Annotated in this window: 54 protein-coding genes (1 of these 54 running past the window's edge); 24 read left to right on the top strand and 30 right to left on the bottom strand. The window is 70.8% G+C overall.

Annotated elements, in window-relative coordinates:
- Together BLW84_RS33190 and glpX are read right to left on the bottom strand one after the other, a co-directional pair.
- Positions 1-353: the start of a S1 family peptidase gene (locus BLW84_RS33190; protein WP_093273556.1), read on the bottom strand. Its footprint begins 394 nt before the window's first position; 353 of the gene's 747 nt are visible here — the first part of the coding sequence; it begins with the start codon at positions 351-353; its stop codon lies off the left edge, out of view.
- Positions 354-564: 211 nt separating this feature from the next.
- Positions 565-1,599 (bottom strand): class II fructose-bisphosphatase, encoded by a 1,035-nt coding sequence (gene glpX, locus BLW84_RS33185; protein WP_093273554.1) that lies wholly within the window; start codon positions 1,597-1,599, stop codon positions 565-567.
- A gap of 178 nt (positions 1,600-1,777) precedes the next feature.
- Between glpX and BLW84_RS33180 the strand changes: the two genes are divergently transcribed.
- Entirely contained in the window at positions 1,778-2,371 is a 594-nt protein-coding gene (locus tag BLW84_RS33180; RefSeq protein WP_093273551.1) for a DUF4245 domain-containing protein, read from the top strand.
- Between the two features lie 399 nt (positions 2,372-2,770).
- On the opposite strand, the gene BLW84_RS33175 is transcribed toward BLW84_RS33180, so the two are convergent.
- The 4 genes from BLW84_RS33175 to BLW84_RS33160 all read right to left on the bottom strand — a co-directional run bounded on the left by BLW84_RS33175 (position 2,771) and on the right by BLW84_RS33160 (position 5,203).
- Positions 2,771-2,986, bottom strand: a complete 216-nt coding sequence (locus BLW84_RS33175; protein ID WP_093273594.1) for an exodeoxyribonuclease VII small subunit — start codon at positions 2,984-2,986, stop codon at positions 2,771-2,773.
- A gap of 35 nt (positions 2,987-3,021) precedes the next feature.
- Complete coding sequence (locus BLW84_RS33170) at positions 3,022-3,441, bottom strand: hypothetical protein (protein WP_093273549.1); 420 nt, start codon at positions 3,439-3,441, stop codon at positions 3,022-3,024.
- Positions 3,442-3,455: 14 nt separating this feature from the next.
- Positions 3,456-4,682 carry an exodeoxyribonuclease VII large subunit gene (gene xseA / locus BLW84_RS33165; RefSeq protein ID WP_093273591.1) on the bottom strand — a complete coding sequence of 409 codons (1,227 nt, stop codon included), beginning with the start codon at positions 4,680-4,682 and terminating at the stop codon, positions 3,456-3,458.
- 74 nt (positions 4,683-4,756) lie between these two features.
- On the bottom strand, positions 4,757-5,203 hold the full coding sequence (locus BLW84_RS33160; protein ID WP_093273547.1) for a lipid droplet-associated protein: 447 nt from the start codon (positions 5,201-5,203) through the stop codon (positions 4,757-4,759).
- 323 nt (positions 5,204-5,526) lie between these two features.
- Here BLW84_RS33160 and BLW84_RS33155 point away from each other — a divergent pair, with 323 nt between their 5' ends.
- The gene (locus BLW84_RS33155; RefSeq protein WP_093273545.1) at positions 5,527-6,546 is read left to right on the top strand and encodes a 4-hydroxy-3-methylbut-2-enyl diphosphate reductase; all 1,020 of its coding nucleotides are present in this window, start codon (positions 5,527-5,529) and stop codon (positions 6,544-6,546) included.
- Between the two features lie 56 nt (positions 6,547-6,602).
- Here the strand turns inward: BLW84_RS33155 and BLW84_RS47875 are convergent, their stop codons facing one another.
- Complete coding sequence (locus tag BLW84_RS47875; RefSeq protein WP_177226825.1) at positions 6,603-7,478, bottom strand: DUF6542 domain-containing protein; 876 nt, start codon at positions 7,476-7,478, stop codon at positions 6,603-6,605.
- 237 nt (positions 7,479-7,715) lie between these two features.
- Here BLW84_RS47875 and BLW84_RS33140 point away from each other — a divergent pair, with 237 nt between their 5' ends.
- From BLW84_RS33140 to BLW84_RS33125, 4 genes are all read left to right on the top strand, one after another.
- Positions 7,716-9,308, top strand: a complete 1,593-nt coding sequence (locus BLW84_RS33140) for a sugar ABC transporter ATP-binding protein (protein WP_093273538.1) — start codon at positions 7,716-7,718, stop codon at positions 9,306-9,308.
- Positions 9,305-10,342 carry an ABC transporter permease gene (locus BLW84_RS33135; protein WP_425441791.1) on the top strand — a complete coding sequence of 346 codons (1,038 nt, stop codon included), beginning with the start codon at positions 9,305-9,307 and terminating at the stop codon, positions 10,340-10,342. The genes BLW84_RS33140 and BLW84_RS33135 overlap by 4 nt, the downstream gene beginning before the upstream one ends.
- A gap of 25 nt (positions 10,343-10,367) precedes the next feature.
- Positions 10,368-11,372, top strand: coding sequence for a substrate-binding domain-containing protein (locus BLW84_RS33130; protein ID WP_093273536.1), 1,005 nt, complete (start codon positions 10,368-10,370; stop codon positions 11,370-11,372).
- Positions 11,373-11,772: 400 nt separating this feature from the next.
- Positions 11,773-14,121 carry a glycoside hydrolase family 172 protein gene (locus BLW84_RS33125; RefSeq protein ID WP_093273533.1) on the top strand — a complete coding sequence of 783 codons (2,349 nt, stop codon included), beginning with the start codon at positions 11,773-11,775 and terminating at the stop codon, positions 14,119-14,121.
- A 78-nt stretch (positions 14,122-14,199) separates the two neighbouring features.
- Here the strand turns inward: BLW84_RS33125 and BLW84_RS33120 are convergent, their stop codons facing one another.
- A complete protein-coding gene (locus BLW84_RS33120) occupies positions 14,200-15,195 on the bottom strand; it encodes a LacI family DNA-binding transcriptional regulator (protein ID WP_093273531.1) in 996 nt (331 codons plus the stop codon).
- 236 nt (positions 15,196-15,431) lie between these two features.
- On the opposite strand from BLW84_RS33120, the gene BLW84_RS33115 reads away from it, so the two are divergent.
- The 3 genes from BLW84_RS33115 to BLW84_RS33105 all read left to right on the top strand — a co-directional run bounded on the left by BLW84_RS33115 (position 15,432) and on the right by BLW84_RS33105 (position 19,486).
- Complete coding sequence (locus tag BLW84_RS33115; protein ID WP_093273528.1) at positions 15,432-16,847, top strand: L-fucose/L-arabinose isomerase family protein; 1,416 nt, start codon at positions 15,432-15,434, stop codon at positions 16,845-16,847.
- 120 nt (positions 16,848-16,967) lie between these two features.
- Positions 16,968-18,467 carry an FGGY-family carbohydrate kinase gene (locus BLW84_RS33110; protein WP_093273527.1) on the top strand — a complete coding sequence of 500 codons (1,500 nt, stop codon included), beginning with the start codon at positions 16,968-16,970 and terminating at the stop codon, positions 18,465-18,467.
- Positions 18,468-18,547: 80 nt separating this feature from the next.
- Positions 18,548-19,486 carry an alpha/beta hydrolase gene (locus BLW84_RS33105; RefSeq protein ID WP_093273524.1) on the top strand — a complete coding sequence of 313 codons (939 nt, stop codon included), beginning with the start codon at positions 18,548-18,550 and terminating at the stop codon, positions 19,484-19,486.
- A gap of 88 nt (positions 19,487-19,574) precedes the next feature.
- On the opposite strand, the gene BLW84_RS33100 is transcribed toward BLW84_RS33105, so the two are convergent.
- Positions 19,575-20,498: a DNA recombination protein RmuC gene (locus BLW84_RS33100; protein WP_425441792.1), complete on the bottom strand. Its 924-nt coding sequence runs from the start codon at positions 20,496-20,498 to the stop codon at positions 19,575-19,577.
- Positions 20,499-20,834: 336 nt separating this feature from the next.
- Between BLW84_RS33100 and BLW84_RS33095 the strand changes: the two genes are divergently transcribed.
- Both BLW84_RS33095 and BLW84_RS33090 read left to right on the top strand, forming a co-directional pair.
- Positions 20,835-22,019, top strand: a complete 1,185-nt coding sequence (locus BLW84_RS33095) for an exonuclease SbcCD subunit D (protein ID WP_093273519.1) — start codon at positions 20,835-20,837, stop codon at positions 22,017-22,019.
- Complete coding sequence (locus BLW84_RS33090) at positions 22,016-24,967, top strand: AAA family ATPase (RefSeq protein WP_093273517.1); 2,952 nt, start codon at positions 22,016-22,018, stop codon at positions 24,965-24,967. Before BLW84_RS33095 ends, BLW84_RS33090 begins: the two co-directional genes overlap by 4 nt.
- A gap of 288 nt (positions 24,968-25,255) precedes the next feature.
- On the opposite strand, the gene BLW84_RS33085 is transcribed toward BLW84_RS33090, so the two are convergent.
- Genes BLW84_RS33085 through BLW84_RS33065 form a run of 5 tightly spaced genes read right to left on the bottom strand, consistent with a single transcriptional unit; the run spans position 25,256 to position 30,133 of the window.
- Positions 25,256-25,753, bottom strand: coding sequence for a methylated-DNA--[protein]-cysteine S-methyltransferase (locus BLW84_RS33085; RefSeq protein ID WP_093273514.1), 498 nt, complete (start codon positions 25,751-25,753; stop codon positions 25,256-25,258).
- Between the two features lie 28 nt (positions 25,754-25,781).
- Positions 25,782-27,260: an AlkA N-terminal domain-containing protein gene (locus BLW84_RS33080; RefSeq protein ID WP_093273512.1), complete on the bottom strand. Its 1,479-nt coding sequence runs from the start codon at positions 27,258-27,260 to the stop codon at positions 25,782-25,784.
- Positions 27,261-27,293: 33 nt separating this feature from the next.
- Entirely contained in the window at positions 27,294-27,944 is a 651-nt protein-coding gene (locus tag BLW84_RS33075; protein ID WP_245761555.1) for a response regulator, read from the bottom strand.
- 58 nt (positions 27,945-28,002) lie between these two features.
- Complete coding sequence (locus BLW84_RS33070; protein WP_093273509.1) at positions 28,003-29,199, bottom strand: sensor histidine kinase; 1,197 nt, start codon at positions 29,197-29,199, stop codon at positions 28,003-28,005.
- A gap of 7 nt (positions 29,200-29,206) precedes the next feature.
- Positions 29,207-30,133: a hypothetical protein gene (locus BLW84_RS33065; protein ID WP_093273507.1), complete on the bottom strand. Its 927-nt coding sequence runs from the start codon at positions 30,131-30,133 to the stop codon at positions 29,207-29,209.
- Positions 30,134-30,286: 153 nt separating this feature from the next.
- Between BLW84_RS33065 and BLW84_RS33060 the strand changes: the two genes are divergently transcribed.
- Positions 30,287-30,496 (top strand): hypothetical protein, encoded by a 210-nt coding sequence (locus BLW84_RS33060; protein WP_093273504.1) that lies wholly within the window; start codon positions 30,287-30,289, stop codon positions 30,494-30,496.
- A 96-nt stretch (positions 30,497-30,592) separates the two neighbouring features.
- Positions 30,593-31,672, top strand: a complete 1,080-nt coding sequence (gene ychF, locus BLW84_RS33055) for a redox-regulated ATPase YchF (RefSeq protein ID WP_093273502.1) — start codon at positions 30,593-30,595, stop codon at positions 31,670-31,672.
- Between the two features lie 128 nt (positions 31,673-31,800).
- On the opposite strand, the gene BLW84_RS33050 is transcribed toward ychF, so the two are convergent.
- Positions 31,801-32,148 (bottom strand): hypothetical protein, encoded by a 348-nt coding sequence (locus tag BLW84_RS33050; protein ID WP_093273499.1) that lies wholly within the window; start codon positions 32,146-32,148, stop codon positions 31,801-31,803.
- Between BLW84_RS33050 and BLW84_RS33045 the strand changes: the two genes are divergently transcribed.
- Both BLW84_RS33045 and BLW84_RS33040 read left to right on the top strand, forming a co-directional pair.
- The gene (locus BLW84_RS33045) at positions 32,147-32,479 is read left to right on the top strand and encodes an alpha/beta fold hydrolase (protein ID WP_177226824.1); all 333 of its coding nucleotides are present in this window, start codon (positions 32,147-32,149) and stop codon (positions 32,477-32,479) included. The genes BLW84_RS33050 and BLW84_RS33045 overlap by 2 nt on opposite strands.
- Positions 32,480-32,580: 101 nt before the next feature.
- Positions 32,581-32,793: a hypothetical protein gene (locus BLW84_RS33040; RefSeq protein ID WP_093273496.1), complete on the top strand. Its 213-nt coding sequence runs from the start codon at positions 32,581-32,583 to the stop codon at positions 32,791-32,793.
- Between the two features lie 60 nt (positions 32,794-32,853).
- Here BLW84_RS33040 and BLW84_RS33035 read toward each other — a convergent pair whose 3' ends face one another.
- Together BLW84_RS33035 and BLW84_RS33030 are read right to left on the bottom strand one after the other, a co-directional pair.
- On the bottom strand, positions 32,854-33,435 hold the full coding sequence (locus BLW84_RS33035; protein ID WP_093273494.1) for a Uma2 family endonuclease: 582 nt from the start codon (positions 33,433-33,435) through the stop codon (positions 32,854-32,856).
- Between the two features lie 67 nt (positions 33,436-33,502).
- Positions 33,503-33,853 carry a MerR family transcriptional regulator gene (locus tag BLW84_RS33030; RefSeq protein ID WP_093273491.1) on the bottom strand — a complete coding sequence of 117 codons (351 nt, stop codon included), beginning with the start codon at positions 33,851-33,853 and terminating at the stop codon, positions 33,503-33,505.
- Between the two features lie 59 nt (positions 33,854-33,912).
- Here BLW84_RS33030 and BLW84_RS33025 point away from each other — a divergent pair, with 59 nt between their 5' ends.
- Together BLW84_RS33025 and BLW84_RS33020 are read left to right on the top strand one after the other, a co-directional pair.
- Complete coding sequence (locus tag BLW84_RS33025; protein WP_093273489.1) at positions 33,913-35,094, top strand: MFS transporter; 1,182 nt, start codon at positions 33,913-33,915, stop codon at positions 35,092-35,094.
- Positions 35,078-35,827, top strand: coding sequence for an alpha/beta fold hydrolase (locus BLW84_RS33020; protein WP_093273486.1), 750 nt, complete (start codon positions 35,078-35,080; stop codon positions 35,825-35,827). Before BLW84_RS33025 ends, BLW84_RS33020 begins: the two co-directional genes overlap by 17 nt.
- Positions 35,828-35,877: 50 nt before the next feature.
- Here the strand turns inward: BLW84_RS33020 and BLW84_RS33015 are convergent, their stop codons facing one another.
- From BLW84_RS33015 to BLW84_RS33005, 3 genes are all read right to left on the bottom strand, one after another.
- Positions 35,878-36,525, bottom strand: a complete 648-nt coding sequence (locus BLW84_RS33015) for a DUF6461 domain-containing protein (protein WP_093273484.1) — start codon at positions 36,523-36,525, stop codon at positions 35,878-35,880.
- 109 nt (positions 36,526-36,634) lie between these two features.
- Complete coding sequence (locus BLW84_RS33010) at positions 36,635-36,979, bottom strand: hypothetical protein (protein WP_093273481.1); 345 nt, start codon at positions 36,977-36,979, stop codon at positions 36,635-36,637.
- 33 nt (positions 36,980-37,012) lie between these two features.
- Entirely contained in the window at positions 37,013-37,948 is a 936-nt protein-coding gene (locus tag BLW84_RS33005; RefSeq protein WP_093273480.1) for an NADP-dependent oxidoreductase, read from the bottom strand.
- A gap of 106 nt (positions 37,949-38,054) precedes the next feature.
- Between BLW84_RS33005 and BLW84_RS33000 the strand changes: the two genes are divergently transcribed.
- On the top strand, positions 38,055-38,450 hold the full coding sequence (locus tag BLW84_RS33000; protein WP_093273477.1) for a winged helix-turn-helix transcriptional regulator: 396 nt from the start codon (positions 38,055-38,057) through the stop codon (positions 38,448-38,450).
- Positions 38,451-38,672: 222 nt separating this feature from the next.
- The gene (locus BLW84_RS32995; RefSeq protein ID WP_177226823.1) at positions 38,673-39,632 is read left to right on the top strand and encodes an FAD-dependent oxidoreductase; all 960 of its coding nucleotides are present in this window, start codon (positions 38,673-38,675) and stop codon (positions 39,630-39,632) included.
- 5 nt (positions 39,633-39,637) lie between these two features.
- Here the strand turns inward: BLW84_RS32995 and BLW84_RS32990 are convergent, their stop codons facing one another.
- From BLW84_RS32990 to BLW84_RS32960, 7 genes are all read right to left on the bottom strand, one after another.
- Positions 39,638-39,934: a 4a-hydroxytetrahydrobiopterin dehydratase gene (locus tag BLW84_RS32990; protein WP_093273580.1), complete on the bottom strand. Its 297-nt coding sequence runs from the start codon at positions 39,932-39,934 to the stop codon at positions 39,638-39,640.
- A gap of 46 nt (positions 39,935-39,980) precedes the next feature.
- On the bottom strand, positions 39,981-40,394 hold the full coding sequence (locus BLW84_RS32985; RefSeq protein WP_093273475.1) for a GNAT family N-acetyltransferase: 414 nt from the start codon (positions 40,392-40,394) through the stop codon (positions 39,981-39,983).
- 100 nt (positions 40,395-40,494) lie between these two features.
- The gene (locus BLW84_RS32980) at positions 40,495-41,604 is read right to left on the bottom strand and encodes a serine hydrolase domain-containing protein (protein WP_093273472.1); all 1,110 of its coding nucleotides are present in this window, start codon (positions 41,602-41,604) and stop codon (positions 40,495-40,497) included.
- A complete protein-coding gene (locus BLW84_RS32975; protein ID WP_093273577.1) occupies positions 41,604-43,373 on the bottom strand; it encodes an ABC transporter ATP-binding protein in 1,770 nt (589 codons plus the stop codon). Before BLW84_RS32975 ends, BLW84_RS32980 begins: the two co-directional genes overlap by 1 nt.
- Before the next feature lie 112 nt (positions 43,374-43,485).
- Complete coding sequence (locus BLW84_RS32970; protein ID WP_093273470.1) at positions 43,486-44,388, bottom strand: ABC transporter permease; 903 nt, start codon at positions 44,386-44,388, stop codon at positions 43,486-43,488.
- Complete coding sequence (locus BLW84_RS32965; RefSeq protein WP_177226822.1) at positions 44,385-45,338, bottom strand: ABC transporter permease; 954 nt, start codon at positions 45,336-45,338, stop codon at positions 44,385-44,387. Before BLW84_RS32965 ends, BLW84_RS32970 begins: the two co-directional genes overlap by 4 nt.
- 10 nt (positions 45,339-45,348) lie before the next feature.
- The gene (locus BLW84_RS32960; protein ID WP_093273465.1) at positions 45,349-46,938 is read right to left on the bottom strand and encodes an ABC transporter substrate-binding protein; all 1,590 of its coding nucleotides are present in this window, start codon (positions 46,936-46,938) and stop codon (positions 45,349-45,351) included.
- A gap of 690 nt (positions 46,939-47,628) precedes the next feature.
- Here BLW84_RS32960 and BLW84_RS32955 point away from each other — a divergent pair.
- From BLW84_RS32955 to BLW84_RS32945, 3 genes are all read left to right on the top strand, one after another.
- Complete coding sequence (locus BLW84_RS32955; RefSeq protein ID WP_093273462.1) at positions 47,629-48,315, top strand: response regulator transcription factor; 687 nt, start codon at positions 47,629-47,631, stop codon at positions 48,313-48,315.
- Positions 48,312-49,757 (top strand): sensor histidine kinase, encoded by a 1,446-nt coding sequence (locus BLW84_RS32950; protein ID WP_093273461.1) that lies wholly within the window; start codon positions 48,312-48,314, stop codon positions 49,755-49,757. The genes BLW84_RS32955 and BLW84_RS32950 overlap by 4 nt, the downstream gene beginning before the upstream one ends.
- A gap of 72 nt (positions 49,758-49,829) precedes the next feature.
- Positions 49,830-50,678 (top strand): NUDIX domain-containing protein, encoded by an 849-nt coding sequence (locus BLW84_RS32945; protein WP_245761554.1) that lies wholly within the window; start codon positions 49,830-49,832, stop codon positions 50,676-50,678.
- Here BLW84_RS32945 and BLW84_RS32940 read toward each other — a convergent pair whose 3' ends face one another.
- Together BLW84_RS32940 and trpS are read right to left on the bottom strand one after the other, a co-directional pair.
- Positions 50,679-51,308, bottom strand: a complete 630-nt coding sequence (locus BLW84_RS32940) for a Uma2 family endonuclease (protein WP_093273457.1) — start codon at positions 51,306-51,308, stop codon at positions 50,679-50,681.
- Between the two features lie 131 nt (positions 51,309-51,439).
- A complete protein-coding gene (trpS, locus tag BLW84_RS32935) occupies positions 51,440-52,405 on the bottom strand; it encodes a tryptophan--tRNA ligase (RefSeq protein WP_093273454.1) in 966 nt (321 codons plus the stop codon).
- Positions 52,406-52,614: 209 nt separating this feature from the next.
- Here trpS and BLW84_RS32930 point away from each other — a divergent pair, with 209 nt between their 5' ends.
- Complete coding sequence (locus tag BLW84_RS32930) at positions 52,615-52,926, top strand: YciI family protein (RefSeq protein ID WP_093273452.1); 312 nt, start codon at positions 52,615-52,617, stop codon at positions 52,924-52,926.
- A 52-nt stretch (positions 52,927-52,978) separates the two neighbouring features.
- Here BLW84_RS32930 and BLW84_RS47870 read toward each other — a convergent pair whose 3' ends face one another.
- Complete coding sequence (locus tag BLW84_RS47870; protein WP_177226821.1) at positions 52,979-53,140, bottom strand: hypothetical protein; 162 nt, start codon at positions 53,138-53,140, stop codon at positions 52,979-52,981.
- A 314-nt stretch (positions 53,141-53,454) separates the two neighbouring features.
- Here BLW84_RS47870 and typA point away from each other — a divergent pair, with 314 nt between their 5' ends.
- On the top strand, positions 53,455-55,374 hold the full coding sequence (gene typA, locus BLW84_RS32925) for a translational GTPase TypA (protein WP_093273450.1): 1,920 nt from the start codon (positions 53,455-53,457) through the stop codon (positions 55,372-55,374).
- Positions 55,375-55,486 lie beyond the last annotated feature (112 nt).

The raw sequence follows: 55,486 nt of genomic DNA, 5'->3' as shown, positions 1-55,486 counted from the left end.
CGGTCGAGCTGCAACACCGCGATGTCGCCGGAGGGGTGCGTCTGCACGTTGGTGACGTTGGCCTCCTCGCCACCGCTGGTGTGGTCGTTGCTGCCGACCCGGACGCTGAACTGGCCGCCGCCCTGCACGCAGTGCGCGGCGGTGACCACCCAGTCGGGCTTGATCAGCGAGCCGCCGCAGCCGTGCTGGCCCTGCTGCTGCAGCGACACCATGAACGAGTACTCCTCGGTGGCGTCGTGGCCGCCGACGATGTACGGGTTGACGTCGCTGGGTGCCGCGACCGCGGGCAGGCCGAGTGCACCGATCGCGCCGACCGCGGCGATGGCTCCGATCAGAACCGAACGCTTCCGCATGTCCGTCGAATCCTCCCGTGTGTCCGGCACCACTGGCCGGGCTGGGCACAGACGGTAAGCGGATACATCCCATCGGCGTACCCACGAAGGAATGAGGTCGACAACGTCGAAAGCGGTGACCTGCGGTCGAAACCGCAGGTCACCGCTCGGAAAACGACGTCGTTCCGGTCAATCAGCGAGTTTTTGCCAATTTCCCGAAGGTGTCACCCGCTCAGGGCAGCAGCCCGTGCAGTGCGGTGTCGCTTTCGCCGAGGTCGACGTCGGCGTACTCGCGCAGCTTGGACAGCTTGTGCTGGCCCTCGATCACCCGGACCGTGCCGGACTTGGAGCGCATCACGATCGACTGCGTCGTGCACCGGTTGGCGCGGTAGTGCACGCCCTTGAGCAGCGCGCCGTCGGTGATGCCGGTGGCGCAGAAGAACATGTTGTCGCCGCGCACCAGGTCCGAGGTGGTCAGCACCTGGTTCACGTCGTGCCCGGCGTCGCGGAGCTTCGCCCGCTCGGCGTCGTCCCGCGGCCACAGCCGCGTCTGGATCTCGCCGCCGAGGCACTTCAGCGCGCAGGCCGCGATGATGCCCTCCGGGGTGCCGCCGATGCCCAGCAGCATGTCGACGCCGCTGCCCGGACGCGCGGCCGCGATCGCGCCCGCCACGTCGCCGTCGGAGATGAACTGGATGCGCGCGCCGGCCTCGCGGACGTCCTTGACGATCTGCTCGTGCCGCGGGCGGTCCAGGATGCACACCGTGACGTCGGAGACGTCGATGTGCTTGGCCTTGGCGACCCGGCGGATGTTCTCCGCGATCGGGGCGGTCAGGTCCACGACCCCGGCGGCCTCCGGCCCGACCGCCATCTTCTCCATGTAGAACACGGCGGACGGGTCGAACATGGTGCCGCGCTCGGACACCGCGAGCACCGCCAGCGCATTCGGCATGCCCTTGCTGAGCAGCGTCGTCCCGTCGATCGGGTCGACCGCGACGTCGCAGTCCGGGCCTTCGCCGTTGCCGACCTGCTCGCCGTTGTAGAGCATCGGGGCTTCGTCCTTCTCGCCCTCGCCGATGACCACGACGCCCCGCATGGACACGGTTCCGATGAGCTTGCGCATCGCGTCCACCGCGGCTCCGTCGCCGGCGTTCTTGTCGCCGCGGCCGACCCAGCGACCCGCGGCCATCGCCGCGGCCTCGGTCACGCGGACCAGTTCCATCGCCAGGTTGCGGTCCGGTGCTTCGCGGTGTCGTTCGGTGCTCATCGCGCCTCCCGGTGGTGAGCGGTTTTCAGGTTCACTGCCCGAGAACGGCGGGATCCAGGCCCGCGCTCAGGCTCGTTGCCCCCGATCTTCGCAGATCGGCAGGCCCCTCGGAGCTCCCTCGTGGGGCAGCCCACTCCTGCTCGGCCGCCTGGCGGGCCGCTGGTCGGCCGGTGAGAGCATGGGCGACGTGGCCGAACCCCGCAACCAGCAACAGCCCGCGTCCCGTCCGCCCCGGACCGTGTCGGCGATGGTGTTCGCTCTGCTGCCGATGGTGCTGGTGGCCTTCGGGATCGCCGGGATGACGGGGCAGTGCTCGTTCAACCCGGGTGGCCCGTCGATCCAGGGCGGTCCGGTGCCGACGGTCGACGTGCCTGCCGAACTGCGGCGCGCGGCGGGGCGGGTGGACTTCCCGGTCCTCGAGCCGAACCTGCCCGCGAACTGGCGGGCCAACGCGGCGAACGTGACCACGCTCGCCTCCCACGCGCAGGTCGTGCGGGTCGGGTGGCTGACCGGCGGCGGCCGGTACCTGCGCCTGGCGCAGTCGACGGCCGCCGAGGACGAGCTGGTCGAGAGCGAGACGCGGCAGGCGCCGCACGCCAGGGGCGCGGTCGACGCCGCGGGGCGGCAGTGGGTGGTCTACGACAGCGTGCGCGGCGAGCAGGCCTGGGTGACGGAGCGGGACGGAGTCCGGCTGCTGATCACCGGCAACGCCGACGAAGCGGAGTTCCGAGCCCTCGCCGAGGCGGCCATCAACGCCCCGCCCGGAGCCTGACCGACTTCAGTTTCAATTGAGGGTTTTTCATCCTGGTCGGGTACCGCAGCTGCGGTGTCTGACCTGCGTCTGAGTGCGTGCGGTCGCCAAGCGCCGTCAGGCGCTTTCGGGCCCCCTTCGCAACTGGCACCGCCGCGGGTTCACGGAGCCCACCCCTCTGGGGTTCCTCCGGCGAGGACGGCCCTGACGCCGTGTATTGGCATACATAAGTCAGGGCACCCACAGCCAGGCGGGCGCTGTAACTCCCGCAGGGGGGGGCGCCACCCGCACCGCCACGCAGAACGAGGTTGGAAAAACCTCATTGAAACTGTTGCACCCTGTGGTGGTATCCACCGGCGGAAAGTGCTCTGAAGTGCGCAGTTTCAATTGAAACCGCGGGGGGTGCGGCGAAGGCCTTGGTCAGTCCTGTTCGACGGCCGCCAGGGCGCGCTCCACGCGCTCGCGGGCTCCCGCCAGGTGGCGTTCGCAGACCGTCGCAAGGGCTTCGCCCCGCTCCCACAGCGCCAGCGAGTCCTCCAGCGAGAGGCCGCCGGCCTCCAGCTGCTTGACCACCTCGGCCAGCTGGTCGCGGGCCTGCTCGTAGCCGAGCTCGGCGACCTCGGGGTGCTCGGCCACCGGGTCGAAGTGCTCGTCCTGCTGATCGTTCGCCGTCACGGGGTCGGACTCTCCACGTAGTTCTGCACGGACACCACCGCGGTGGCGATCGCCTGGTCGTAGCCGACGAACGCCTCCGCGAACTCGGCACCGTCGCCCTCGCGCACCGCATCGTTGATGCGCAACTGCGCCTCCGCGACCCTACGTCGGTGCGCCGACGCGGCCCACCACCCGGCCCCCACGTACCCGGAGGTGGCCTCGGCGAGCGCGCGCAGGCGCGACGGCAGGTCCTTGCGCTCGGCGGACTGGCAGCCGCCCAGCAGCGCGGCCCAGCAGCCGACCGCCGCGACGTCCGCCGCCTCGGCGCAACGGCGCACCTCGCCGGCCCCGTCCCGCAGCAGCGCTGAGCCCTCGGTCGCCGACCTCGCGACGCCGATGGTCAGTGGGAGGAACGATGGTTCCTGCTTCGGGTGCACGTTCTCAGTCCTGTTCAACCTGCTCGGTCCGGTACGACTGCCTGGATCGCTCCGTCAACGACCCGTACCCGCAGTCGAGTTCCCGGCGGCGCCTCCTCGACCGACCGGAGGACGCCGTCCACGCCGTCCTCGACGCGCTGCACGATTGCGTATCCACGAGCCAGCGTGGCCGCCGGACCCAAGGTCGTCAAGCGAGATCGAGTCGCGGTCAGCGCGTGTCGCTCGTTGTTGAGCGCGGTCGTCATCGCGCGGCGGGCGCGGTCGTGCAACAGCTCGACCTGCTCGGCGCGCCGTTCCAGCGGCCCGAACGGGTCGGCCAGCACCGGGCGGCTGCGCAGCGCGTCGAGCAGCCGGCGCTCCCGGTCCACCCATCCGTGCAGCGCGCGGCGGGCGCGGTCGCGCAGCTGGTGGATCCGCTGCGTCTCCTCGGCGACGTCCGGTACCACCCGCTTGCCCGCGCCGGTCGGCGTCGAGCAGCGCACGTCGGCGACGTGGTCCACCAGCGGCGAGTCCGGCTCGTGCCCGATGGCGCTGACCACCGGCGTGCGGCAGGCGGACACCGCGCGGCACAGCGCCTCGTCGGAGAACGGCAGCAGGTCTTCGACGCTGCCGCCACCGCGCGCCAGCACGATCACGTCGACCTCCGGCATCCGGTCCAGCTCCTGCAGCGCCGTCAGGATCTGCGGCACCGCGGTCGAACCCTGCACGGCGACGTTGCGGACCTCGAACTGCACCGCGGGCCAGCGCAGCTGCGCGTTGGTCAGCACGTCGTGCTCGGCGGCCGAGGCACGGCCGGTGATCAGCCCTACCCGATTCGGCAGGAACGGCAGTGGCCGCTTGCGCGCCGGATCGAACAGGCCCTCGGCCTTCAGCAGCTGGCGGAGCCGCTCGATGCGCGCCAGCAGTTCGCCGATGCCGACCGCGCGGATCTCGTCGACCCGCAGGCTCAGCGTGCCCCGGCCGACGAAGAACGTCGGCTTGCCGTGCACCACGACCCGGCTGCCGTCGGTCAGCGGCGGCTCCATCTTGCGCAGCATCGCGGCGGCGCAGGTGAGCGTCAGCGAGACGTCGGCGGACGGGTCGCGCAGCGTCAGGAACGCGGTGGCCGCGCCGGGGCGCAGCGAGATCTGGGTGATCTGCCCTTCCACCCAGATCGTGCCGAGCCGGTTGATCCAGTCGGCGATCTTGCGCGCCACGGTCCGTACCGGCCAGGGCTCCTCGGGACTGGTCGGGGAACTCAGGGTCACTCCTCGGTGCTTCCCGGCCGCGAGGCCGGGGCCGCAGTCTCAGGCGAGACTGCCGGGGTCTTCTCGGGTCACTGGTTGCGCAGGCGTTCGAGCCGGTTCTGGAGCATGCGGACGAACTCCGGCCGCTGACCGTGCCGCTGCTCGTAGGACAGCAGTTCCGCCAGCTCCGGCTCGGAGAACGAGCGCAGCCGGCCCCGCAGCTGCGGCAGCGTCAGGTGATCGTAGTCGGGCAGCACCGACAGGTCCTCGGACAGCACCGCCGGTTCCGCCGGTTCGTCCTCGTCGAAGGTCGCCCAGGCCGGCTGCTCCTCCGGGGTGCGCAGCCCGGCGAGAGCCTCGTCGCCCTTGATCGCCAGCTCGGTGATCTGCTGCTGGATCCGCATCGACGCCTGCAACGCCTGGCTGGCCACGGTGACCGGCAGGCCGAGCAGGGTGGTCGGCAGCTGGCGGGCCTGCTCGACGGCGGTGGCGGCGAGCCCGGCGGCGATCCGCACCGGCAGGGGGAACGATGACATGCGCCCAGCCTGCCGCACTCGGGCCCGCGAAGCCATCGCCTCGTCGCACGACTGTGATCTGGAGCAGCCGGGCGACTGCGGGGCCATGTGATCTTCTGCTCTTGAAGCGGCGTAGCCGCTTAGCCCACTCTCGCAGCTTGCGCCGCCGCGGGTTCTCAGGCGTCGTCTGGCGAGGACAGCCCCAGCACCGCGTATTGGTCATACTCAAGTCGGGGATCCCGGAGTCCAGACGGCGTCTGAGGTTCCGCCACCCGCACCGCAACGCAAAGTGAGTCCGACGACAGGTTCTGAGCGCCTCGGGTGCGGTCCGTACCCTTGGCGGTATGACGACCTCGCCCGAGGCCACTGGCCTCGTTGACCAGGACGCCCGGCCGGCCAAGCGGGTCCTGCTGGCCAAACCGCGCGGGTACTGCGCAGGTGTCGATCGCGCGGTGATCACCGTCGAGAAGGCACTGGAGACCTACGGCGCGCCGATCTACGTGCGCAAGGAGATCGTGCACAACCGGCACGTGGTGGAAACGCTGTCCGAGCGCGGCGTGATCTTCGTGGACGAGACCGACGAGGTGCCGGAGGGCGCGCTCGTGGTGTTCTCCGCGCACGGCGTGTCCCCAGCGGTGCACGCGGAGGCCGCGCAGCGCAACCTGCGCACCATCGACGCGACGTGCCCGCTGGTCACCAAGGTGCACAAGGAAGTCAACCGGTTCGCCCGCGAGGACTACGACATCCTGCTGATCGGCCACGAGGGGCACGAGGAGGTCGAGGGCACCGCGGGCGAGGCCCCGGACCGCGTGCAGCTGGTCGACAAGCCGGAGGACGTCGACAAGGTCGAGGTCCGCGACCCGAGCAAGGTCGTGTGGCTGTCGCAGACCACGCTCAGCGTGGACGAGACGATGGAGCGGGTGGACCAGCTCAAGGAGCGGTTCCCGGATCTGCAGGCGCCGCCGAGCGACGACATCTGCTACGCGACCTCCAACCGGCAGTACGCGGTGAAGGCGATGGCGCCGGAGTGCGACCTGGTGATCGTCGTCGGCTCGCAGAACTCCTCGAACTCCAAGCGCCTGGTCGAGGTGGCGTTGCAGGCGGGCGCGTCTGACGCGCACCTCGTGGACTTCGCGAACCAGATCGACGAGGCCTGGCTGGACGGCGTCACCACGGTCGGCGTGACCAGCGGTGCGTCGGTGCCGGACGTGCTGGTGCTGCAGGTGCTGGACCACCTGGCCGAGCGCGGCTGGAACCAGGTCGACGAGGTCACCACGGCCAACGAGAAGATCACCTTCGCGCTGCCGCGGGAGCTCCGCAAGGACCTCGACGAGAACCCGGACAAGCCCAAGGGCGTCCGCTGACCGAGTAGCGAAAAGGGGCATCCGCACTGCGCGGATGCCCCTTTTTCAGTCCCGGTTCACCCGAACTGCTCGTCCCGCCGCGGCCGACGGGGTCGCCGGGGCGGCTCCCCCTGCGGCGGCTCCGCCGCTCGCGGTCGCCCGGGCGCCTGCCGCGGGGCTGCGCCCCGCCGCGGCGGCACCGCGCGGCCGTCCCGCTCCGGCCGCGGCTCGGCTCCGCGCGCCCTGCCGGGCGCGTCGCCTCGTGCCCGGCCGGGCGCATCGCCGCTGCGCGGCCGCCCGGGGGCCTGGGCACGCCCGCGCTCCGCTTGGGCTCGCTGCGGGCGCTCTGCGTCGTCGGAACGGGGCTTCCTGGTGCGTTCGCGCTCTTCGGGCCGCCGCTTCTTGGCGTCTTCGGCCGGTTTCTTGCGCGGCGGCGCGACGGGGCGGCGCTTCTTGGTCGCCGCGTCGCTGTCCGCGATCTCGGGGCGGGACCGGGTTCGCTGGGTAACGAACATGCGGATGAGGCCGATGCCAAGGGAGACGATCGTGGCGCCCGCCATGATCGGGAAGCTGCTGATCAGCGGTCGCGCGATGGCGAGCGCCTTGGCGGTGATGCCGGCGCCCGCGGTGACCCCGTTGCCGGTCACCAGCACCAGCAGCGGCATGACGATGGTGAGCACGAGTGGCGGTTGGACCATCGGTCCGAACACGCTCCGGCGTTTGACCAGCAGCACGGCCAGCACGCAGCCGACGAAGAAGCACGCCTTGAACAGGATGTCGGGCTGCGACCAGAGCAGGATGTCGACGATCGTTCCGACCGCGGTCGGGATGGCAGCCAGCAGCACGGCTCCCCAGAGCGGCACGCCCTTCGCCCCGAATGCGGAGCGCGTCGACAACTGGGAGGCGCCGCTGCTGGGGGGTGGGGCGCTCTGGCTATCGCGGATCGCGGTCACGAGTCCCAACGGTAACGGTCCAGTACCCCGGGCCGAGAGCCCTCTTCCGGAACTTGCGCGTTAATGCACGTTGGGTTACCTGCGACCCCCGATGACGTGACCGCCATGTGATGTCGGTGCAGCCGAATGGATGCCCTGTCACTTGGGCGGGTGTGTGAACCTTGACACAAGTAGCGTGACCATTTTAGCGTCCGGGCAATCGTTTTCTCACGATTCGCGAGCGGCGTGAGGGGTGCTATGGGCGCGGCGCCACCGCTGGTCGAGATGACCGGCATCACCAAGCGTTATGGGGGTGTGCTCGCGTGTGACGGCGTGGACCTGGAAGTCCGCGCCGGCGAGGTGCACGCGCTGCTGGGCGAGAACGGTGCGGGCAAGAGCACGCTGATGAAGGTGCTCTCCGGCGACGTCGTCGATCACGCTGGGTCGATCTCGATCGAAGGCCGGGCGGTCCAGTTCGGAAAGCCGGCCGACGCGCAGCACGCCGGGGTCGCGATGATCCACCAGGAGCTGGACCTGGTGCCCGGGCTGAGCGTCGCCGAGAACCTCTACCTCGGCCGCGAGCTGCGCAACCGCTTCGGCGTGGTGGACCGCCGGAAGATGGCCGTGCGCACCCGCGAGCTGCTGCAGCGCACCGGCATCGACCTGGATCCGCTGCGGCCGGTCGGCGAGCTGCGCGTCGGCGAGCAGCAGCTGGTGACCATCGCCCGCGCCCTGTCGCTGGACGCGAAGGTGCTGATCATGGACGAGCCGACGTCGGCGCTGTCCAGCACGGAGGTCGAGCGGCTGTTCGCGGTGATCGCCGAGCTGCGCCGCGGCGGCACCGGCATCGTCTACATCTCGCATCGGATGGATGAAATCGGCCGGGTCGCCGATCGCGCCACCGTGTTGCGCAACGGCCGCAAGGTCGCGGAGTTCGACGCCCGGAAGCTGACCGCGGAACAGGCCGCCGAGGCGATGGTGGGCCGCTCGGTGCAGACGATGTTCCGCGCCGAGAGCGGCGCCGTCGGTGAGGAGCTGCTGTCGGTGTCCGGGTTCGCCGTCCGCCCGCGCCGGCCGCGGGTGGGTCGCCGGGAACCCGACGGCATCGATCTGACCGTGCGTCGCGGGGAGATCGTCGGGCTGTGCGGGTTGCTCGGCTCAGGTCGCACCGAACTGCTGGAATCGCTGTTCGGGGCGGGGTCCTCCGGCACGTGGGAGGGGGAGGTGTCCCTCGACGGACGCCCGGTGCGGCCGAGGGGTCCGCACCGCGCGTTGCGCGAGGGCATCGCCTTCGTGCCGGAGGACCGCAGGAGTTCCGGGCTGGTGCTGGAGCATTCGGTGCTGGCCAACACGGTCCTCTCGGTGCTGGACCGGCTCGGCGTGGCCGGGCTGGTGCGCCGCCGCGCCGAGGTGTCCGCCACCGAGCGCAGCGTGCAGCAGCTCAAGATCAAGCTCGGCCGCATCCTCGACCCGGTCGGCACCCTTTCCGGTGGAAATCAGCAGAAGGTCGTCTTCGGCCGGATGTTGCAGACCGAACCGCGGTTGCTGCTGCTGGACGATCCGACCCGCGGCGTGGACATCGGCGCGAAGTCGGAGATCTACCAGCTGCTCGGCGAGATCGCGGGACGCGGCATCGGGGTGCTGCTGGCGTCCTCGGAGCTGCCGGAACTGGTCGGCGTGTGCCACCGGGTGGTGGTGCTGCGCGCCGGCCGCAGCGTGGCCGAGTTCGACACCGCCGAGGTCGGCGAAGCGGAATTGCTGGCGGCCGCCATGGGCGAGGGCGTGGCGGCAGGCGAGGCCGGGCCGGTCGTCGGCACCGGGCGGCAGAGCACTGGGGGAGGAGCGCGGTGAGCAACCAGACGGAGGAACGGCCCGCGGAATCCGGCGCGGTGGCCGCGCGGAGGCGGACGAACGTCGTGGCGACGCTGTTCCGGTTCCAGAGCTTCTTCGGCCTGGTCGCGGTGTTCCTGGCGGCGGTGGTCTTCTCGCCCCGCAACGACGGGCAGATCCTGTTCCTGACCAGCGAAAACCTGTTCAACATCGTGCGCGCGGTGTCCGAGATCGGGATCATCGCGATCGGGCTGACCTTCGTGATCCTGACCGGCGGCATCGACCTGTCGGTCGGCTCGGTGCTCGGGTTGGCGGCGGTGGGCTCGGCCGTGCTGATGGTCGAGGACGGCTACGGCGTCTGGGCCACCGTCGCGCTGGTGCTGCTCGCGGGCATCGTCTTCGGCCTGTTGCAGGGCACGGCCGTCGCGTTGCTCGGCGTGCAGGCCTTCATCGTCACGCTGGCGGGCCTGCAGATCGCGCGCGGCCTGGCGCGGATGTGGTCCGGCGGCGAAACGGTGCAGATCTCCTACGGCGACGGGCCGGGCCAGGCGCCGATGCTGTTCTCCTTGCTCGGGGAGCGCACCTTCGGCGGCGTGGTGCCGATTCCGGCGCTGATCTTCGCGGTGGTCGCCGTCGTCGCGATCCTGTTCCTGCGCGGCAGCGCCTACTCCCGCCACCTCTACGCCATCGGCGGCAACGAGAAGGCCGCCCGGCTCTCCGGCGTGCCGGTGAACCGGGTCAAGATCATCGCCTTCGGCATCGCCGGGTTCTGCGCCGCGCTCGCCGGGATCGTGCACGCCGGCCAGCTCAACGCGGGCAGCCCGAACGACGGAATCGCCTACGAGCTCGACGGAATCGCCGCCGTGGTGGTCGGCGGGACGAGCCTGGCCGGTGGCCGGGGCTCGGTGATCGGCACCATCGCCGGTGCGCTGCTGCTCGGCATCCTGAACAACATCCTCAGCCTGAACAGCGTCAACACCGACCTCCAACTGCTGATCAAGGGCCTGGTGATCGTCGCGGCGGCGGCGTTGCAGCGCCTGCGACCGACGTCCTGAAACCCCTCGTCCGGGAGGAAGCACGATGCGCAAGACAACGAAGTCCTTGATCGCAGTCACGTGCGCTGCGGCCGCGCTCGCCGCCGCCGGTTGCGGGACGACCAGCGAGAACACCGGGAAGGTGCAGGCGCAGGATCCGACCCAGCACTGCAAGGGGCCGGACGGCAAGTACACCATCGGCATGAGCCAGGCCAACCTCGCCGAGCCGTACCGGGTCCGGATGGACGACGACATCCGCAAGGCGGCCGAGAAGGTGCCGCAGTTCGAGGTGCAGTTCTCCGACGCGGCCAAGGACAACTCCAAGCAGATCAGCGACGTGGAGAACTTCCTCACCAAGCAGGTCGACCTGCTGATGATCTCGCCGAACGAGGCCGCGCCGCTGACCGACGTGGTGAAGAAGGCCTACAACAAGGGAATTCCGGTCGTGGTGCTGGACCGGAAGGTTGACGGCGACGCCTACACCACCTACATCGGCGCGGACAACGTCCAGATCGGCCGGCAGGCGGGCGAGTACTTCAAGAGCACGCTGCTGCCGGAAGGCGGCAAGATCGTGCAGATCAAGGGCCTGTCCGGGTCGACCCCGGCCGCGGAGCGGGAAAAGGGTTTCAAGGAAGGCATCCAGGGCTCGCAGATCGAGATCGTGGCCACCGCCGACGGCGAATGGGAGCGATCGATCGGGCAGCAGAAGATGGACGCGCTGCTCAAGGCGAATCCCGACATCAAGGCGGTCTACGCGCAGAACGACCCGATGGCCGAGGGCGCGTACCTGGCGGCCCAGGCCGCGGGCCGCAACGACCTGAAGTTCGTCGGCATCGACGGGCTGCCCATTCCGTCCGGCGGCATCAAGGCGGTGGAGGACGGCCGGCTGCAGGCCACCAACCTGTACCCGACCGGCGGCGCGGAAGCCGTGGAAGCGGCCAAGAAGCTGCTGATCGACTGCCAGCCGGTGGACAAGGCGCAGACCCTGCAGACCGCGCTGGTCACCAAGGAGAACGCCGCCGAGGTCTACGCCCGGCTGAACCAGGGCTGACGCACCCGCAGTCGTGAGTGGTCGTGGCCGCCCCGGTGGCCACGACCACTCGCCACTGCGCGCTCGAGGCAAAGCCAGGCGCTATTACGAATGATCGCGATCTCTGAATAATTCCGTTGCCGGTAAGACTTTTCTCGTGAAAATCCCAATACACCTGGATGGTGGTTGTCGGAGCCTGCGGGTCCGGCAACCATCTTATTGAGTGAATTCGCTTCGCGGATTCTTCGACACCCGCCCGTATTGGTTGGCTTCGTGGAGATCTCCTTCTTACGCTGCGCTCAATGCGCGAGTGATCTTTCACCCTCGGAGCCGGAAGAAAATCCATTCAGTCGCGCACCACCATCGCAAACAGCGTCCGCCACCGTCCGAAGATAGTGGCGCGCGGGGAGGGGCGAGCACGATGAGAGACCGCTCAGCAACGCCGCCGGGAAATGGTCGTCGGCGCGCCCGCCGGCTCGGTGCCTACCTCGGAATCGCTTCGCTGGCCGCGGCCGCCGTGGTCGCGGACGCCGGATTCAACCCGGTCCGCGCGGACGCGCAGCCGGCGGCCCCGGCGCGGGGACCGGTCGGCTGGGACACGTACCGGAACCTCGGTGCGACGGCCCAGCTGCGCGGCGACGAGAAGTCGTTCCAGGCCTCCAGCTTCGACCGCACCGGTGGGAACAACGACGGATTCCGCGGGACCTACTCCTGCCTGCGGATCACCGACCGCGGATGCGTGATCGCCGAACACGGCGGCGCGGGGGAGATCACCTCCATCTGGTCCACCCGCGAACCCTGGGGCGACGTCACGGGGACCGGCAACATAGTGATCGAACTCGACGGCCGGGTGATCCTGAACGCGCCGCTGGTCGACGTGGTCAACGGGCGGGTGGGCGCGCCGTTCTCGTGGCCGCTGGTGGCCGGCGCCGGAGACGCCGCCGGCGGCGTCTCCATCAAGGTGCCGATGCCGTACCGCAAGTCGATGCGGGTGACGGTGCAGCGCAACCCGTACTTCTACCACGTCTCCTACCGGGCGTTCCCCAACGCGGACGGCGTGAAGACCTTCAACCCGAACGATTCCGCCGGGGATGTGCTCGACCGGTTGCGCCGCTTCGGCGTCGCCGACCCGAAGCCCGCCGCCTCCGGCGCCACCCCGACCCGCAAGGACTTCGACCTGACGCCGGGTTCCTCCGCCACGATCGCCCGGCTCACCGGGCCGCAGCAGATCTCCCAGCTCCGCGTGCGGCTGCCGCAGGTGGTGGGCAGCCCGCAGGTGGTCGACGACGGCTACGCCTTCGGGCAGGCCGGCGGCACCCGGTTCACCATGCGCGTGGACCCGAACAACCAGGGTATCCGGCTGATCCGGCGGTACGACGCGCAGATCGCAGACCAGGTCGCCGACGTGTTCGTGGACGGTCGGCCGGTCGGGCAGTGGCGCGGCGGCCCGGCGCGGCCCGGCCAGTGGGGCCTGGAGTTCCTCGAGGTGCCCGCCGAGCTGACCGCGGGCAAGTCCGAGGTGCAGGTCTCCAGCCGCTTCGTGTCGTCCGCCCTGGACGTCAACGAGTTCCGCTACGACGTGCAGAGCAAGGTGGGCGGCGAGTGGGTGCGCACCGACGTGCTCGACCTCGGGCCGGACCACCCCGGCGAGCAGGGCGCGCACGGCTACCGCATCGACAACGAGGTCTTCGCCCGGTCCAAGCTCATCGCCCGCTACCCCAACGATCCCGGCCAGGTCGCGGCCTCCGACGAGGTGCTGTCCACCGCCCGGATCCGCATCACCGTCGACGGGCAGACCACTGTGGACGCACCGATCGGCGAGTTCTTCGGCACCGGGCTCGGCGAGTACGACGTGCGCAGCCTGATGACCTCGGTCGACCCGGGCCTGGACGGCTGGTACACGTCCTGGTGGCCGATGCCGTTCGCGCAGAACGCGGTGGTCGAGGTGGTCAACGGTGGCGGGATCCCGATCACCGGCGCGACCGCCGAGGTCACCAGCGCCCCGGCGCAGGTGGACGGCAACACCGGGTACTTCCACGCCACCCACCTGCGGGGGAACACCGTGCCCGGCCAGGACTGGACGTTCCTGAACACCAGCGGAGCGGGCACCTTCTACGGCGTCACGCACACCATGCGCGGGCTGATCCCGCCGGGCGCGGCGGTGCGCAGCAACCAACCGCACTCCTTCGGCACGCTCGCCGCCGTGAACCAGCGCAACTACCTGGAGGGCGACGAGCGGTTCTACGTCGACGGCTCCGCCGAGCCGGCGTGGCACGGCACCGGTACCGAGGACTTCTACGAGTCCGGCTGGTACTTCCGGGACGGCACCACGTTCTCGATGCCGCAGGTCGGCAACCCGTCGCACGAGATCGGCGCCGACGGCTGCCGGTTCGACTGCACCGGCGCCTACCGGATCATGATCAACGACGCGGTGCCGTTCCGCACCGGCCTGCGGGCGGGGATCGAGCACGGGCCGGTCAACGACGAGCCGGGCGACTACAGCTCGACGACGTACTGGTACGGCGGCCGCGTGCCGGGTCGCCAGCTGCCGATCGCGCCGCCGGCACCCGCCCGGCCGCCGGAGTCGCAGCCGGCCGCCCCGTCGTCGCCGCCGGAGACCAGCACCCGGCCGTCGTCGACCGCCCCGCCGGAGCCCGGGACGCCGGAGGTGGGTAACCCGGAGACCACCGGCCAGAACGACGGCGAACGGCCGTCGGGCGTCCAGCAGGTGGTGGACGTGGTCATCCGCCAGCACCAGCGCAACGGCTGAACCCCGGACCGAGCAGCGGGACCGAGCGAACGGACCGTTCACGCCGCCAAGCGGGGTGAACGGTCCGTTCGCTTCGCGTCACGGCCGGGTGCTGCTGCCCCGGGTGACCAGGTGCGCCGACAGGGTGGTGGTGGTCATGTCGGTGTGTTCCCCGCTGATCCGGTCCAGCAGCAGCTGGGCGGCGACCACGCCCATGTCGTAGGCGGGCTGGGCGACGACCGTCAGCGGCGGGTCGAGCAGCGTCGTCCACGGCGCGTCGTCGAAGGCGACCACGCCGATGTCCCGGCCGGGCCGCAGGCCCAGTTCCGCACAGGTCTCCAGCACGCCGACCGCCATCATGCTGTTCGCCACGAGGACCGCGTCCGGTAGATCGTCCTGGGTCAGCAGCGACCGCGCCGCCTGCTTCGCGCCGGGCGCCTTGAACTCCGAGCGCCGCACCAGCGCCGCCGAGGCCGGCAGCTTCGCCGCGCGCAGGCCGTCCCGGTAGCCGGCGAGCCGGTCGTCCGCGGTCAGCACGCCACTGGGGCCGGTGAGGCAGGCGATCCGCCGGTAGCCCTGCTCCGCCAGGTGCAAGGTCGCCTCCTTGGCGGCGAGCCTGGTGTCGACCAGTACCGTGTCGCCCGCCGAGTTCGGCAGCGGCCGGTCCACCGCCACCACCGGCGTGTTGTTGCGGCTGAGCAGCTCGGCGCTGTCGCCGCGACCGGTCGGGGACAGCAGCACCCCGGCCACCCGCTCCTGCAGGGCGACGTCGACGTACTCGCGTTCCTTGTCCGGCTCGTCGTCGGAGTTGCACAGCACCACCGAGTAGCCCGCGGCGTGCGCCACGTCCTCGACGCCGCGCGCGATCGCGGTGAAGAACGGGTTCTCCACGTCGGAGATGATCAGGGCCAGCACCGCGGTCTCCTGCTTGCGCAGGTTGCGGGCCGGGCCGTTGGGCCGGTAGCCCAGCTCCGCGGCGGCCGCGAGCACCCGCTCGGCCAGCGCCGGATCGACGGTGCTCTTGCCGTTGAGCGCACGTGAAACGGTCGCAGTGGACACCCCGGCGCGGGTTGCCACGTCACTGATCGTCGCCACGGCTCCTCCTAATGTGCCCGCTAGCCGAGTGATGGCGGGCTACCTGCCTTGACAGCCCGTGTCATGCAAGAATAGCGTCCGAGAAAACGATTGCTCGCCGGTCTTCTCGGCAGTTTCAGCGGCGGGCTTCCCGGTCAGGCGATCCGCAGGGAGTTCACCGGTGGCGCCACCGACGTGGCCCTCGCCGCCGGTTCTCCAGCAGTCAACGCCGCCTGTCAGTGAACTTGGGAGGAACTGTGGCCCGCATCGGCGTCGTCAGCATTTCCGACGGTCGTGACCACGTCCACGCCCGCATCGCGGATTTCATCCGGTCCAAACAGGATTCCCTGGTCCGGTCGCTGCAGGCCGCCGGGCACGACGTGGTGGTGGGCGACGACCTGGTCGCAACCAACGTGCTGGCCACCTCGGTGGCCCGCAAGGTCGCCGCGGCCGACGTCGACGTCACCGTCTTCTACTACGCGGTGTGGGCGTTCCCGCACTTCACCATGCTCGCCGCGGACGCCACCCGCAGTCCGCTGGTGCTGGTGGCCAGCACCGATCCGACCGAACCGGGCCTCGTCGGCATGCTCGCCGCGGGCGGCGCGCTGGACCAGATCGGCCGCCGCCACACCCGCGCCTGGGGCGCGCCGGACGACGCCGAGCTGGTCGAGAAGATCGGCGTGCACGCCAAGGCGTCCGCGGCGGTGCGGTCGCTGCGCGGGTCGACGTTCGGCCGGTTCGGCGGGCGCCCGATGGGCATGAACACCGCGGTGGCCAACACCGACCAGTGGATGCGCAAGTTCGGCATCGACGTGGAGGAGATCGACCAGTACGAGCTGGTCCTGCGCGCCGACAAGGCGGACGCCGCCGAGACGAAGAAGGCGCGCGAGTGGATCGAGCAGCACGCGGCGGGCGTGCACTACGACGGCAAGAAGCTGACGCCGGAGCTGCTGGAGCGGCAGATCCGCTCCTACCAGGCGATCCGGGACATCATCGCGGAGCGCAACCTGGACTTCTCCGGCATCAAGGCGCAGCCGGAGCTGACCGAGAACTTCGCGACCATGGACGTCACCGAGGCGTTCCTGAACGACCCGTACGACTGGAACGGGCCGAAGGAAACGCACGTGTGCGCCACCGAGGCGGACATGGACGGCGCGCTGACCATGCAGCTGTTCAAGGCGGTGGCCGGCACCCCGGTGCTGTTCGCCGATGTGCGGCACTACCACGCCGACCGGGACATCTGGGACCTCTGCAACTCCGGCCAGCACGCCACCTGGTACGCCGCCCGCAGCGACGACCCGGCGGAGAACCTGGCGAAGGTCAACTTCTACCCGGAGGTCTTCTTCTTCCCGGCCGGTGGCGCGTCGGTGCAGCACATCGCGGCCCCGGGGCAGATGACGCTGGGCCGGTTGACCCGCGAGAACGGCGAGTACCGCCTGCAGCTGATGCTCGGCGAATTCGAGGCGTACGACGACGAGACCAACCAGGTGCTGGTGAACCAGTCGACGCCGGAATGGCCGCACGCGTTCGCGCGGCTGGACGCGCCGGGCGAGCTGTTCCTGTCGAAGTTCGGCGCGAACCACATCCACGCGGTCCCCGGCGACCACCGGGCGGCCCTGCGCGCCGTGGCGGATCAGCTGGACGTCCGCCTCGACGAGTGGACCCGGGGCTGACAGCATCCTCTTCCGTGCGATTCCCGTGGAGATCGGGCCGTCGATCTCCACGGGAATCGCGTACCTCACCGCATGCGGCGAGGGTTCCGGGTTTCCGAGTCGACGAGGAGGATCGCGCAGGTGGCCGAGAAGGTGTTGCTCGGGATCGACATCGGCACGGCGAGTTCCAAGGGGGTGCTGGTCGCCACCGACGGGCGCATCATCGCCCGCGCCAGCCGGCCGCACGAGACCTCCTACCCGCATCCGGGCTGGGTGGAGCACGACCCGGAATCGGTGTGGTGGGCGGACTTCCTGGAACTGGCCCGGGAGCTGGTGCCCGCCGCCGAAGGCCGGGAGATCGCCGGTCTCGGCGTCAGCGGCATCGGCCCCGTCCTGCTGCCCGCCGACGGCGACGGGAAACCCCTGCGGCCGGCCATCCTCTACGGCGTGGACACCCGCGCGACCGAGGAGATCGCGGAGCTCACCGAGGAGTTCGGGGCGGACGAGATCCTGCGCCGGGGCGGCTCGGCGCTGTCCAGCCAGGCCGTCGGGCCGAAGATCCGCTGGCTCGCCAAGCACGAGCCGGAGATCTACCAGCGCACCGAGATGCTGCTGATGTGCAGCTCCTACCTGGTGCACCGGCTGACCGGCCGGTATGTGCTCGACCACCACTCGGCGAGCCAGTGCGATCCGCTCTACGACCTGCGGGCCCGCGACTGGTCGGCGGACTGGGCGCAGCGGGTCGCGCCGGGGCTGCCGCTGCCGGAGCTGGCGTGGCCGACCGAGGTCGTCGGGCGGGTCTCCGCGCAGGCGGCGGCCGAGACCGGGCTGCCGGAAGGGCTGCCGGTCACCGCGGGCACCGTGGACGCCTGGGCCGAGGCCACCAGCGTCGGCGTGCGGGAGCCGGGCGACGTGATGCTGATGTACGGCACCACGATGTTCTTCGTCCAGGTGCTCACCGACCTGCAGCCGCACCAGGCGCTTTGGGGCACCTGCGGGGCGTTCCCCGACACGTACACGCTGGCCGCCGGGATGGCGACGTCGGGCGCGGTGACGCAATGGCTGCGCGGCCTCGTCGACGGCGATTTCGCCCAGCTCGTGGAGGAGGCGAGCGAGGTGCCCGCGGGCAGCCGCGGGTTGTTGCTGCTGCCGTACTTCGCCGGTGAGCGGACGCCGATCTTCGACCCGGACGCGCGCGGCATCCTGGCCGGGCTGACCACCAGCCACGGCCGCGCCGAGCTGTACCGGGCCGCGCTGGAGGGCATCGGTTTCGGGGTCCGCCACAACCTGGCGGCGATGGGCGAGGCGGGCGGCACGGCCCGGCGGCTGGTCGCCGTGGGCGGCGGAACCCAGGGCGGGTTGTGGACGCAGATCGTTTCCGACATCACCGGCCAGGAGCAGCAGATCCCGGCCGAGACGGTCGGCGCGGCGTACGGCGACGCGCTGCTCGCGGGCGTCGGCACCGGCACCGCCGTCGACCCGGACGACTGGAACCCGGTGACGCGCACCGTCCGGCCGAACCCGGAGCACACCGAGCGCTACGACGCGTACTTCGGCCACTACCGGGATCTCTACGACTCCACGGTGCGGATCGCGCACTTCCTGGCAGGTGAGCAGCGTGCCGCCGACGAGCGTGGCTGATCGCCGATTGACGCGCCACTGATCTTGTTAAGCTCAGGCATTCGGGTGAGCTGTCACGAGATCGGGGAGGCGCGGGGCGGATGGCGGTGACTCGGCGTGTCCTGGCGGCCTGTTTCGCCCTGGTGGCGTTGGTCGCGGCCGGTTGCTCCCGGGAGTCGGACGCCGACGAAGCGCCACCGATCGACACCGCCGCCCGCGACCTCGGCGCGGCCAGCGTGCAGCGCGACCAGGTGTACGCGCAGCGCGGCACCGGCGCCCTGAAGCTGGACCTGTTCCTGCCCGCGAAGCGCGCGACGCCGACCCCGCTGATCGTGTACGTGCACGGCGGCGGCTGGGACGCCGGGGTTCGCGCGCTGGACGCCGATCCCGCCGCGCCGGAGGCGCTGACGGCGCAGCGCCTGCTGGAACACGGCTATGCAGTGGCCACAGTGGACTACAGGTTGACCGGAGCGGCGCAGTACCCGGCGCAGGTGGTCGACGTGGCGGATGCCGTGCGCTGGCTGCAGGGGCGGGCCGGGGAGTGGCAGCTGGACGCCGACCGGGTCGGGCTGTGGGGGGCCTCGGCCGGCGGCCACCTGGTGTCGCAGCTGGGCGCGCTGACGGGGAACCCGGACAAGCCGGGCGGCGGGCTGACCGGCGTCCGGGCGGTGGTGGACTGGTTCGGGCCGGCCGACATGAGCGCCGAGGCCGAGGCCGCGCATCCGCGGATGCAGGAGTACGCGCGGCGGGTGATCAAGCAGCTGCTCGGCTGCATGCCGGTGGAGTGCCCGGCGCGGGCCGAGTCGGCGAGCCCCATCAAGAACATCTCCGGGGACGAGCCGCCGTTCCTGATCCAGCAGGGCACGGCGGATTCGCTGGTCCCGCTCGACCAGAGCCTCGACTTCGCGCGGGACCTGCGGAAGCTGGGCGTCACGGTGGAGATGCACCCGTACGAGGGTCTGGACCACGGCTTCGGCCGGGGGCCGCACAACACGCTGATCGTCGACACGGTCGCGGCCTTCGTCGAGACCCACGTCTGACCTTCCGCGCTGCGGAGCTCCCGTTCCGGCGAGCCCGGGTCTGCGGAAGTTCGACCCGGCTCCAGGTCGAAGATGCGCCGAGGGGCGCTCAGAACCGCTCGGTCTCCCGGTCCCGGACGAGCGGCTGGGCCGCATCGAGCCCTTCCCGCGCCGGGAGCGAGCCGTTGACCAGGCCGTCCTCGTCGTGGCGGATGGTTCCGATGTCGCCGGAGCCCGCTGCTTCGGCCAGCGGCTGGACCGTGCTGCGGAACGACTCCAGCGCGTCGAGCTCGCGGCGGCGGGCCGAGACGAAGCGCTGCAGGTGCGTGCTGGAGAGGTTCACCGCTTCCACCGCGTTGGACGCCGCGCGCTGGGCGCGGACCGAGTGGGCGCGCACCTGCTCGATGTCCTCGGCGATCGTGCGTTCCGTCGCGGCGAACATCGACGCCGACGCCAGCACCGCGAAACCAGTTGGCCCGCAGAGGAAGACCCGCTTGCCCAGCAGCCAGGTGAGCAGCTGCGGGTCGGTGTCGAGGGCGGCGATCACGGCGGCGTCGGATGGCACGAACATGATCGAGCCGTAGATCGCGTCGGCCCACTTCTGGTAGCCCTTGCCCGCGAGCTCATTGGCGCGGGAGCGGATGTTGCGGACGTGCACCCGCAGGGCGTCGGTGCGTTCCTCGGGGTCGTCGGTCTCCATCGCCTCGGCCCACACCGCGAGGCTCGCCTTGGCGTCCACGGGGACCTGGCGCCCGCCGCCCACGGACAGCACCATGTCGGGGCGTGCGGAGCCGCCGCCGGCGAGGTCGGTCTGCAGCGTGAAGTGGATTCCTTCGCGCAGCCCCAGCGACCGCGCGGTCTCCACGAGAACCTGCTCGCCGAGCTCGCCGCGGCCGGTGATGGACGCGAACGCGACTTCGTAGCGCCGGAGGGCGGCCTGCTGCTCGGCGGTGCGGGCGCGCTCGGCCTCGACCATACGCAGCGCTTCGTCGGCTCGGCGTGCACTGTCCGTGTACAGCCGCCAGACCAGCATCAGCGCTGCCGCGACCAACAGCGTCAGCACGACGACGATGGTGATCAGGACGCCGGTACCCACATGAGCTCCGTCCGGTAGTGGCCGTGGCAGCTCAAATGATGGCGGACCCACCCGACAACATCACGCACAGCCACGCCGCCGGTGCGCCGCGAGTTCGCGAGGAGTCGACCGTCACCTGGGCGAACGTCGGTTCCTCGTGAAATCGTCTGCGGCGCCTCCCGGCGATCACGTGAGGTGATCGCCGTGTCACTCGGAGGACGTGGGGTGCACGACACGCCGAAGCGGCGTGGGGGGTCTGCGCCGTCCGGCGGGGGCGTCGATAGCTTGGGGCTCATGCGAGTGCTGCACACCTCCGACTGGCACGTGGGACGGACGTTCCACGGCCGAGACCTGCTCGGAGATCAGGAGGCCGTCCTGGGCGGGCTGGCCGACCTGGTCGTCGACGAGCAGGTCGACGTCGTGGTGGTCGCGGGCGATCTCTACGACCGCGCGGTGCCGTCGGGCGAGGCGGTGCAGACCTGCGTCCGGGTGCTCGGCAAGATCCGCGAAGCGGGCGCCCAGCTGGTGGTCACCTCGGGCAACCACGACTCGGCGGCCCGGGTGGGCGCGTTCGCCGAGTTCGCCGCGGCCGGCGGCCTGCACCTGCGCACCCAGATCGCCCGGCTGCACGAGCCGGTGGTGATCGACGACCGGCACGGCCCGGTCGCCTTCTACGGCATCCCGTACCTCGAACCGGACCCGGCGCGCCACGCCCTGCAGACCTGCGCCGACGTGCCCGGGGCCAGCGCCGAGATCGAGTCGCGCGGCCACACGGCGGTGCTCGCCGAAGCGATGAACCGGGTGCGCGCCGAACTGGCCGAACGTCCACAAAGGACTCGTTCGGTGGTGCTGGCGCACGCCTTCGTCACCGGCGGCGACAGCAGCGATTCCGAGCGCACCATCGCGGTCGGCGGCGTGGAGCAGGTGCCGGGCTCGGTGTTCGACGGCGTCGACTACGTCGCGCTGGGGCACCTGCACGGCCCGCAGCGGCTCGCCGAGCACCTGCGCTATTCGGGCAGCCCGCTGGCCTACTCGTTCTCCGAAGCGGCGCACCGCAAGTCGGTGTGGCTGGTCGATCTGGACGCGGACGGCCTGGCCGGCGTGGAGCGGCGCGAACTGCCGGTACCCCGGCGGCTGGCGACGGTCCAGGGGCTGCTGGAGGACTTGCTCGCCGAGCCGGAGCACGAGGCGTTGGAGGAGTGCTACCTCTCGGCGACGCTCACCGACGAGGTGCGCCCGCTGGAGGCGATGCGGCGGCTGCAGCAGCGCTTTCCGCACGCCGTGCACCTGGAGTGGAAGCCGGCGACCGGCCGCGCGACGGCGCCGTTGCACTACGCCGAGATCGTGCGCGGCCGCGACGACCACGAGCTCGCCGCCAGGTTCGTGGCCGATTGCAGAGGCAGCGACCCCAACGATTCCGAACGCGCGCTGCTCAACGAGGCCCTGCGCGCGGTCGCCGCGGCGGAGGGGGCGAAATGAGACTGCACAGCCTGGAAGTCACCGCGTTCGGCCCGTACCGCGACCGCCAGGAGGTGGACTTCGACCGGCTCGGCGGCGACGGCCTGTTCCTGCTGCACGGCGACACCGGCGCGGGCAAGACGACGCTGCTGGATGCGGTCGCCTTCGCGCTCTACGGTTCGGTGCCGGGCGCGCGCGGCGAGGTCAAGCGGCTGCGCTGCGACACCGCGAAACCCGACACCATCACCAAGGTCGTGCTGGAGCTGACGGTGCAGGGGCAGCGGCTGCGGCTGGAGCGCAGCCCGGAGTACCAGCGGCCGAAGAAGCGCGGCGACGGCTACACCACGCAGCAGGCGAAGGCCTCGCTGACCTGGGTCGACGGCGCGCCCACTGAGCAGCCGCCGGAGGGCCTGACGCGCATCGACGAGGTCGGGCGCACGGTGCAGCGCCTGCTGGGCATGACGGTCGACCAGTTCTTCCAGGTCGTGATGCTGCCGCAGGGCGAGTTCGCCAAGTTCCTGCGCTCGGACACCGCCGAGCGCGAGAAGTTGCTGGAGAAGCTGTTCGGCACCCAGCGGTTCGGCGAGGTCGAGCGCTGGTTCGTCGAACGCCGCCGGGAGCGCGGGCGCGGCGTCGAGGAGCAGACGCTGCGGGTCCGCGAGCTGCTCGCGCGCGTCTCGCAGGTCTCGGGCGCGGAGCCGGATGCCGGCGCGGACGAGCAGACCTGGTTGGAGGACATCGAAAAGCGATCCGTTCGCGATATGGAGGGCACGCAGGCCGAGCACTCGCGCCTGCGGCGCGAGCGGGAAGCGGCCGACGCGAAGCTGACCGAGCGCCGCGAGCTGGCCGCGAAGATCCGCCGGGTGCGGCAGGCCAACGCGACCCTTGCCGAGATCGGTGAACAGCAGGACCAGCACGGCGCCTGGCGCGCGGAGTGGGAAGCGGCGCAACGCGCTGTTCCGGTGCTCGCGGCCCGGAATGCCGTGCTGCGAGCGGAGCAGGAACGCGACAAAGCACGGGCCGCGGTATCCGCTGCGGCCGCGAGCTGCGAGCTGGACGCCGAAACACCGCTGCCCGAACTGCGTTCGCTCGCGGGCACCAGGCGTGAGGAAGCGGGTGGCCTCGCGCACCTGATTCCCGAGGCGCAGCAACAGGAAACCGATCGCCAGAAGCTCGCATCCCTGGCCGAGCGGCTGGCATCGGACGAGACCCTGGAAACCGCGCTCGTCGGGCAGCAGGCAACCCTGCCCGAGCGCATCAGCACCGCGCGGCAGCAGGTCGAAGAGGCGAAGCACGCGGAACTGCGGCTGGAAACCGTGCAAGCGCGCGGCACCGAGGTCGCCGCGTTGCTGCGGACCGCGCGAGAACTGCCCGGCGCGCAGAAGGAACTCGCGTCGGCGACGGCCCGAGCGCAGCAGGCCATCGACGTCCACCAGCAGGCTCGCGACCTGCTGCAAGATCTCCGGGCCCGCAGGCTCGCCGGGATGGCCGCCGAACTCGCGGCCCGGCTCTCGCCCGGCGAACCGTGCCCGGTCTGCGGCTCCGCGGAACACCCGGCGCCCGGCGAACAGATCGACGCCCCGGTGCGAGCCGAGGACGAGGACAACGCCCAAACCGAGGAGCAGCGCGCCGCCACCCGGCGGGAAAAGGCCACGGCAGAAGCGCAACGAGCCCAACAGCACGTCGACAACCTGGCAGAACGCCTCGGCGATCACACCGAGGCGGACCTCGCCGCTGAAATCGCCGAGCTCAGAGCCGAGCGCGACGCGCTCCAGAAGACCGCCGCGGAGCTACCGCAACGCACCAAGAACCTCGCTGAGCTCGAAGAATCCACTGAGCGCCTGAGCGAGCAGCTGTCGAAGGTGCGAACCCGAGTCGTGGCAGCCCGCAGCGAACAGGCCTCGCTTTCGGCCACAGTGGACGAACGCGAGGCCAGGCTGCGCGAAGGGCGCGCCGACTTCCCGAGCATCGCCGACCGGCGAGCGCACCTGCTGGACATCGCCGCCCGCCTCGAACAACTCGCAGCAGCCCGGACGAGCAGGGACGACGCCGAACACCGCCTGGCCGAACAGGAAACCGCCCTGGCCGAAGCCGCCACCGCGGCGGGCTTCGACGACGCGGCAGCCGCGCTGGCCGCCGAACGCGGTGACGACCGGATCGCCCAGCTCGCCGAGGCGATCGCCGAGGTCGAAGAACGCGCCGCAGGCGCCCGCGCAGCGCTGGCCAGCGCGGAGCTGTTCGGCGTGGACGCCGACGCCGAGGTGGGCCTCGAAGAGGCCACCGAGGCCGCCGTCGTAGCCCGCGAAGCGGCGGAGCGCTCGGCTGCGTTGGCGCATCGCGCCGAGCAGCGGCAGCGCGACATCGCGCAGCTCGCGGAGCGACTGCGCGGAGCGTGGGCGGAGCTCGGGCCGGCGTTGGCGGAGCACGCCGAGCTGGAGGCGTTGGCGGACGTGGTCAACGGCCGCGGGCAGAACGCGCGGAAGATGTCGCTGCGCGCGTACGTGCTGGCCGCGCGGTTGGAGGAGGTGGCCATCGCGGCCACCCGGCGGCTGCAGCGGATGAGCGGCGGCCGGTACTCGTTCGTGCATTCCGATGCGGCCGGGGCGCGGGGCACCCGTGGCGGGCTCGGGCTGGACGTGCTCGACGACTACTCCGGGAAGGTCCGGCCCGCGAAGACGCTCTCCGGCGGCGAGTCGTTCCTCGCGTCGCTTTCGCTGGCACTCGGGCTGGCCGATGTGGTCGCCGCCGAGACCGGCGGCGCGCTGCTGGACACGTTGTTCATCGACGAGGGGTTCGGAACGCTCGACGCCGACACCCTCGACCTGGTGATGGACACCCTCGACGACCTGCGGGCCGGCGGCCGGGTCGTCGGCCTCGTGTCCCACGTCGAGGAGATGCGCCAACGGATCTCGGTGCGGCTCCGGGTCCGCAAGTCCCGCGACGGCTCCACCCTGGAACTCCAGACCTGACCGCCTCGGGCACCCCACTTCCGCACAGCTCTCGGAAGTCGTTTCAGAACGGCTCCGCCGCGGCTCACCCGAAGTCGCGTGGTGCCGGTGGCGATTTCGACGCCCTGTGCTCCAGGCGGTCACGTGCTACACGCGACCACCTGAAACGCACCCCTTTGGGAACCGTGCGCCCCGCCGGGCACTCCGGGAGAGGCTCCGACTTCAGGCGAAATCTGAGCCTCGTTCTTCCGGTGCCCTTCCGATGGGGGTTCCCGATTTCAGGCAAGATCGGGGAACCCGTCGGGCCGGTCAGGTGGTGGTCTCGTGGTCGAGGAGCCAGCGCTTGGCCGGGAGGCCCCAGCGGAAGCCGCCCAGGGAGCCGTCGCTGCGCAGCACCCGGTGGCACGGCACGAACAGCGCCGCCGCGTTGCGGGCGCAGGCCGCTGCCGCTGCGCGGAACGCCTGAGGGCGCCCCGCCAGCGCGGCTAGTTCCGCGTAGCTCACGGGCTCACCGGCCGGGACCTTCCGCAGCACCTGCCAGGCGTGTTCGAGGAACTCCCCGGAGCGCTGCCGCACCGGAATCTCGTCGACCGCGCGCAGGTCACCTGCGTGGTAGTCGCGGATCGCGCGGGTGACCGCGCCGAGATCCGCTACTTCGCGCGGTGGTCCGGGCAGGAGCTCGCGGGACACCAGCGGTACGAGCTCGTCCAGGCGGGCCGTCCAGCCGGAGGCGAGGACGGCACCGTCGGCGTCGACCACGGCGGTGAACGGGCCGGCCGGAGTGTCCTCAGTGGACCAGCTGATCATTCTTCTCTCCAATGGTTCTGCGGCCGGGTCAGGAAGCGAGCTGCAACTGCGACGTGGCGTCGGCGGCCGCCTCCCACAGGAGCACGCCGGCGTAGGAGCGCCACGGGCTCCAGCGCCGCGCATGCGCTTGGATCGCCGCCGGGTCTTCGGACAGCCCGAGGGCCCCTGCGCCCCGTCGCAGCGCGAGATCACCGGTCAACAGCACATCTGGGGAGCCCAGCACGCGCATGGCGACGTAGCTCGACGTCCACGGGCCGATGCCGCGGATGCTCTCCAGATCTTCCCGCAGCTCGGCTTCGTCTCGTCCGGTGTGCAGCGCGAGGCTTCCGTCGGCGACGGCCGCCGCGACTGCGCGGACGGTCTCCGCCCGCCGCCGCGGACCGGGCAGGACTTCCAGCGCCCGCTCCGCGAGGACCTCCGGCGTCGGGAAGAGCGTCGTCACCGCACCTTCCGGGTGGGCCAGCGGCTCGCCCAGCGCGGTAACCAGCCGCTCCGTCGTCTTGCGCGCCGCCGCCACCGAGATCTGCTGGCCGATCACGGCGCGGACCAGGACCTCCAGCCCGTCGACGCTGCCCGGCACCCGAACCCCGGGCGTCCGCGCGATGGCCGACCGCAGCGCCGGGTCGGCGCCGAGCGCTTCGCCGATCGCGGCCGGATCGGCGTCGAGGTCGAGCAGGCGCCGCAGCCGGGACACCGCGCTGCCGAGATCGCGCAGGTCCGTGAGCCGCAGCGTGCAGGCGACGTACTTCTCGTGCGGTCGGAGCGTGGCGATTCCGGTGCCGTACGGCAGGCGCAGCGCGCGCGTGTAGTGGTCCGGCCCGGCATCTTCCAGGCCGGTCAGCGCTCGTTCGCCGAGGAACCGCAGCACGCCTGGCACATCGCAGGGAGCCCGGAACGGCAGGCGCAGCTGGACGGCACCGGCGCTGCCGCGGGCCTCGCTGCGCCGCTGCGCGCGCCCGCGCATCGCCGTCGGGGTCACGCCGAAGACCTCGCGCAGCGTGTCGTTGAACTGGCGCAGGCTGGAGAATCCGGCAGCGAACGCCACGTCGCCGAACGGGATCGTGGTGGTCTCGATCAGGATCCGCGCCGAGTGCGCGCGGTGCGCCCGCGCGAGCCCGAGCGGCCCGGCGCCGAGCTCGGCGGTGAGCACCCTGGTCAGGTGCCGTTCCGAGTAGCCGAGCTGGTCGGCGAGCCCGCGCACCCCGCAGCGATCCACGACGCCGTCGCTGATCAGCCGCATTGCGCGGCCGGCGAGATCGGCGCGCAGGTTCCACTCCGGCGACCCCGGCACGGCGTCCGGCAGGCATCGGCGGCAGGCGCGGAAGCCGGCGGCTTGCGCGGCGGCGGCCGTCGGGTAGAACAGGCTGTTGTCGGGCTTCGGCGTGCGTGCCGGGCACGACGGGCGGCAGTAGATGCCCGTGGTGCGCACGGCGTGGATGAAGCAGCCGTCGAAGCGCGCATCGCGCGAGGCTACGGCCCGGAGTGCTTCTTCTGTTCCCACCAGCATGTCTTCGATGGTGCCAGCGGACCGACACCGGTACTAGCGGGAATCGGACACGCTGATGAAGCCCGACTCGTAGGCGAACACGACTGCTTGCGTGCGGTCCCGGGCGCCGAGCTTGGCCAGCACGTTGCCGACGTGGGTCTTGACGGTTTGCACGCCGATGAACAGCTCGGCGGCGATCTCGCCGTTGGACATCCCGCGCGCCACCAGGCGGAGGACCTCGGCTTCCCGCTCGGTGAGCTCGACCTGCGGGCGGCTCGCGCGGTGCGGCGCGGCCAGTCGGCGGATCGCGACCGGGAACAGCAGCGATTCGCCGCGCGCCGCGATCCGGATGGCCTGCGCGAGCTCCTCGGGCTGGCAGCGCTTGAGCAGGAACCCGGTCGCGCCGGCGCGCAGCGCACCGTAGACGTGGTCGTCGTGCTCGAAGGTGGTGATCACGACGATGCGCGGCGGCTCCGGCACCGAATCCAGGATCGCGGTGGTGGCCTGGATTCCGTCGACGCCGGGCATCCGGACGTCCATCAGCACGACGTCCGGCCGCAGCCGCCGCACCAGCGGGACGACCTCGGCGCCGTCGGCGGCCTCCCCGACGACGGTCAGGTCGGGTTCGGCATCGATGAGGGCCCGCAGCCCGGAACGGATCAGCGGCTCGTCGTCGACGACCAGCACGGTCGTGGCTTCGCTCACGCCACCGAGCGTATTGCGCCGCGCTGTGCCACGGGCGCATCCCGGCGCGGACAGTGGTTCACCAGGGAAGATGGACGTGGAGCCGCCAGTCGTCGCCGTGCGCGGCGCCTTCGGCGTGGCCGCCGAGAGCCTTCGCTCGGCGTTTGATGCCGCTCAGACCCAAGCCGTGACCGGGAGCCGACGAGCCCAGGAGGTTGATGATCTCCAGCTCCAGTGCACCGGTGTCGATGGTGATCCGCACCGCGGCCTCCGCCCGGCCCGCGTGGCGCAAGGCGTTGGAGAGACCCTCGCGCATCGCGCGGTAGGTCTCGCGGCCTACCTGCGGCGGGACCGGGCTCGGGTCGCCCTGGACTTCGAGGCGCACCGCCAGGCCGGCCAGCTCGGTGGAGCGGACCAGGTCGTCGAGGTCTGCCAAGCCCGGGTAGTCCGAAGTGGAGGATCGCAGGCTGCCCAGCGCGCGATCCAGGTCGGCGAGGGCGGTTCGCGTCGAATCCGCGATCACCGCGAGCGCCTCCCGGGCGAAGGCGGGGTCGCTGTCCAGCACCCGGTTCGCCGCACTCGCTTGCAGCGCAACGACGTTCAGCACGTGTCCGACCGAGTCGTGCAGCTCGGAGGCGATCCGGTTCCGCTCGGACAGCTCCTCGACCTGGCGCCGCAGCCGCTCGTGCTCGGACGGGCCCAGCAATGCCGGAGCGAGCCGGGCCAGCGCCGCGCCGACCGCCGCGACCAGGTGGAAGCCCGCGACGATCAGGCCAGCGCCGACCAGCGGTGCCCACCAGTGCCCGATGCCGAGCGCCCGGTACAGCGGGATGCCGGTGAGCTCGGGCGGCAGGTGCAGCAGCGGGTCGGCGAACAGGATCAGGATGAACGGCGGCACGATCAGAGTCAGCAGGCCGACACCGGAGCCGAGCACCAGGTGGACGGCCAGCCAGCAAACGGTCCGCCACCGGTCCGGCCAGGTGTCGGCGGTGCCCGTTTCCGGCAGCCCGAGCAGCGCCTTCGCCGCGGCTCCCGACAGCGACCGCGTCGCAGGCAGCAACCCGGTGGCCACCACGGCGAGCACGACGAAGGCGCCCTGCGCGAGACCGACCACGACGGGCGGGAGCCCGAGCCCGATGCCCGGGCCCAGCAGCGGCCCGAGCACCGTCCAGGCCACCGCCAGGGACGGGACGGCCAGGACGGCCCCGAGGATCAGGTGCACCCACCGGCGGTACGTGGTTCGCGCGGTGAACGGTCTGATCAGTCGGGACGGCATGGCGACATCATCCCTGCAGGACGGGCACGCGATCGCAGGTTTCGCACGGCTTCCGCCGGGTCGCCCGCTGGTACAGGTAGACGGACGGCCCGAGCACCAGCGCCCAGAACGCCCAGCTCACGTAGAACAGCGCCCCGGGCCAGTAGTGCATCCCGGGGATCGCGTTCGCCGACGGGCCGGAGATCAGGTCGGCGACGGCGGTGGCGAAACCGGCCGGCCCCATCGTGAAGAGCAGCCCGGTGCCGAACCAGCCGCCGAAGAGCAGCAGCCCTCGCGGCGTCGGGCGTCCGGCGAGGCCGGGGACCCAGCGTGGCCAGATCCGACCCCACCGGTGCACGAGCGCCAGCGAAAGCACGATGCCGATCAGCGCGGCGGGCACGACCAACCAGCCGCTGGTGAACCCGTCCCGGGCCGGGTCCGGGTAGTCCAGCCCGATCGTGCCGCCCAGCGCCCAGTTGGTCTTGAGCACCGGGTAGGGCAGGGCGAACAGGACGCCGAGGTAGCCGAGCAGGCGCGGTGGTGGCGAGGCGGGGCCGCCGCAGCGACCGCAAGTCCCGACGAGCTCTCGAACTCGCAGGACCGTCGCCCGGAACAGCAGGATCGCGCTGGTCAACGCGAAGGCGCGAGTGGCGAACATCGGCCAGTCCGGCGGCAGAGCCATCAGGCCGAACAGCCTCAACAGGTCGAACAGGATGCCGCCGGCCGCCCAGAGCAGCAGCAATGCGGCAGCGCTGTTGATCGCGACGAGCGTGCGGCGGGCTCGCAGCGGCGAAAGCAGCAGCGCCGCGCCGAGCACGCCGCCTGCTGCGGCCAGCGGCGTCGCCCAGGCCGGGAGATCGATGATGACGAAACCGCGCGGCAAGAAGTGCCGCGATTCGAAGGAGAGGAAGGTCAAGGCCGACGCGATCAGCGCCGCCCCGCTCGGCTTGAGCATCTCGGGCTCCTGGTGGGATCGGCTGAACTCACCGGCAATGCTCGTGATCCAGAGGCCCGCGAACCTCCCGCTCGGGCTGGGACCGCCTCCCCCGCGCGGGGGATTTCGATCGAGACGGGTGCATTTTGCACGTTTCATCCCTATTGTCACGGCATGGCTCAAACGAAGATCAGCACCAGGCGTGGCTTCAAGGTCCTCGGCGCCGCTGCGGGCGCCGCGTTCACGCTGGTGGTCGCGGCCGGGTGCAACGAACCGGCGCCCGCCCCTGAGCAGCAGCAGGAGCAGCAGGACGGCGACGATCAGCAGGGTGGCGACCAGCAGGACGGCGACGACCAGCAGGGTGGCGAGCAGGACGACGACTGACGACGCGGGGCGCGGGTGCCACCCCGGCTGTGCATCCGCGCACCCCCGCGCGACCGGCCCCGATGCCGCCGCGAGCGAGCACCTAGACTCCGGGGTGTGAGTCTCACCCTCGGAATCGTCGGGCTGCCCAACGTCGGCAAGTCCACCCTGTTCAATGCGTTGACCAGCAACGACGCCCTCGCGGCGAACTACCCGTTCGCCACCATCGAGCCGAACGTCGGTGTGGTGCCGCTGCCGGACGAGCGGCTGGACAAGCTCGCCGAGGTCTTCGGCTCGGCGAAGACGGTGCCCGCGACGGTGTCGTTCGTCGACATCGCGGGCCTGGTCAAGGGTGCCTCCGAGGGGCAGGGGCTGGGCAACAAGTTCCTCGCCAACATCCGCGAGGCCGACGCGATCTGCCAGGTCATCCGCGTCTTCGACGACCCCGACGTGGTGCACGTCGACGGCCGGGTGGACCCGTCCAGCGACATCGAGACGATCAACACCGAGCTGATCCTGGCGGACCTGCAGACCCTGGACAAGGCGCTGCCGCGGCTGGAGAAGGAAGCCCGCACCCACAAGGAAAAGCGGCCGGCCCTGGAGATCGCGCAGCAGGCCAAGGAGATCCTCGACTCCGGTCAGACCCTGTTCGCCGCGGGCCTGGGCAAGGACACGCCGGACCTGCGCGAGCTCAACCTGCTGACCACCAAGCCGTTCCTCTACGTGTTCAACGCGGACGAGGGCGTGCTGGCCGACGAGGCGAAGCAGAAGGAACTGCGCGACCTGGTCGCGCCCGGCGACGCGGTGTTCCTGGACGCCAAGGTCGAGGCGGAGCTCAAGGAGCTGGACGAGGAGTCCCAGCGCGAGCTGCTGGAGTCGATCGGCCAGGCGGAGCCGGGCCTGAACGCGCTGGCCCGCGCCGGCTTCCACACGCTGGGCCTGCAGACTTACCTGACGGCCGGGCCGAAGGAGGCGCGCGCCTGGACGATCCGCCAGGGCTGGACGGCGCCGCAGGCGGCCGGGGTGATCCACACCGACTTCGAGCGCGGCTTCATCAAGGCGGAGATCGTCTCCTTCGCCGACCTGATCGCGGCGGGCACGATGGCGGAGGCCAAGTCGGCGGGCAAGGTCCGCATGGAGGGCAAGGACTACATCATGACCGACGGCGACGTCGTGGAGTTCCGCTTCAACGTCTGATCAGCGACGTTTCCGCTGGTAGTTGACTCACTGCAGGTCGGCGAACGCCGACTCGCGAACCCACGAAGGGCTGGGCTTGGGGCTCCTGCGCAGGAGCCCCGGGCCCGGCCCTTCGTGCTTGCCGAGGATCAGGCCGAAGGCGCGTCGTGTGCGAGGCCGGGGCCGCTTTGCTGGATTCCGTTGAGGAGCCAGCCCAATCCGTGGTTGAAGTTGTCGAGCATCTTCTCGGCGGTCGGCTGGTGCTCGGTGCTGGTCTCCGAGGGCAGGTGACTCGTGAACGCGGCGAATCCGATCGTGTAGACGATCAGCACCCGCAGTGCCTCGGATGCCGCCGGTTCGGGAACGTCGGCTCGGCGCAGGAGTTCGGTCGTGATCGCCCCGAGTCGCTGTGCGTTGGGGCCGCGGGCGCCCTGACGGCTCAGGTAGAGCGGCACGAGGTCGGTGTGGCCGAGGAGCACGTTGTAGGTCGATGTCATGAGCCGGTGCAGGCCGGCGGCCGGCTTTTCGATGTCGGTCGCCGGCGCCTCGACTTCGGCGAGGACATCGTCGAGCAGATCGTCGGCGTTCGTCGACGCCGAGCACGACCGAATCGACCGCGACGCCGGCCGCCGGCTGACGATGCCGGTCCTGGCGATGTGGCAGGACCCCTGCGACGCCGTGCTGCCGTTCGACCCCCAGCGCGTGTGGGCCGACTGGGCGCCCGACTTGCGCACGCACGTCCTGCCCTGCGGGCACTTCCTCCCCGAGGAAAGGCCCGATGAGGTCACCGCCGCCATTCGCGACCTCATCGGCGAGGACGAGAGATGACGAACGCGTTCTAGTGGGCCGACGGCAGTTCTGCCAAGATCTGCCCTGATCGTGGATCTCTAGCACTGGTTTTGCTTCGACGTCTGATCTCGGGGGGAAGAGTGGGCCTGGAAGACGACCCCTTCGCGTACGCGGTGACGAAGTCCGGGAGCGTGCGGGTGAGCCGAGGAGGCCGCGTCGTGGTGACGGTCTCCGGTGCCCGTGCGCAGCGCTTGATCGCGTCGCTCGGCGTCAGCGAGGAGTCCGACCAACTGCTCCTCGCGAAGGCGACCGGCAACTACAAGCGCGGCAACGAACGCCGACCGAAGGCCTGACCGGGCACGCCTCCAGGCATCCGAGCGGCTCGATTTCCTCGAACCACGGCGAGCCGCGCGCTAGCGGGAGCGGCGCGGAGTGAGGCGGTCGAGGTCGACGCTGATTTCGAACGGCACCGGCCGCTGGAGAGTGCCGCGGAAGATGCCTGCGGGGGCGTAAACACCGGTGGGCCCGTCCAACTCGTAGACGTGCACGACCGCGGATGAATCTTCGTCCTCGACGTACCAGTAGTGCTGGATGCCCGCGTCGGCGTACTTGCGGAGTTTGACCGTCCGGTCGCGGTGTGTGGACTCCGGCGAGACGACTTCCGCCACGAGCAGCACGTCCTGCGGTTCGTACCAGGTCCGGTCCGGGTCGAACGGAGCCGTGGTGACCAGCAGGTCGGGCTCAGGCCTGTTGCGCGCGTCGAGCCGGATCGTCATCTCCCGCTCGACCTCGATGCCGACTGGGGCTTGGCGGGCGAGCTCTACGGTCAGGCCGGTGACGAGACGGCCGTGCCAGGACCGCTGCGGGGTCGTCCTGAAGACGAGGGCTCCGTCGATCAGCTCGGTGTGCCGAGGTGCCTCGGGGAGGCGGTCCAGATCCTCCGCGAACCAGCCTTCAGCGCGCGGCGGGCGCATCCAGCCGGGCAGCGTGGTCATACGTCACAACCGTAGCGAGTCGGCGCGGCCGAGCCCACGAGCTGCATCGGTAGGGACCGGCGCCCAGCTACCGGTCGGTGGCTACGAGATAGGTGGCGAGGGCTGTTCTGGTTTGTTGGAGGCAGGTCAGGCGGTCGTCTATCGCCGCCAGTTGGGTTCGGAGGGTCGCCACGAGGTCGGGGCACGGTTCGAGGACCGGTAGCTCGCCCCTCGCGCAGGGCAGGACCGTGCGGATCATCTCCGTGTTCAGGCCCGCTGCCAGCAGGTTCCTGATCTGCGCGACGACCGTCAGCGCTTCCTCTCGGTAATAGCGGTAGCCACTCGGCGCTCGTTCCGAGGTGAGCAGGCCCTGCTGTTCGTAGTAGCGCAGCCGGCGCTGGCTGACGCCGCTGCGGCGGGACAGCTCGCCGATCTTCATGAGATCCGGCTCACGCGTCGTTGACTCTGACATCACTGTCAAACTCTAGCGTCGTTGGCATGCGAAGTCAGCGGAGTGGTTGGGCCCTGGTGACGCTGATGGCCTGCGTGTTCGCCGTGGGATCCGCCGAGTACGCGGTGATCGGCGTCCTGCCGGACATCGCCGCGGACCTGCAGGTGTCGGTCGGCACGACGGGCCTGCTCGTCACCGGCTACGCGCTGACGGTCGCGCTGGCCGGGCCGGTGGTCACCGCCGCGACCACGCGGCTGCCGCGGAAAGCGCTGCTCATCGGCCTGATCGCGGTCTTCACGGCGGGCAACGTGCTGGCTGCGGTCGCCGGCGCCTTCGGGCTGGTGATGATCGCGCGGGTGCTCGCGGCGCTCGTGCACTCGACCTTCTTCGCCGTCGGCCTGGTGCAGGCCGTGTCGGTGGTGGGTGAGGAGCGTCGCGGTTGGGCGATCGCGGTGGTGAGCGCCGGGCTCAACCTGGCGACCGTGCTCGGCGCGCCGCTGGGCACGTTCATCGGTCACGAGCTCGGTTGGCGCACCACGTTCTGGGCCATCGCCGCGTTGAGCCTGGTCGCCACGGTGGTCGTCGCGGTCGCCGTGCCGCCGTCGCGGGCTACCGGGACCTCTTCGGTGCGGGCGGAGATCAGGGCATTGGGCAGCCGGGAGGTGCTCGTGGTCGTGGTGGTCACCGTGCTCGCGCAGATCGCCCTCTTCACGCCGTACACCTACATCGCCACGATCCTCACCGGCGTCTCCGGTTTCGGGGCCGGGGCGGTGGCCTGGCTGCTGATGGCGTTCGGCGTGGGCGGGCTGCTGGGGAACCTGGTGGGCGGCCGGTTGGCGGACCTGCGGCCGTGGGGTTCGGTTCGCGGGCTGCTCGCCGGAATGGCCGTCGTGCTCGCGGTTTTCGGCCTGGTCGTGCGGAATCCGGTGGCCGCGGCGGTGGGGGTGTTCGTGCTCGGGGCGGTGAGCTGTGCGCTGATCCCGGCGCTGCAGGCCCGGGCGTTCGCGGCGGCAGCAGGCGCGCCGACCCTGACGGTCGCCGTGAACACCTCGGCGTTCAACCTCGGCAACGCCGGCGGTGCGTGGATCGGAGGGCGGGCGCTCGACGGCGGTGCTGGACCGCACTGGCTCATCGGTATCGGAATTCTCGCCGCGCTGGCCGCGTTGTCGGCCACTGGTGCTCGGCGAAATGTTGATGTGAAAGGAAAAGTCGATGTCTCTGTCCGTTGAGGTGCGTGGTTCCGGACCCGGGCTGTTGCTGGCCCACGGCGCGGGTGGGTCGGCCGCGGCGAACTTCCCGTTCATCGACGAGCTCGCCGAGAAGCGCACGATCGTCGCGCCGGACTACCCGGGCTCGGGCGGCACGCCGAAGGCCGAGCAGCCGCTCGAACTGGACCGGCTCGTCGACGAGGTCGTCGCGTCGGCGGTCGACGCGGGCGTGGAAACCTTTGGCGTGCTGGGCTATTCGATGGGCACGCCGGTCGCCGTCCGGGCCGCCGTGCGATACCCGGAGCGCGTCACGTCGCTGGTGCTCACCGCCGGATTCGCCGCCGCCGACCGGCACTTCCGGCTCAACCTGGATCTCTGGCAGCAGCTGCTCGACGGCCCGGACCGGGACGCGCTCGCGCGATTCGTGCTGCTGAACTGCTTCAGCCCGGCGGCGCTGAACTCCATCGACGACTGGGACGAGGTGTTCCGCAGCACCGCCGAGGGTGTGCCGGTCGGCACCGGCGACCACCTCGACCTGCTGCGCACCGTCGAGGTCCGCGCCGACCTGCCGAAGATCTCCGTGCCGACGCTGGTCGTCGCGACCACCCGGGACACCCTGGTGTCGCCGCACAACTCCGGCGAGCTCGCCGCGAAGATCCCCGGCGCGCGGCTGGTCGAGGTCGACTCCGGGCACCTCATCGGTGCCGAGAACCCGAAACCGTGGCTCGCGGCGATCCAGGACTTCCTGGGCTGAGCCTCGCTCGGGTCCCTGCCTGACCGCGGTTCGGCGACACTTGCGCGGGGTCAGCCGAACGGTGTGACCAGTAGCGGGATTCGACGCAGGTCTTCGACAGTGCAGTACAGGCCGGCAGAAGCGCAGACCGCGCGCATGCAGATGTCGTAGTCGGGTTCGCCGGGATCGAGGTAGTCGTGTTCGACGATGCCGGCCGCTTCGAACGCTGCGCGCAGTTCGGCCGGCATGCCGGGCAGATCCTCCGCCAGGTCGAGGTCGTCGACGTTGATCCAGGCAAGCTCCTCCCCGTCGACGGCGTAGGTGAGGCTGGCGTCGGCGTTGATGGAGAACATGCTCGTGGCCGCTACGCGACCGTTGGCGGACAGGGCGGTTGTGTCATCGTCGCCGACGGTGTACCCCGCGTCGTCGTACACGAATGTCCACGCGCCGATGCGTCCTGCCAGCAGCGTCGCACCGGCCCCGGGTTCGGCGGCGAGGGCCGCGGCCGGGAGGGAGGTCCACTCGTCCGGCTTGCTTCGGGGCAGCTCGCACGGCCGGAACAACCGGGGTTTGGCGCCGAGCGCTTCCAGCGCGTCCGCAGGTTCGAGGTCGCGGACCACGTGCACGGCGTGGTTCGGGTCGTCGCTGGCCAACTCGGTGATCCAGATGGGTACTCCCTCGCCATCGAGCATGTCCGGCGAGAATCCGGGCGTTGGCATGTGACCTCGTTTCCTGGCTTCGTGCGTGGTACCGCCAGGTATTCTCGTGCGCGCCGTCGGAGCCACCAAGAGTCAGAGGGGCAGATCGGATGGCCGGGGGACTCCTCTTTCACTTGCGGAGCAAGGAATCTTTGATCGCGATCCTCGGGTAAACCCTGACGTCCACTTCTCCGGACAGCTCCCCGGACTCGAACTCCGCAACGAGGTGTGTTTCCTTCTTCTCCGTTCGGATGCGCAGAGCGGTTGCTCCTTCGCGGAAGAAGTGCCGCACAACGTCATCGCCTTGACGCCACTCGAACCGGATGGAGTTCTCGAGCTGATCGAAGCTGAGCCCGAGGGTTCCGTTCTCGGGCTCGAACTCGGCCCCTCGGATCCAAGGCTCTGCCAGGACTTCGGGCGCTTCGCCGAACTGATCGAGGAATTCCTGTTCGCCGGGGACGATCAGAGTCTTCATCGCTTCTTCCCCCTCTTGGGAATGCTCTGCTGCTCACGGCACCAGCACGAGGCGGCCTCGGAGACCACCTCGCGCGAGCCGCTCGTGGGCTTCGGCGACCCGGTCCAACGGCATGGCCTCGGCGACCCGCAAGGTGATCGTGCCGGACTCCACCAGCGCGACCAGCTCCGCGAGCCGCTTCCCATCGGCCCGGATCCAGTGGTTGAAGACGCGGGTGCCGCGCAGCGGGCGCGGCTCCGCGCCGCCGACGAGAGCCGCGAACGCTCCGCCCGAGCAGACGGCGTCGAGGGCTTCCGCGCCAAGGGCGGCGGCATCGATCGCCGCGTCCGCGCCGCCGGGCACCAGCTGGCGAACGGCCTCGCCGAGGCGGGCGCCACGCGGCACGAACACCTCCGCGCCCAGCTTCCGGACCAGTGTTTCGTCCTGTGCCGAGGCCGTTGCGACCACTCGCAGGCCGCGAGCCGCCGCGAGCTCCACGGCGAAGCCGCCGACCGCCCCGGCGGCCCCGGTGACCAGCAGGGTCCGGCCCGGATCCAGGGCGAGCGCGTCGAGTGCCTGGGCGGCGGTGAGCCCGCTGAGCGGCAACGCTGCTGCTTCCACCAGGCCGATGCTCGGGGGCACGTGCGCGAGCGCGTCCGCATCGAGGACGACGTGGTCGGCCTGGGTGCCCAGCGGCACGTCCAGCCGGTCCGACATGCCGATCACGCGGTCGCCTGGCCGGAATCCGGTGACCTCGTCGCCGGTGGCCTCGACGACCCCGGCGGCATCCCAGCCGATCCCGATGACCTCGCGCGCCGGGAGCAGGCCCGCATCGGTGAGCGCGCCGGCCCGGGTGGCCAGGTCGACCGGGTTGACCGTGGCGGCCGCCACCCGGATCAGGACCTGCCGCGGCCCGACCTCGGGCACGGCCGCATCGGCGATCTCCAGCACTTCGGTTCCGCCGAACGCGCGGATGACGACTGCTCGCATGGGGTTCTCCTAGTTCCTTCGCGTCTTGATGACGAACCTAGGAAGAGCTACTCTCCATCGGGAAGTGCGCACTTCAAGGTGCGTAGCGCACGCAGACGGGAGTGCTGTGGCCACGCAGACCGCCGCGCAGCGGCGCGAAGAAGCCCGAATCGCGTACGACGCGTACCTCGCCGAGTGCCCGGCCCGGCAGTTGCTCGACCGCATCAGCGACAAGTGGGTGAGCCTCGTGCTCAACGCGCTCGCGGGCGGCCCGCAGCGCTACAGCGATCTGTCGCGCGTGATCGCCGGTGTCAGCCAGAAGATGCTCACCCAGACCCTGCGAAACCTCGAACGGGACGGACTCGTGTCCCGTGCCGTGACTCCCTCTGTCCCGGTTCGCGTCGACTACGCGCTCACGGGACTGGGGGAGAGCCTGCTGCCGGTGGTGCAGGCGGCCAAGGCCTGGGCGGAATCCCACATCGACGAGATCCACGTGGCCCGCACCGCCTACGACCACCGCTGAACAGCCCCGTTGACCAGCGCGAACCTGGCTTCGCCGGTGAGTCGGCGCGGCCGGCGCCGACCGGCCAACGGGATCGCCGCACCAGTGGCCAGGTCTCAGGCAGTCCTCTGTGGAGCGAGGCCGGTTCGAGCGGCTGGACCTTTGCGGCTCGGTCGTGCTCCGCCTGCCGAGGGGCGCGTTCGAGGCCGTCGAGTTCGCCGGTTGACTGCTAGCGTGTCGAAGATGACCGCAGATCCGGTGCTGGTGATCGGCGCGGGCGTGCAGGGCTTGACCACCGGGGTCGTCCTCGCCGAGGCGGGCCGGCGCGTGCGCATCCGCACCGCCGACCGGCCGCAGGACACCACTTCCGCGGTCGCGGGCGCGATGTGGGGCCCGGCGATGCTGCGGCCCGCCGACCGGGTGTTGTACTGGGTGACCCGGTCCCACGCCGAGTTCACCGCGCTCGCCCGCGATGAGGACTCCGGCGTGCACCTGACCGCCGGACGGATGGCGGCGCGGTTCGACCTCGGCGACTCGGTCCCGCCCGAGGTGCGGCTGATCCCCGACCTGCGCCGCTGCACACCCGAGGAACTGCCGGACGGGTTCGTCAGCGGCTACCGCGCGACCGTGCCGCTGATCGATATGCCGCGCTACCTCGACCACCTGGTCGCCCGGTTCCGCGACGCCGGCGGTGACCTGCGGCTCAGCCCCGTGCCGACGCTGGCCGAGGCGGTCGCCGAATCCGCGACGGTGGTCAACTGCACCGGCGTCGGCGCGCGGGAACTCGTCGGCGACCCCGGCGTCCACCCGGTGCGCGGCCAGCACGTGGTGGTGCGCAACCCGGGGATCGACGAGTACTTCATCGAGCTCAGCGACTCCGGCGAGTTCACCTCGTACATGCCGCACGGCGACCGCGTCGTGCTCGGCGGCGTCGCGGCCGAGCAGGACTGGAGCCGCACGCCCCGCCGCAAGGACAGCGAGGGCATCCGGCGCCGGTGCGCCGAGGTGGAGCCGCGGCTGGCCGACGCCGAAGTGCTCGCGGAACTGGTCGGGCTGCGGCCCGGCCGGGAATCGGTGCGGGTCGAGGTCGAGCACTACGAAGGCGCGCGGATCATCCACAACTACGGCCACGGCGGCTGCGGCGTCACGCTGTCCTGGGGATGCGCCTTCGAGGCTGCCGACCTCGCCGAGGAGCTCGGCTGAGCCGCTCAGGACCTGAGCTGCTCCACGACGTTGTCGATCTCCTGGGCGAGTGAGGTGTCGTTGGCCGTGATGCCGCCCTTCGAGTGCGTGGTGCAGTAGAACGTCACGGTGCGCCAGCGGATGTCCATGTCCGGGTGGTGGTTCTCGCTCTCGGCGATCTCGGCGATCCGGTTCACCGCCTGGATCGCCTGCGGGAAGTTGCCGAACTCGACGGTGCGGGTCAGCTTGACGCCGGACTGGGTCCACTCCGGCAGGTGCTGGAGCGCTTCGGAGACCTGGTTATCGGTGAGCAGTTCCGTCATACCGACATGGTGGAGGTTCGGCGCGCCGACCTCCACCCGGCGCCGCTCACGGGACGCGTCGCGGACGCTCCAAGTAGGTGCTGTCCGGATCGGTGAAGCCGTAGCCGCGGTAGAGGCCGTGCGCGTCGTCGGTGTGCAGCATCCAGCGGAAGTCGCGGCCCGGGCCGTCCTCGATCATGCCCTGCACCAGGGCCTTGCCGATGCCGTGACCGCGCGCCTCCGGGAGGACGAACACGTCGGCCAGGTACGCCATGCCCACCCCGTCGGAGAACGCTCGTGCGAAACCGATCAGGCCGCCGTCCGGCTTCCGGTAGGCGCCGACGACGCGCCAGGCCAGGTCGATCTGCTTGTCGAGATCCTCCCGCTTGCGCCACTGGCCCCAATACGCCTGAGTGGAAAGGAATTCCCACACCGCGTCGCGATCGACCCTGGCCCGTGAATCGTCCACCTCGAACTCCATGCCCCGAGCGTATCGGCCCGGCCAACCGATTTAGCCGGTCGAGCTGTGGGAACGGCTGCTGCGGAACTGTCCTCGAAAGTGGCGATGCCGCCTGCTGCCCCTACAGGCAGGAGTGCAGCGCGGTCAGGAGGCGGTGCGAACGGTTGTCGAAGCCTTCCGTTCGCATCAGGCACGGGCTGAAGGCGAACGCCACGCCCAGCCGCGGCCAGCAGCCGAACAGCGAACCGCCCGCCCCGCTGTGGCCGAACCCGGTGGCCTCCGGGCCGTAGGTCTCGATCGAGTCCTGCAGCTCGTAGCCCAGGCCGAAGGCCAGCGGCCGGCCGGTGCCCGGGTCGGTGCCCCGGCTCTCCTCCCGGCGGATCCGGTCGAGCGTCCGGTCGCCGACGAGCTCGCCGGTCACCAGCGCCGAGTACACCGCGGCCATGCCGCGAGCGGACGCCATCGCGCCGCCGCCCGGGCTGCCGCCGACCCACCACGCCGGGGTGTTCCAGGGCGCGTCGTCGCCCAACAGCGTGGGCGGATTCCCGTAGACCTTGTCGCGGTAGGCCAGGGCCTCCGGCGTGTTCAGCCGGTTCGCCACCTGGTAGTCGGCCGCCCGCCAGCGCCGCCCGGCGCGCGGCCACTCGGACTCGGGCAGCCCCAGCCAGAAGTCGGCCGGAACCCGCTCCGCGACCTCGGCGCGCAGGTACTCGCCGACCTCCCGCCCGTCGACCCGCCGGATCAGCTCCGCCGCCAGCCAGCCGAAGGTCAGCGCGTGGTAGGCGGTGGTCGTCCCGACCGGCCACAGTGGAGCCTGCGCGGCCAGCAGCTCGGCCATCGCCCGGTTGTCCATCGCCGCCTCGCGGGTGACCGGCTTCGCCGGGTACGGCAACCCCGCCGAGTGCGAGAGCAGCTGCCGGACCAGGACGTCCTGCTTGCCCGCCGCGCCGAACTCCGGCCAGTACCGGACCACCGGCGCGTCCGGGTCGAGCGCGCCGCCGTCGACCATCAGGGCGACGCCGGTGGCGACGATGCCCTTGGTGCCGGAGAACACCGGCATCAGGGTGTCGGTCGTCATCGGCTCGGTGGCCGCCTGGTCGCGGTGCCCGGCCTGCAGATCGAGGATCTGCTCGCCGCCGCGGAAGACGGCGAACGCCGCGCCCGCCGCATCGGCCGCCACCACCTCGGCGAACTCCTCGGCAACCCGCTCGAAACCCGCTGCCACGGACATCAGTTCTTCGCCTCCAGCTGGAAGTTGGGCGCGTCGCTCAGCAGCGACCGGGTGTAGTCGTGCTGCGGCGCGGTGAACAGCTCCTCCGCCGGCGCCTGCTCGACGATGCGCCCGTCCTGCAGGATCGCGACCCGCTGCGCGATGTTGCGCACCAGCGCGATGTTGTGCGTGACGAACACCAGCGCCAGCCCCATCTTCTCCCGCAGGTCCCGGAGCAGGTCGACGATCGCCGACTGCACCGAGACGTCCAGCGCGGAGGTGATCTCGTCGCAGATCAGCACCTCGGGCCGGGTGACCAGGGCACGGGCGATCGCCACCCGCTGCCGCTCGCCGCCGCTGAGCTGGTCGGGGTAGCGCTCGGCGATGTCCGGCCGCAGCGCGGCGAGCTCCAGCGCCTCGATGACCCGCTCCGACGTGCTCTTGCCGCCGGAATCCCCGCCGAGCACCGAGATCGGCTGCGCCACCAGGTCGCGAACCCGGCGTCGCGGGTTCAGCGACTCGTACGGGTTCTGGAACACGTACTGCACCTGTCGTCGCTGCTCGCGGGTGCGCTTGCCGCTGCCGGCCGCCAGCTCCTTGCCCTGCAGCAGCACCGAACCTTCGTGCTTCGGGTGCAGGCCGGCCAGGCAGCGCGAGAGCGTGGTCTTGCCGCTGCCCGACTCACCCAGCAGCGCGAGGCAGGAACCCGGCGACACGCTCAGCGAAACGTCTTGCAACACCGGGGAATCGGTGTACCAGGCCCGGATGTTGCGGACCTCGAGAACCGGTTCCGCCTCGGCCGGGACGGATTCCGACTTGCGAGCCGGCGCCATGAGACGCCCGGAACGCGGCTGCAGGCAGCGGATTTCGTGTCCGGGGGAGACCTCCTGCACCGGCGGAACCTCGGCGCGGCACTCGTCGGTCGCGGCGGCGCAGCGCGGCGCGAACGCGCAGCCGCCCGGGCGGTTCAGCGGCGACGGCGCCTGGCCGTCGATGGCCTGCATCGCCCGCTCGCCGTCCAGGTCCGGCACCGCGAGCACCAGGCCCGCCGTGTAGTGGTGGCGCGGCTCGTTCAGCACCTCGGCCGTCGCGCCGGTCTCCACGATCCGGCCCGAGTACATCACCGCGATGCGATCGGCCAGCTCGGCGACCACCGCCATGTCGTGCGAGATGTACACGCCCGCCGTCCCGTGCCGCTCGCACATCTCGCGGATCGTGGTCAGCACCCGCTTCTGGGTGGTCACGTCCAGGCCCGTGGTCGGCTCGTCCAGCACCACGACCTCCGGGCGGCCGACGAAGGCCATCGCGATCGCGATGCGCTGCTGCTGACCGCCGGAGAGCTGGTGCGGGTAGCGGCTCAGGAACTCGTCGTCATCGGGCAGCGCGACCTCGGTCAGCACCTGCTTGATCCGGCGCTTCGCCGCCTCGCCAGAGACGTCGTGCACGCCCTCCGCGAGCTGCGTGTGCAGGCGCAGCGCGGGGTTCAGCGCCGAGCCCGGCGACTGCGGGATGTACGCGACCCGGCGGCCGCGCAGCGCGGCCGCTCGCTTCGGCGGCAGCGCGGTGAGGTCGGTGTCGCCGAGGCGGATGCGGCCGTTGGCGATTCGGGTGCCGCGCTTGCAGTAGCGCAGCATCGCCAGGCCGAGCGTGGTCTTCCCGGAACCGGATTCACCGATCAGGCCGAGGATCTCGCCCGGCGCCAGGGTGAAGGTGACGTCGGCGACGATGGCGGCTTCCGAGGGCACACCCCGGATCTCCAGTCCGGCGGCGTCCAGAGCAGCGGCGGTCATCGGCACCCCCAACGGGTCATCGGCAGGTCGAGGTCCGGGATCTCCCGCAACTTCAAGGGAAATTGGACCTTCGATTTCAATGGAAATTTCGGATCACTGGTCTGCGGTGGCATCAGCGGGCCTTCTCGATTCCCCGGTCGACGCCCGCGACCGAGCGCGCCAGGCCGTCCGCCACCAGGTTGGTGCCGATCGTCAGCACCGCGATGGCGATCACCGGCAGCGCCACCGCCCACGGCTGCACCGTCAGCGCGATCCGGTTCTCGTTGATCATCAGGCCCCAGTCGGCCGTCGGCGGTTGCAGTCCCAGGCCGAGGAAGCTCAGCCCGGCGACCAGGCCGATCGAGTAGTTCAGCCGCAGCCCGAGCTCCACCAGCACGGTGCCGGTGACGTTCGGCAGGATCTCGCCGAGCAGGATGCGAACCCGGGACAGCCCGATCGCCTCCGCCGACTTGACGAAGTCGCGCTCGGCGACCGAAAGCGTCGCCGCCCGCACCACGCGCATCACCCGCGGCAGGTGGCTGCCGCCGACGACCAGCACCAGCAACCACAGCTCCGGGCCGACGACGCTGACGAACAGCAGCGCCAGCACCACCTGCGGGAAGGCCAGCGCGATGTCGCCGAAGCGCATCAGCACCTCGTCCAGCCAGCCGCGCCGGTAGCCGGCGTACATGCCCAGCAGCGAGCCGAGCCCGACGCCGAGCAGCGTGGCCAGCACCGCCAGCACCGCCAGCGTCTGTCCACCGTGGAGGAACCGGGTGAGCACGTCGCGGCCCAGGTTGTCGGTGCCGAACCACGAGCTCGCCGTCGGATCGGAGAACGGCGTGTCCACGAACTCGGTGGCACCGTGCGGCGCGAGCAGCGGCCCGACGATCGCGGTCAGCACCACCAGGATCGACAGCGTCAAGCCGATCTTGGCGCGCGGCAGGCGCAGCGCCGCTCGCCACACGCCGACCGCGCGCGGCACGGGCGGGGCGGGAGTCGCTCGGGTTTCCTCGGTCTGCGCAGTCGTGGTCATCGCGCGGCGGACCTCACCTTCGGATTGGCGGCCAGACTCACCACATCGGCCAGCAGGTTCACGACGATGTACACGGCGGCGATGGCCAGGGTCAGCGTCTGCACCACCGGCAGGTCGCGGTTGTTCACCGCGTCCACCAGCGCGAACCCGATACCGGGGAAGCGGAATAGGAACTCGACGATGACCACGCCACCGGCCAGCCACGCCAGCTGCAGCGCGATCACCTGCGCCACCGGGCCGATCGAGTTCGGCAGCGCGTGCCGCAGGATCACGGTGCGCTCCGGGAGCCCCTTCAACCGGGCCTGCTGCACGAACTCGCTCTCGAGCACCTCGATCATGGTCGCCCGCATGATGCGCACGATGTACGGCGAAACCGCGAGCACCATCGTCAGCGTCGGCAGCACCAGCTGCGTCGGATCGCTCCAGGCCGAACCCGTGCCGGTCATGACGTACACCGCGGGCAGCAGGTTGAGCAGCCCGGTGGAGAAGACCAGCACCAGCACGATGCCGACCACGAACTCCGGCAACGAGGCCAGCACCAGGCTGACCACTGAGGTCGCGTGGTCGAACGCCTTGTCGCGGCGCAGCGCGCTGTAGGTGCCGACCAGGATGGACAGCGGCACGCTGATCACCGTGGCGCACAGCATCAGCGCCAGCGAGTTGTTCAGCCGCGAGCCCAGCAGCTCGGCCACCGGCATGCCGTTGGCGTAGGACGTGCCGAGGTCGAGCCGGAAGATGTTGCCCAGCCACGAGAAGTACTGCACCCACATCGGCTCGTCGAGGTGCAGCTGCGCGCGCAGGGCGGCCAGCCGCTCCGGAGTCGCCTCGCGGCCGAGGATGGCGCGGGCGGCGTCCCCGGGCAGTGCCTGGGTGGCGAGGAAGACCACCACCGACACGGCCCACAGGATCACCACGCCCAGCAGGATTCGCTTGACCAGCATTCGAGTCATCGGTCCGCCCTCACTTCGCCAGCCACGCGTGGCGGAAACCGTAGGAGTTCAACGGTGCGCCGCTCTTGTCCGGTTCGAGCCCGACGACCCGGACGCTGTGCGCGTCCAGCTGGTTCGGGAAGCCCCAGACGATGTATCCGCCGCTCTCCCACTCGATCTGCTGGGCGCGCGCGACGAGCTCCTTGCGGCGCGCCGGATCGGTGGTGGCCCGCGCCTGGTACACCAGATCGTTGAACTCCGGGTGGTTCCAGTGGGTCTCGTTGTACGGCGAGTCGGGGAGGCTGCCGGAACCCGCCTGGGCCAGGAAGTTCCGGGTGAACCAGTAGTCCTGCGCGAAGTCCCAGGACAGGTACATGTCGCCGAAGAACTCGCCGGAATCGACCCGGCGGATGTTGACGGTGATCCCGGCGTCGGCGGCCTGCTGGGCGAACACCTGAGCGGCCTCCACCACACCGGCCGCGACCGGCGACGTCACCAGCTCCACGGTCAGGTTCTCCCGGCCCGCCTCGCGCAGCAGCTGGCGGGCCTTGGCCACATCGCGGCCGCGTTGCGGCAACGCCGAGTTGTACAGCGGATCCGCCGGTGAGTAGATGTCGTTGCCGATCGTGCCGTGGCCGCCGAGCACCTGCTTGATCATCTGCTCGCGGTCCACGACGAGCCGGAACGCCTGCCGCACCCGGACGTCGTCGAACGGCGGCCGGTCCACCCGCATGGTGAACGGCACCCACGAGCCGGTCTGCGATTCCAGCAGCCGGAGGTTCGGGTCGGCGTCGAGCACCCGCAGCAGCCCCAGCGGCACCTGGTCGATGGCGTCGACCTGGCCGCCGAGCAGCGCGTTGATCCGGGCCGTGTCGTCCGGGAAGTCGATGATCACGACCTCGTCCACGTACGGCTCGCCGTCGCGCCAGTAGTTGCGGTTCTTGGTGAACAGGCTCTGCTGGCCGGGCTCGAAGGAGTCGTAGGCGAACGGGCCGCAGCCGACCGGCCGGTTCGGGTCGTAGCCGACCGGGACGATGCCGTTGGCGTACTCGGCGAACTGGTCGGGCAGCGTGACGTCCGGGCGGGACAGCGTCAGCCGGACGGTGCGCTGGTCCAGCGCCTGCATGGCGTTGAGGTCCAGCGAGCTCAGCCCCACGGCGCCGTTCTTCGGGTCCGCCGGGTCGGCGATCCGGCGGAGGGTGTGGATCACGTCCTCGGCGGCGAGGGTCTTGCCGTTGTGGAACTCGACGCCCTCGCGCAGCCGGATGGTCCAGGTCAGCGCCTGCGGATCGGACTCGACGGACTCGGCCAGCGCCGGCTGGATCTGGTAGTCGGAGTCGAACCTGAGCAGCGTGTCGTAGAGCTGGAAGATGCGTGCCTGGTCCGGGTGGGTCACGGTGGCGTGCGCGTCCAGGGTGTCCTTGCTGGACCCGCCGACGATGCCGACCCGCAGCCGTCCGCCGTACTGCGGCGGCCCGGACGGGATCGGGGCCTTCCGGACCGCGCCACCGGCGCACCCGCTGACGACGGCGCCCGCGCCCACTGCGCCGGCACCCACCGCGACGTACCGGAGGAAGTCGCGACGACTGGGGCCGGCGTTCGACCGTCCTCTGCTCGGCATCCGGCGGAACCTCCTGTGTCTCGCGGGGCGCGGCACCCGTCGGCGCGTACGGGCGCCGGTGATGCGGCCGCTGGGGCGGCGCTGGAGCCTCTCGACAGCGCCCCGCTGGCGTTGCGTTTCGACCTATGACTGATTGATCAGTCAATCGATCGCATCGACCTTTGCCGACGCGGTGGAGGCTGTCAAGCCGCCATGTACTGGGTCGATATGTCAAGGCCCGGGTCATCGGTGACGGTCCAAACGTTGCTGTCTCTTGCTACTTTCGCAACGCTTGATCATGTCGTTGAACCGCGCTTGGCCATGGGTTTCGCCGGTGTCGGGCAGTCCCGGAACGCGCCTCCGGGACGCTGGGGGCGACGTTTTTCGCAGGCAGTCATCCTGGCGTTAGCCGTCCGGCCGGATGGCGACCAGCATCACAATGCGCCGGGCCCGGCCCGTCACCCGGTGCGTCCGATCGCATCCGAGCGGTGATCGCGGGAACCGGTCTTTCCAGCCATTCCGGCCGATTTGGCTTCCGCGATCGGTTCGTTTTGTCGGCTTCGGCGTGCAGTCGGCCGCGACCGCTCGGGAGACCGGCAGCGGCGCCCGGAGTCGGTCCGAGGCTGAGATCCACCTGAGAAAGAAGCTCGCAGCTGAGAACGGACTGAGATTTCCCTGCCGCCGCGGCCGGCGGATCGGCATGCTTGGGCCATGGTGCCGCGGGTGTTGGTGGTGGACGACGAGCCGGGAGTTCGTGCCGCGCTGCGCCGCGGGCTTTCCGCCGAGGGCATGGACGTGACCGTCGCGGCCGACGGCATCGATGCCCTCCGCCTGGGCCTGACCGGTGCCTTCGACGTCGTCGTGCTGGACGTGATGCTGCCCGGGCTGTCCGGTTACCGGGTGCTGGAGCGGATGCGCGCCGACGACGTGACCACCCCGGTGCTGTTGATCTCCGCGAAGAACGGCGAGGTCGACCAGGCCGACGGGCTCGATCTCGGCGCGGACGGTTACCTGGTCAAACCCTTCTCCTTCCTGGTGCTGGTCGCGCAGGTGCGCGCGTTGCTGCGGCGGCGCGAAACCGCCGGGCGGCAGGTGAGCCTGCGGGTCGGCGATCTGGAGATCGACCGCGCCGCCCGCGAGGTGCGCTGGGCGGGCGAGTCGATCGCCCTGTCGCCGAGGGAGTACGGCCTGCTGGTCGCGCTGGCCAGCCACCCGGAGGCCGTGGTGCCCAAGGACGACCTGCTGCGCATGGTCTGGGGCGAGGAGCAGTTCGTCACCCGCAACGTCGTCGAGGTCTACGTCGGTTACCTGCGCCGCAAGCTCGCCGCGGCCGGCGCCGGGGAGCTGGTGCAGACCGTGCGCGGCCAGGGCTACCGGGTCTGCGCCGAGCCCGCATGATGCTGCGCCTGCGCAGGTGGTGGCACCGCCGCACCATCCAGTTCCGCACCAGCGTGGTGGCCGCCGTCGTGGCTGTGATCGGGCTCGGCGTGGTCGCGCACGTGAGCACCGGTGTCGTCAGCTGGCTGCTGATGGACTCGGTCGACGCCGACCTGCAGCGCACCGCCACCGCGACCGCGAACCGGCTCGCCGCCGGCGCCTCGCCTACCGCCGTCGGCGCTCCCGACATCCGGGTGCTGGACACCTCGGGCATGCCGCTGGACGGACTGCCCGAGTCGGGCCTGCAGGGCTGGCAGATCGACGAGCTGCGCGCCGGCGACGGCGTGATCGACTTCGAGCCGCCTGCCGAACTGCACCGGTGGCGCGGCGTCGTCGTCCCCGATCCGGCCGGCCGTCCGCTGCTCGTCGCGACAGGGGCGCGACTGGTCGGGTTCACCGACACCGCGGGCAAGACCGGCCGACTGCTCGGCTTCGGCTCGATCTTCGCCGCCGCGCTCGTCGGGCTCGCCACCTGGCTCGTGGTGCGCCGCTCGCTGCGCCCGGTCGAACGGATGCGGATCGCCGCCGCCGGGCTCCCCGAGGGTGAGCGGCTGCCGGTGCCCGAGGCCGTCGACGAGATCCGCGCCCTCGCCGAGGAGCTCAACACGATGCTCGCCCGCCGCGACGCCGACACGGAACGGCTGCGGCGGTTCACCGGCGACGCCGCGCACGAGCTGCGCAACCCGGTCGCGTCGATCCGAGCTCAGGCCGAGGTCGCCGTGATGCACCCGGACCCGGAGCTGGCCCATGAGACCCTGCAGGACATCGCGCACGAGGCGCAGCGCCTGTCGGTGCTGGTGGAGAGCCTGCTCTCGTTGGCGAGGGCCGAGCGCGGCGCGGTCGCCCCGGGACAGCCGGTCGACATCGGCACGGCGGTGCGGGCCGCCGCCAACCGGCTAGAGCTGCCGGGCTCGCCCGGCCTCGGGCCGCGGATCGAGGTCGAGGTCCCGGCCCGGCCGGTGCTGGTCCTCGCCGATCCGGCGGAGCTGTCGACGGTGCTCGACAACATCGTCGGCAACGCGCTGCGCTACACGCGCACCTTGGTGCGGGTCTCCGTTTTCGCTGATGGCATGGGCTCCTCCGGGGTGGGCTGGGTGCGGTTGGTGGTGGACGACGACGGCCCCGGGATCCCGGTCGAGCACCGCGAGCGGGTGTTCGACCGGTTCCACCGGGTCGAATCGGACCGGGCGCGCAGCACTGGCGGAGCCGGGCTCGGCCTCGCCCTCGCGGCCGAGGCGGTGCGCCGTCGCGGCGGAACGGTCCGCGCCGCGGAGTCGCCGGACGGCGGCGCTCGCGTCGTGGCGCGCTGGCCGCGGTACGCGGCCGACAGCTGGGCGGACGCCCCGCGCGACGGTGCCGATCGGGGAGACCTGGATACCGCTGCGAAGCGGTCGAGCCCGTAGTGCTCCGGGACTGCACGGCCTCCGGCCAGGCGGTGGTGGTTGACCCGACCGGGTGGGGCAAGATGTCTGCACGTGTCGGTTTTGCGGAGCACGGGACTGATCGAGGCGCCGGTGGCCACGGTGGGGGCCGCCCTGCGGCACACCCGGACCGCCGAGGTCGGCCTCGCGGCCCTGGGCGTCAGCGGCCGCGCCGCCACCCGTCCGGCCGCGTTGCTCGTGCCCGGCGATGAGATCGTCTTCCACACCAAGATCGCCCGCCTTCCCGTCGATCTGACCACTCGAGTCGTGCGCGCCGATGCCGACGCGATGAGTTCCGTGCTGATCTCCGGCCCGCTGCCGGAGTTGCGCCACGAGACGGTGCTCGCCGAGGTCGGCCCCCGGACGCTGCTCACCGACTCGGTGCACTGGACGACGCCGTTCGGCCCGCTGGGGCGGCTCGTCGACGTCGCCGTCGTGCGCCGGTTCGTGCTGGACGTGCTGGCCACGCGCATCGCCGCCGTACGGGAGCTCGCCGAATCCTGGGCGACCCGGCCGATCGTCGTCGGCACCGCAATCGTCCACAAGGGACGATTGCTGGCGCAGCAGCGCAGCTACCCCGCCCCGGACGCGGGCCGCTGGGAGCTGCCCGGCGGCCGGGTCGAGCCGGGCGAGGACGAATCCGCCGCGGTCGTCCGGGAATGCCAGGAAGAGCTCGCCGTCGAAGTCCGCCCGACCGGCCGCGTCGGCACGGACGTCCCGCTCAGCAACGGCATGCTCCTGCGCATCCACGCGGCCGAACTCGCCGACCCGACGGCGACCCCGAAAGCCGTGGAGCACAGCGAAGTCCGCTGGGTGGAGGCGGACGAACTGGCCGCGCTCGACTGGCTCGACGCCGACCGGGTCCTCGTCCACTCCCTCCGAAACCTGCTGACCGGAACCTAGTCAGGGCTCCAGCAGCTCGGCTGGGTCGAACGACAGCGGGAACGGCAGCTCCGTTTCGAAGATCTCGACTTCGGACCCTCTGGCCTGTGGTCGGTACTTGCCGTCCTGCAGCCGCAGCAGTTCAACATTCACACGGCCGTCCGAGTAATTCACTTCAACACGCATGAAGTAGGGGATGCCGACCTCGGCGCACCTGGCGGGCTTGTTGACGCGGTCGTTCTCCTTGCTTGAAGGCGACACGCATTCGCCGGCGAGCAGCACGTCCTCGTGAGGGATCCAGACACGCCCCTGGCCGGACTGCTTCAGCACGACGAAGTCCGGTTCGATCCACTTCTTCACGTCGAGCAGGACGTTGACCGTCAGGTAGAAGCGGTTCCCGCTCTTGGCTGCTGTGGGCTCCAGGTATTTCCCCAGTGTCCACACGGCGAACATGTTGGCCGTTCCCTCGCGCGGGCTCATGATCAGCTTCCCGTCCAGGCACTCGTACTTGACCGGGGGCATTCCCGGGATCGGTAGGTACCTTTCGGCGAGCTCGGGCGTCCACAGGCCGTCCAGGTCGACGAGCGGGTCGAACGATGGTGCAGCCACGGCGGCGCTCCTCTCGACCAAGAAAGCGGTGTTGCCTTCCATCACAGTACCCATGGGTCCAGGCTGCCGATACTGATCGGCTGTTCGCCAGGTGATCCACTCGAACTGGTGAACGAATGCGCAGGTGGCACGGGTGCCCGCGGCCAGGTCGCGGGCACCCGTGCTCTGGCGGGTCAGCGCAGGCCGGTCACGCGCAACGCGGCCTGCAGCCGCGGCTGCGCCCGCTCGCTCGCCCGCTTCGCCCCGTGCGCTCGGATGCGGTCCAGCTCCGCCGCGTCGTCCAGCAGCTCCCGGGCGCGTTCGCGCACCGGTCGCAGCTCCTCGATCACGGCGTCGGCCACCGCCTCCTTGAGCTCCGCGTAGGTGCTCGCCGATTCCGTTGCGGTGTAAGGGCTCGTGTCGTTGCAGGCGGCGAGGATCTCCAGGAGGTTCGCCACCCCGGGCCGGCCGTCCGGGTCGTACCGCACCTCGTCGAGGCCGTCGGTGACCGCGCGGCGGAACTTGCGGCGGATCGCGTCGGGCTCGTCGAGCACGAAGACGACGCCGGGGGACTGCTGGTTGGACTTCTCCATCTTGCGCGCCGGGTCGGCGAGGTCCCGGATCCGCGCCGCAGTCTTGGGCACCACGGCCTCCGGGACGGCGAACACGTCGCCGTAGTTGGCGTTGAACCGGCGGGCGAGCGTGCGCGCCAGCTCGACGTGCTGGTCCTGGTCGCTGCCGACCGGCACCTCGGTGGCGCCCTGCAGCAGGATGTCGGCGGCCATCAGCACCGGGTAGGTCAGCAGGCCCACCCGCGCCGACTCCTGCCCGGCGCCCCGCTCCTTGAACTGGACCATCCGGGCGGCTTCGCCGTAGGAGCAGGTGCATTCCAGGATCCAGTTCAGCGTCCCCAGCTCGCCGGCCAGATCCGACTGCACGAACAGCGAATCCGGGTCGATGCCCGCCGCGAGCAGCACCGCGAACTGCTCGCGGGTGAGCGCGCGCAGCCGCTGCGGCCGGTGCGACGTGGTCATGGCGTGCAGGTCGGAGACGAAGAACAGGTCCGCGGGTTCGCGCTCGGCGGCCCACCGCCGCACGGCGCCGAGGTAGTTGCCCAGCTGGACGTGGCCGGACGGGGTGATCCCGGACAAGCGGGTCATTGGTCTCTCCTGTGGTCCTGGGCCGCTGCCACCGGGATCGACCTCGCACCGCTCGGCCGCCCGGAGGGGCGGCCGATGGTCTGCGTGTCAGTGCACGACGATGCTGGGCCGCCCTCGGACGGCCCACCACATGTTCAACATTGCGCGCACGCCGCAATGTTACCGCTTGGTGATCGGCAGCGGTCAAGTGGAAGGGCTACCGTGAAAGAATGTTTGTAGTGCTGCTGCAATACACCGCGCCAGAATCGGATATCGACGGCCAACTGGTAGATCACTACGAATGGGTAACCCAGCATTACGATGCCGGTGACTTCATCGCCGCCGGCCACCGCCACCCGCGCAGTGGCGGGGTGATCATCGCCAGGGCGATGTCCCGCGGCAGGCTCGACGCGATCCTCGCGACGGACCCGTTCGCGCTGCACAAACTGGTTCGCTACGAGGTCATCGAGTTCACTGCGCTGCGGACGATCCCCGAGTTGGCGAAGTACGCCGACCCGCTGTCCACGACCGCCCACAAGTAGCCCCGGGACCACCTCGCAACCGCGGCGGGTGCCGCGGCCAGATCAATTCGCGCTATTTCTTCTTTGCCGCTTTCTTGACCTTCTTTTGCGCTTTCTTGACCTCTGCGGCCTTGGTCTCGCGCAGCAGGTCGCGCAGTACCACGATTGGGCAGCTCTTGCACGGCGGTCGCGACCGACAGCATTTCTTCTTGACCTTGATGGTGCCTTTGCCCACGGTTTGTTCTTTCGGTGCCGAGACAGGGATGGGCACAGGCTAGGCGAACCTAACCTCGGATTGCGAACTTGATGTTGGGAACCGGTCCCGGGTGTTGCGCTGAGCACGCGACGCCCGGTCCCGCATGAGGTTGCACTACCCTGGGACGAGCCGCGCGTCGACGTGCGCGCCTCCGCCCTGGGGTGGTGGCGCCCGATCAGCTCCGCAGCTGCGGCGCAGTGGAGCCGCGGCACGGTGCCTTGCGGATCGTCCCGCACCCGGACCAAGTCGACGAACCCCGCCGCGCCCATCTGCGCCGATCCAGGAGTACCCGCGTGTCCGCCACCAGCGTCGCCGCCCCCATTCGCAGTGATCTGCGCAACGTCGCCATCGTTGCCCACGTCGACCACGGCAAGACCACCCTGGTTGATGCCATGCTGCGGCAGTCCGGCGCCTTCTCCGAGCGCGCCGAGCTCGTCGACCGCGTGATGGACTCCAACGACCTGGAGCGCGAGAAGGGCATCACGATCCTCGCGAAGAACACCGCGGTCCGCCGGGAGACCGACGCCGGCCCGGTGACCATCAACGTGGTGGACACCCCCGGCCACGCCGACTTCGGCGGCGAGGTCGAGCGCGCCCTGTCGATGGTGGACGGGGTGCTGCTGCTGGTGGACGCCAGCGAGGGCCCGCTGCCGCAGACCCGGTTCGTGCTGCGCAAGACGCTGGCCGCCGGGCTGCCGGTGGTCTTGGTCGTGAACAAGGTCGACCGCCCGGACGCCCGCTGCGCCGAGGTCGTCGAGGAGGCCCACGACCTGCTGCTGGAACTGGCCAGCGAGCTCGACGGCGAGGTCGAGCTCGACATGGAGGCGATCCTGGACCTGCCGGTCGTGTACGCCTCCGCGCGCGCCGGCCGGGCGTCGCTGGCCCAGCCGGTGGACGGCGAGCTGCCCGACGAGGAAGACCTCACCGCGCTGTTCGAGGTGCTGCTCAAGCACGTGCCCGCGCCGATCGCGGACGCCGAGTCCCCGTTGCGCGCGTTGGTGACGAACCTCGACGCGTCCTCCTTCCTCGGCCGGATCGCGCTGTGCCGGATCCACTCCGGCACCTTGCGCAAGGGCCAGACCGTCGGCTGGTGTCGCGCCGACGGCACCGTCGAGAAGGTCCGGCTGACCGAGCTGCTGATCACCGAGAACCTCGACCGGGTGCCGTGCAACGAGGCGTCCGCGGGCGACCTGGTCGCCATCGCCGGTATCCCGGACATCACCATCGGCGACACCCTCGCCGACCCCGACGCCCCGGCGCCGCTACCCCGGATCACCGTCGACGACCCGGCGATCTCGATGACCATCGGCGTCAACACCTCGCCGCTGACCGGCCGCAACGGCGGCACCAAGGTCACCGCGCGGCAGGTCAAGAACCGGCTGGACGCCGAGCTGATCGGCAACGTCAGCATGAAGGTGCTGCCCACCGAGCGGCCGGACGCCTGGGAGGTGCAGGGCCGCGGCGAGCTGGCGCTGGCGATCCTGGTGGAGACCATGCGCCGGGAGGGCTTCGAGCTCACCGTCGGCAAGCCGCAGGTGGTCACCCGGACCATCGACGGCCAGCTGTGCGAGCCGTTCGAGCGGCTGACCATCGACTCCCCCGAGGAGCACCTCGGCGCGGTCACCCAGCTGCTGGCCGGGCGCAAGGGCCGGATGGAGACCATGGACGGGCACGGCACCGGCCGCATCAAGCTGGAGTACGTGGTCCCGGCCCGCGGCCTGATCGGGTTCCGCACCGAGTTCCTCACCGAGACCCGCGGCACCGGCATCGCCAACCACGTCTTCGAGGGCTACTTCCCGTGGGTGGGCGAGCTGCGCACCCGGCACACCGGCTCGCTGGTGGCCGACCGGGCGGGCTCGGCGACCACCTACGCGCTGATCCAGCTGGCCGACCGCGGCAGCTTCTTCGTGGAGCCGGGCAACGAGGTCTACGAGGGCATGGTGGTCGGGGAGAACCCGCGCGCCGAGGACCTCGACGTGAACATCACCAAGGAGAAGAAGCTCACCAACATGCGGTCCTCCACCGCGGACGAGCTGGAGCGGCTGGCCAAGCCGCGCACGCTCGCGCTGGAGGAGGCGCTGGAGTTCTGCTCCGGTGACGAGTGCGTCGAGGTCGGCCCGTCGGCGATCCGGGTGCGCAAGATGGTCCTGGACAGCACGACCCGCGCCCGCGAGCGCTCCCGCGCCAAGGCCCGCGACAACGGCGTCAACTGAGGTCAGAGTGTTCCTAGCTCGTTTTGCGTGGCGGTGCGGGTGGCGGAACCTCAGGAGTCTTCTCGCTGTGGGATCCCCGACATCATGAATGACCAATTCACCACGTCGGGGC

The organism is Saccharopolyspora shandongensis, from assembly GCF_900106995.1.
Classification (GTDB): domain Bacteria; phylum Actinomycetota; class Actinomycetes; order Mycobacteriales; family Pseudonocardiaceae; genus Saccharopolyspora; species Saccharopolyspora shandongensis.
Note: the sequence above shows the minus strand (reverse complement) of the source record. Positions and strands in the feature narration are given on the sequence as shown.

Coding starts and splice junctions, on each gene's coding strand:
- glpX (WP_093273554.1), bottom strand. CDS start 1,599: ATGAGCACCGAACGACACCGCGAAGCACCGGACCGCAACCTGGCGATG.
- BLW84_RS33180 (WP_093273551.1), top strand. CDS start 1,778: ATGGGCGACGTGGCCGAACCCCGCAACCAGCAACAGCCCGCGTCCCGT.
- BLW84_RS33160 (WP_093273547.1), bottom strand. CDS start 5,203: ATGTCATCGTTCCCCCTGCCGGTGCGGATCGCCGCCGGGCTCGCCGCC.
- BLW84_RS33155 (WP_093273545.1), top strand. CDS start 5,527: ATGACGACCTCGCCCGAGGCCACTGGCCTCGTTGACCAGGACGCCCGG.
- BLW84_RS33140 (WP_093273538.1), top strand. CDS start 7,716: ATGGGCGCGGCGCCACCGCTGGTCGAGATGACCGGCATCACCAAGCGT.
- BLW84_RS33130 (WP_093273536.1), top strand. CDS start 10,368: ATGCGCAAGACAACGAAGTCCTTGATCGCAGTCACGTGCGCTGCGGCC.
- BLW84_RS33125 (WP_093273533.1), top strand. CDS start 11,773: ATGAGAGACCGCTCAGCAACGCCGCCGGGAAATGGTCGTCGGCGCGCC.
- BLW84_RS33105 (WP_093273524.1), top strand. CDS start 18,548: ATGGCGGTGACTCGGCGTGTCCTGGCGGCCTGTTTCGCCCTGGTGGCG.
- BLW84_RS33100 (WP_425441792.1), bottom strand. CDS start 20,498: ATGCTGGTCTGGCGGCTGTACACGGACAGTGCACGCCGAGCCGACGAA.
- BLW84_RS33095 (WP_093273519.1), top strand. CDS start 20,835: ATGCGAGTGCTGCACACCTCCGACTGGCACGTGGGACGGACGTTCCAC.
- BLW84_RS33090 (WP_093273517.1), top strand. CDS start 22,016: ATGAGACTGCACAGCCTGGAAGTCACCGCGTTCGGCCCGTACCGCGAC.
- BLW84_RS33085 (WP_093273514.1), bottom strand. CDS start 25,753: ATGATCAGCTGGTCCACTGAGGACACTCCGGCCGGCCCGTTCACCGCC.
- BLW84_RS33080 (WP_093273512.1), bottom strand. CDS start 27,260: ATGCTGGTGGGAACAGAAGAAGCACTCCGGGCCGTAGCCTCGCGCGAT.
- BLW84_RS33070 (WP_093273509.1), bottom strand. CDS start 29,199: ATGCCGTCCCGACTGATCAGACCGTTCACCGCGCGAACCACGTACCGC.
- BLW84_RS33065 (WP_093273507.1), bottom strand. CDS start 30,133: ATGCTCAAGCCGAGCGGGGCGGCGCTGATCGCGTCGGCCTTGACCTTC.
- BLW84_RS33060 (WP_093273504.1), top strand. CDS start 30,287: ATGGCTCAAACGAAGATCAGCACCAGGCGTGGCTTCAAGGTCCTCGGC.
- BLW84_RS33045 (WP_177226824.1), top strand. CDS start 32,147: ATGAGCCGGTGCAGGCCGGCGGCCGGCTTTTCGATGTCGGTCGCCGGC.
- BLW84_RS33050 (WP_093273499.1), bottom strand. CDS start 32,148: ATGACATCGACCTACAACGTGCTCCTCGGCCACACCGACCTCGTGCCG.
- BLW84_RS33035 (WP_093273494.1), bottom strand. CDS start 33,435: ATGACCACGCTGCCCGGCTGGATGCGCCCGCCGCGCGCTGAAGGCTGG.
- BLW84_RS33030 (WP_093273491.1), bottom strand. CDS start 33,853: ATGAAGATCGGCGAGCTGTCCCGCCGCAGCGGCGTCAGCCAGCGCCGG.
- BLW84_RS33025 (WP_093273489.1), top strand. CDS start 33,913: ATGCGAAGTCAGCGGAGTGGTTGGGCCCTGGTGACGCTGATGGCCTGC.
- BLW84_RS33020 (WP_093273486.1), top strand. CDS start 35,078: ATGTCTCTGTCCGTTGAGGTGCGTGGTTCCGGACCCGGGCTGTTGCTG.
- BLW84_RS33015 (WP_093273484.1), bottom strand. CDS start 36,525: ATGCCAACGCCCGGATTCTCGCCGGACATGCTCGATGGCGAGGGAGTA.
- BLW84_RS33010 (WP_093273481.1), bottom strand. CDS start 36,979: ATGAAGACTCTGATCGTCCCCGGCGAACAGGAATTCCTCGATCAGTTC.
- BLW84_RS33005 (WP_093273480.1), bottom strand. CDS start 37,948: ATGCGAGCAGTCGTCATCCGCGCGTTCGGCGGAACCGAAGTGCTGGAG.
- BLW84_RS32995 (WP_177226823.1), top strand. CDS start 38,673: ATGACCGCAGATCCGGTGCTGGTGATCGGCGCGGGCGTGCAGGGCTTG.
- BLW84_RS32990 (WP_093273580.1), bottom strand. CDS start 39,934: ATGACGGAACTGCTCACCGATAACCAGGTCTCCGAAGCGCTCCAGCAC.
- BLW84_RS32985 (WP_093273475.1), bottom strand. CDS start 40,394: ATGGAGTTCGAGGTGGACGATTCACGGGCCAGGGTCGATCGCGACGCG.
- BLW84_RS32980 (WP_093273472.1), bottom strand. CDS start 41,604: ATGTCCGTGGCAGCGGGTTTCGAGCGGGTTGCCGAGGAGTTCGCCGAG.
- BLW84_RS32975 (WP_093273577.1), bottom strand. CDS start 43,373: ATGACCGCCGCTGCTCTGGACGCCGCCGGACTGGAGATCCGGGGTGTG.
- BLW84_RS32970 (WP_093273470.1), bottom strand. CDS start 44,388: ATGACCACGACTGCGCAGACCGAGGAAACCCGAGCGACTCCCGCCCCG.
- BLW84_RS32965 (WP_177226822.1), bottom strand. CDS start 45,338: ATGACTCGAATGCTGGTCAAGCGAATCCTGCTGGGCGTGGTGATCCTG.
- BLW84_RS32960 (WP_093273465.1), bottom strand. CDS start 46,938: ATGCCGAGCAGAGGACGGTCGAACGCCGGCCCCAGTCGTCGCGACTTC.
- BLW84_RS32955 (WP_093273462.1), top strand. CDS start 47,629: ATGGTGCCGCGGGTGTTGGTGGTGGACGACGAGCCGGGAGTTCGTGCC.
- BLW84_RS32950 (WP_093273461.1), top strand. CDS start 48,312: ATGATGCTGCGCCTGCGCAGGTGGTGGCACCGCCGCACCATCCAGTTC.
- BLW84_RS32940 (WP_093273457.1), bottom strand. CDS start 51,308: ATGGAAGGCAACACCGCTTTCTTGGTCGAGAGGAGCGCCGCCGTGGCT.
- trpS (WP_093273454.1), bottom strand. CDS start 52,405: ATGACCCGCTTGTCCGGGATCACCCCGTCCGGCCACGTCCAGCTGGGC.
- BLW84_RS32930 (WP_093273452.1), top strand. CDS start 52,615: ATGTTTGTAGTGCTGCTGCAATACACCGCGCCAGAATCGGATATCGAC.